48 protein-coding genes, 3 pseudogenes and 1 riboswitch (1 of these 52 only partly in view) are annotated in these 56,880 nt (G+C 72.8%); of the genes and pseudogenes, 22 read left to right on the top strand and 29 right to left on the bottom strand.

Annotated elements, in window-relative coordinates; translation table 11 throughout:
* Positions 1-503 carry the 5' end (the start) of a tRNA 2-thiouridine(34) synthase MnmA gene (mnmA, locus tag ACFYOJ_RS28835; RefSeq protein WP_356556053.1) on the bottom strand. The gene continues 628 nt to the left of window position 1, outside the view, so only the first 503 of its 1,131 coding nucleotides appear in the window; its start codon is at positions 501-503; the stop codon falls past the left edge of the window.
* 60 nt (positions 504-563) lie between these two features.
* Here mnmA and ACFYOJ_RS28830 point away from each other — a divergent pair, with 60 nt between their 5' ends.
* Positions 564-1,271 (top strand): N-acetylmuramoyl-L-alanine amidase, encoded by a 708-nt coding sequence (locus ACFYOJ_RS28830; protein ID WP_356556055.1) that lies wholly within the window; start codon positions 564-566, stop codon positions 1,269-1,271.
* Between the two features lie 57 nt (positions 1,272-1,328).
* On the top strand, positions 1,329-1,718 hold the full coding sequence (locus ACFYOJ_RS28825; RefSeq protein ID WP_356556057.1) for a signal peptidase I: 390 nt from the start codon (positions 1,329-1,331) through the stop codon (positions 1,716-1,718).
* A gap of 147 nt (positions 1,719-1,865) precedes the next feature.
* Here the strand turns inward: ACFYOJ_RS28825 and ACFYOJ_RS28820 are convergent, their stop codons facing one another.
* From ACFYOJ_RS28820 to ACFYOJ_RS28800, 5 genes are all read right to left on the bottom strand, one after another.
* A complete protein-coding gene (locus ACFYOJ_RS28820) occupies positions 1,866-2,039 on the bottom strand; it encodes a hypothetical protein (RefSeq protein WP_388598200.1) in 174 nt (57 codons plus the stop codon).
* A gap of 75 nt (positions 2,040-2,114) precedes the next feature.
* Positions 2,115-2,495, bottom strand: coding sequence for a DUF1304 family protein (locus tag ACFYOJ_RS28815; RefSeq protein WP_356556058.1), 381 nt, complete (start codon positions 2,493-2,495; stop codon positions 2,115-2,117).
* 59 nt (positions 2,496-2,554) lie between these two features.
* Positions 2,555-3,718, bottom strand: a complete 1,164-nt coding sequence (locus ACFYOJ_RS28810; RefSeq protein WP_356556059.1) for a cysteine desulfurase family protein — start codon at positions 3,716-3,718, stop codon at positions 2,555-2,557.
* A gap of 108 nt (positions 3,719-3,826) precedes the next feature.
* On the bottom strand, positions 3,827-4,093 hold the full coding sequence (locus ACFYOJ_RS28805; protein ID WP_356556061.1) for a DUF4190 domain-containing protein: 267 nt from the start codon (positions 4,091-4,093) through the stop codon (positions 3,827-3,829).
* A 40-nt stretch (positions 4,094-4,133) separates the two neighbouring features.
* Positions 4,134-4,301 carry a hypothetical protein gene (locus ACFYOJ_RS28800; RefSeq protein ID WP_356556063.1) on the bottom strand — a complete coding sequence of 56 codons (168 nt, stop codon included), beginning with the start codon at positions 4,299-4,301 and terminating at the stop codon, positions 4,134-4,136.
* A gap of 115 nt (positions 4,302-4,416) precedes the next feature.
* On the opposite strand from ACFYOJ_RS28800, the gene ACFYOJ_RS28795 reads away from it, so the two are divergent.
* Positions 4,417-5,043 carry a TetR family transcriptional regulator gene (locus ACFYOJ_RS28795; protein WP_356556065.1) on the top strand — a complete coding sequence of 209 codons (627 nt, stop codon included), beginning with the start codon at positions 4,417-4,419 and terminating at the stop codon, positions 5,041-5,043.
* Positions 5,044-5,155: 112 nt separating this feature from the next.
* Here the strand turns inward: ACFYOJ_RS28795 and ACFYOJ_RS28790 are convergent, their stop codons facing one another.
* The 10 genes from ACFYOJ_RS28790 to ACFYOJ_RS28745 form a co-directional block, all read right to left on the bottom strand.
* The gene (locus tag ACFYOJ_RS28790; RefSeq protein WP_356556067.1) at positions 5,156-6,043 is read right to left on the bottom strand and encodes a thioesterase family protein; all 888 of its coding nucleotides are present in this window, start codon (positions 6,041-6,043) and stop codon (positions 5,156-5,158) included.
* A 74-nt stretch (positions 6,044-6,117) separates the two neighbouring features.
* A complete protein-coding gene (locus ACFYOJ_RS28785; RefSeq protein WP_356556069.1) occupies positions 6,118-6,777 on the bottom strand; it encodes a trimeric intracellular cation channel family protein in 660 nt (219 codons plus the stop codon).
* Positions 6,778-6,847: 70 nt separating this feature from the next.
* Positions 6,848-8,248, bottom strand: a complete 1,401-nt coding sequence (locus tag ACFYOJ_RS28780) for a dipeptide ABC transporter ATP-binding protein (RefSeq protein ID WP_356556071.1) — start codon at positions 8,246-8,248, stop codon at positions 6,848-6,850.
* Positions 8,245-9,342 carry an ABC transporter ATP-binding protein gene (locus ACFYOJ_RS28775; RefSeq protein WP_356556072.1) on the bottom strand — a complete coding sequence of 366 codons (1,098 nt, stop codon included), beginning with the start codon at positions 9,340-9,342 and terminating at the stop codon, positions 8,245-8,247. Before ACFYOJ_RS28775 ends, ACFYOJ_RS28780 begins: the two co-directional genes overlap by 4 nt.
* The gene (locus ACFYOJ_RS28770) at positions 9,339-10,346 is read right to left on the bottom strand and encodes an ABC transporter permease (RefSeq protein ID WP_356556074.1); all 1,008 of its coding nucleotides are present in this window, start codon (positions 10,344-10,346) and stop codon (positions 9,339-9,341) included. Before ACFYOJ_RS28770 ends, ACFYOJ_RS28775 begins: the two co-directional genes overlap by 4 nt.
* 69 nt (positions 10,347-10,415) lie before the next feature.
* Positions 10,416-12,188, bottom strand: a complete 1,773-nt coding sequence (locus ACFYOJ_RS28765) for an ABC transporter substrate-binding protein (protein ID WP_356556075.1) — start codon at positions 12,186-12,188, stop codon at positions 10,416-10,418.
* A gap of 37 nt (positions 12,189-12,225) precedes the next feature.
* A complete protein-coding gene (locus ACFYOJ_RS28760) occupies positions 12,226-13,224 on the bottom strand; it encodes an ABC transporter permease (protein WP_356556076.1) in 999 nt (332 codons plus the stop codon).
* A gap of 355 nt (positions 13,225-13,579) precedes the next feature.
* Positions 13,580-14,383 (bottom strand): enhanced serine sensitivity protein SseB C-terminal domain-containing protein, encoded by an 804-nt coding sequence (locus ACFYOJ_RS28755; protein WP_356556078.1) that lies wholly within the window; start codon positions 14,381-14,383, stop codon positions 13,580-13,582.
* 162 nt (positions 14,384-14,545) lie between these two features.
* Positions 14,546-15,349: an enhanced serine sensitivity protein SseB gene (locus tag ACFYOJ_RS28750; protein ID WP_356556079.1), complete on the bottom strand. Its 804-nt coding sequence runs from the start codon at positions 15,347-15,349 to the stop codon at positions 14,546-14,548.
* Positions 15,350-15,428: 79 nt separating this feature from the next.
* Positions 15,429-16,094 (bottom strand): AAA family ATPase, encoded by a 666-nt coding sequence (locus tag ACFYOJ_RS28745; protein ID WP_356556080.1) that lies wholly within the window; start codon positions 16,092-16,094, stop codon positions 15,429-15,431.
* A 179-nt stretch (positions 16,095-16,273) separates the two neighbouring features.
* A riboswitch (glycine riboswitch) is annotated at positions 16,274-16,367 on the top strand.
* Between the two features lie 161 nt (positions 16,368-16,528).
* On the opposite strand from ACFYOJ_RS28745, the gene gcvT reads away from it, so the two are divergent.
* From gcvT to ACFYOJ_RS28720, 5 genes are all read left to right on the top strand, one after another.
* Positions 16,529-17,647, top strand: a complete 1,119-nt coding sequence (gcvT, locus tag ACFYOJ_RS28740) for a glycine cleavage system aminomethyltransferase GcvT (protein WP_356556082.1) — start codon at positions 16,529-16,531, stop codon at positions 17,645-17,647.
* A 136-nt stretch (positions 17,648-17,783) separates the two neighbouring features.
* Positions 17,784-18,161, top strand: a complete 378-nt coding sequence (gene gcvH / locus ACFYOJ_RS28735) for a glycine cleavage system protein GcvH (RefSeq protein ID WP_356556083.1) — start codon at positions 17,784-17,786, stop codon at positions 18,159-18,161.
* Positions 18,162-18,175: 14 nt separating this feature from the next.
* Positions 18,176-19,438 (top strand): serine hydroxymethyltransferase, encoded by a 1,263-nt coding sequence (gene glyA / locus ACFYOJ_RS28730; protein ID WP_356556085.1) that lies wholly within the window; start codon positions 18,176-18,178, stop codon positions 19,436-19,438.
* Positions 19,439-19,535: 97 nt separating this feature from the next.
* Positions 19,536-20,903, top strand: a complete 1,368-nt coding sequence (locus ACFYOJ_RS28725; protein WP_356556086.1) for an L-serine ammonia-lyase — start codon at positions 19,536-19,538, stop codon at positions 20,901-20,903.
* Positions 20,904-20,913: 10 nt separating this feature from the next.
* The gene (locus tag ACFYOJ_RS28720) at positions 20,914-22,773 is read left to right on the top strand and encodes a hypothetical protein (RefSeq protein WP_356556088.1); all 1,860 of its coding nucleotides are present in this window, start codon (positions 20,914-20,916) and stop codon (positions 22,771-22,773) included.
* A 7-nt stretch (positions 22,774-22,780) separates the two neighbouring features.
* Here ACFYOJ_RS28720 and ACFYOJ_RS28715 read toward each other — a convergent pair whose 3' ends face one another.
* Entirely contained in the window at positions 22,781-25,192 is a 2,412-nt protein-coding gene (locus tag ACFYOJ_RS28715; protein ID WP_356556125.1) for an AAA family ATPase, read from the bottom strand.
* A gap of 190 nt (positions 25,193-25,382) precedes the next feature.
* Between ACFYOJ_RS28715 and ACFYOJ_RS28710 the strand changes: the two genes are divergently transcribed.
* Both ACFYOJ_RS28710 and ACFYOJ_RS28705 read left to right on the top strand, forming a co-directional pair.
* The gene (locus ACFYOJ_RS28710; protein WP_356556089.1) at positions 25,383-26,795 is read left to right on the top strand and encodes an MFS transporter; all 1,413 of its coding nucleotides are present in this window, start codon (positions 25,383-25,385) and stop codon (positions 26,793-26,795) included.
* 130 nt (positions 26,796-26,925) lie between these two features.
* Entirely contained in the window at positions 26,926-27,483 is a 558-nt protein-coding gene (locus tag ACFYOJ_RS28705; protein WP_356556091.1) for a glycoside hydrolase family 25 protein, read from the top strand.
* 73 nt (positions 27,484-27,556) lie between these two features.
* On the opposite strand, the pseudogene ACFYOJ_RS28700 reads toward ACFYOJ_RS28705, so the two are convergent.
* The 6 genes and pseudogenes from ACFYOJ_RS28700 to ACFYOJ_RS28675 all read right to left on the bottom strand — a co-directional run.
* Positions 27,557-27,790 (bottom strand): annotated as a pseudogene (locus tag ACFYOJ_RS28700) (NADP oxidoreductase); the annotation flags it as partial.
* 117 nt (positions 27,791-27,907) lie between these two features.
* Positions 27,908-28,120: an EF-hand domain-containing protein gene (locus ACFYOJ_RS28695; RefSeq protein WP_356556093.1), complete on the bottom strand. Its 213-nt coding sequence runs from the start codon at positions 28,118-28,120 to the stop codon at positions 27,908-27,910.
* Positions 28,121-28,193: 73 nt separating this feature from the next.
* Positions 28,194-28,697: an ATP-binding protein gene (locus tag ACFYOJ_RS28690; protein WP_356556094.1), complete on the bottom strand. Its 504-nt coding sequence runs from the start codon at positions 28,695-28,697 to the stop codon at positions 28,194-28,196.
* Positions 28,698-28,959: 262 nt separating this feature from the next.
* Positions 28,960-29,727: an enoyl-CoA hydratase-related protein gene (locus ACFYOJ_RS28685; RefSeq protein ID WP_356556096.1), complete on the bottom strand. Its 768-nt coding sequence runs from the start codon at positions 29,725-29,727 to the stop codon at positions 28,960-28,962.
* Positions 29,728-30,039: 312 nt separating this feature from the next.
* Positions 30,040-31,323 carry an Ig-like domain-containing protein gene (locus ACFYOJ_RS28680; RefSeq protein ID WP_388598192.1) on the bottom strand — a complete coding sequence of 428 codons (1,284 nt, stop codon included), beginning with the start codon at positions 31,321-31,323 and terminating at the stop codon, positions 30,040-30,042.
* Between the two features lie 162 nt (positions 31,324-31,485).
* Positions 31,486-32,748, bottom strand: coding sequence for an Ig-like domain-containing protein (locus ACFYOJ_RS28675; RefSeq protein ID WP_356556098.1), 1,263 nt, complete (start codon positions 32,746-32,748; stop codon positions 31,486-31,488).
* A gap of 162 nt (positions 32,749-32,910) precedes the next feature.
* Here ACFYOJ_RS28675 and glgX point away from each other — a divergent pair, with 162 nt between their 5' ends.
* From glgX to ACFYOJ_RS28655, 4 genes and pseudogenes are all read left to right on the top strand, one after another.
* Positions 32,911-35,172, top strand: coding sequence for a glycogen debranching protein GlgX (gene glgX / locus ACFYOJ_RS28670; protein WP_356556099.1), 2,262 nt, complete (start codon positions 32,911-32,913; stop codon positions 35,170-35,172).
* 227 nt (positions 35,173-35,399) lie between these two features.
* Positions 35,400-35,621, top strand: a complete 222-nt coding sequence (locus tag ACFYOJ_RS28665; RefSeq protein WP_356556128.1) for a type II toxin-antitoxin system VapB family antitoxin — start codon at positions 35,400-35,402, stop codon at positions 35,619-35,621.
* A complete protein-coding gene (locus ACFYOJ_RS28660) occupies positions 35,618-36,028 on the top strand; it encodes a PIN domain-containing protein (RefSeq protein WP_356556101.1) in 411 nt (136 codons plus the stop codon). The genes ACFYOJ_RS28665 and ACFYOJ_RS28660 overlap by 4 nt, the downstream gene beginning before the upstream one ends.
* 166 nt (positions 36,029-36,194) lie before the next feature.
* Positions 36,195-36,341, top strand: a pseudogene (locus tag ACFYOJ_RS28655) (GNAT family N-acetyltransferase); the annotation flags it as partial.
* A gap of 91 nt (positions 36,342-36,432) precedes the next feature.
* Here the strand turns inward: ACFYOJ_RS28655 and ACFYOJ_RS28650 are convergent.
* Positions 36,433-36,576 (bottom strand): annotated as a pseudogene (locus tag ACFYOJ_RS28650) (4a-hydroxytetrahydrobiopterin dehydratase); the annotation flags it as partial.
* A 430-nt stretch (positions 36,577-37,006) separates the two neighbouring features.
* On the opposite strand from ACFYOJ_RS28650, the gene ACFYOJ_RS28645 reads away from it, so the two are divergent.
* Positions 37,007-38,422 (top strand): sulfatase-like hydrolase/transferase, encoded by a 1,416-nt coding sequence (locus ACFYOJ_RS28645; RefSeq protein WP_356556103.1) that lies wholly within the window; start codon positions 37,007-37,009, stop codon positions 38,420-38,422.
* Positions 38,423-38,460: 38 nt separating this feature from the next.
* Here ACFYOJ_RS28645 and ACFYOJ_RS28640 read toward each other — a convergent pair whose 3' ends face one another.
* From ACFYOJ_RS28640 to ACFYOJ_RS28625, 4 genes are read right to left on the bottom strand one after another with little or no spacing between them, the layout of a single operon-like run.
* Complete coding sequence (locus tag ACFYOJ_RS28640) at positions 38,461-39,105, bottom strand: response regulator transcription factor (RefSeq protein WP_356556105.1); 645 nt, start codon at positions 39,103-39,105, stop codon at positions 38,461-38,463.
* Entirely contained in the window at positions 39,095-40,366 is a 1,272-nt protein-coding gene (locus ACFYOJ_RS28635) for a sensor histidine kinase (RefSeq protein ID WP_388598189.1), read from the bottom strand. The genes ACFYOJ_RS28640 and ACFYOJ_RS28635 overlap by 11 nt, the downstream gene beginning before the upstream one ends.
* Before the next feature lie 19 nt (positions 40,367-40,385).
* Complete coding sequence (locus ACFYOJ_RS28630) at positions 40,386-41,135, bottom strand: ABC transporter permease (RefSeq protein ID WP_356556109.1); 750 nt, start codon at positions 41,133-41,135, stop codon at positions 40,386-40,388.
* Complete coding sequence (locus ACFYOJ_RS28625) at positions 41,132-42,034, bottom strand: ABC transporter ATP-binding protein (protein ID WP_356556110.1); 903 nt, start codon at positions 42,032-42,034, stop codon at positions 41,132-41,134. Before ACFYOJ_RS28625 ends, ACFYOJ_RS28630 begins: the two co-directional genes overlap by 4 nt.
* 148 nt (positions 42,035-42,182) lie before the next feature.
* On the opposite strand from ACFYOJ_RS28625, the gene ACFYOJ_RS28620 reads away from it, so the two are divergent.
* The 6 genes from ACFYOJ_RS28620 (at position 42,183) to ACFYOJ_RS28595 (ending at position 52,678) form a co-directional block, all read left to right on the top strand.
* Positions 42,183-44,024, top strand: coding sequence for an ABC transporter ATP-binding protein (locus ACFYOJ_RS28620; RefSeq protein ID WP_356556111.1), 1,842 nt, complete (start codon positions 42,183-42,185; stop codon positions 44,022-44,024).
* On the top strand, positions 44,021-45,937 hold the full coding sequence (locus tag ACFYOJ_RS28615) for an ABC transporter ATP-binding protein (protein WP_356556112.1): 1,917 nt from the start codon (positions 44,021-44,023) through the stop codon (positions 45,935-45,937). The genes ACFYOJ_RS28620 and ACFYOJ_RS28615 overlap by 4 nt, the downstream gene beginning before the upstream one ends.
* Positions 45,934-47,820, top strand: coding sequence for an ABC transporter ATP-binding protein (locus ACFYOJ_RS28610; RefSeq protein ID WP_356556114.1), 1,887 nt, complete (start codon positions 45,934-45,936; stop codon positions 47,818-47,820). Before ACFYOJ_RS28615 ends, ACFYOJ_RS28610 begins: the two co-directional genes overlap by 4 nt.
* Positions 47,817-49,646 (top strand): ABC transporter ATP-binding protein, encoded by a 1,830-nt coding sequence (locus ACFYOJ_RS28605; RefSeq protein WP_356556115.1) that lies wholly within the window; start codon positions 47,817-47,819, stop codon positions 49,644-49,646. Before ACFYOJ_RS28610 ends, ACFYOJ_RS28605 begins: the two co-directional genes overlap by 4 nt.
* Before the next feature lie 302 nt (positions 49,647-49,948).
* Positions 49,949-51,988 (top strand): M4 family metallopeptidase, encoded by a 2,040-nt coding sequence (locus ACFYOJ_RS28600; RefSeq protein WP_356556117.1) that lies wholly within the window; start codon positions 49,949-49,951, stop codon positions 51,986-51,988.
* A 180-nt stretch (positions 51,989-52,168) separates the two neighbouring features.
* Entirely contained in the window at positions 52,169-52,678 is a 510-nt protein-coding gene (locus ACFYOJ_RS28595) for a DUF1990 domain-containing protein (RefSeq protein WP_356556119.1), read from the top strand.
* A 28-nt stretch (positions 52,679-52,706) separates the two neighbouring features.
* Here the strand turns inward: ACFYOJ_RS28595 and ACFYOJ_RS28590 are convergent, their stop codons facing one another.
* Positions 52,707-55,325: a glycosyltransferase family 1 protein gene (locus ACFYOJ_RS28590; RefSeq protein WP_356556130.1), complete on the bottom strand. Its 2,619-nt coding sequence runs from the start codon at positions 55,323-55,325 to the stop codon at positions 52,707-52,709.
* 455 nt (positions 55,326-55,780) lie between these two features.
* On the opposite strand from ACFYOJ_RS28590, the gene ACFYOJ_RS28585 reads away from it, so the two are divergent.
* Positions 55,781-56,880, top strand: a 1,100-nt coding sequence (locus ACFYOJ_RS28585; RefSeq protein ID WP_388598186.1) for a maltotransferase domain-containing protein, incomplete at its 3' end; no start/stop codon positions are given.

Raw genomic sequence — 56,880 nt, 5'->3', positions numbered from 1 at the left:
TCCAGCACGCCGAGGACGTAGGACTGGTCCTTGGCCATGTCGGAGGCGCGGTGCAGCTCGCGGGTGCCGTCCTCGCGGGTGATCACCTTGGCGTAGTGGCCGGTGCAGACGGCGTCGAAGCCGAGTGCGAGGGCCTTGTCGAGCAGCGCGGCGAACTTGATCTTCTCGTTGCAGCGCAGGCACGGGTTCGGTGTGCGGCCGGCCTCGTACTCGGCGACGAAGTCCTCGACGACGTCCTCGCGGAAGCGGTCGGCGAGGTCCCAGACGTAGAAGGGGATGCCGATGACGTCCGCGGCGCGGCGGGCGTCCCGGGAGTCCTCGATGGTGCAGCAGCCCCGGGCGCCCGTGCGGAACGACTGCGGGTTGGCGGAGAGCGCCAGGTGGACGCCGGTCACGTCGTGCCCCGCCTCGGCCGCGCGGGCGGCGGCGACGGCGGAGTCGACGCCGCCCGACATGGCGGCGAGGACGCGGAGGGGACGGGTGCGCTGCGGGGTGTCAGTCATAACCCCTCCAGGGTACGGGGGCGCGGGAACCGGAGTGCGCGCGTGTGCGTTGCAGATCGTATGGGGGAGAACAGCGGGTCCACGGGCGGATCGAAGGACGCGGACCGGCACATCGGGCGCCGGGCGCTGATCGTCGGCGGGACGGCGGCGGCCCTGGGCACGGCCGCGCTGGCGCGCGACGAGCTGGCGCGGCTGTGGTGGCGTGCGCCGGGTGTGGACAAGCCGCGCGAGGAGGGCGCCGTCGACTACGCGGCCGCCCGCTGGGTCGCGGCCTCCGACGAGAACTGGCGCAGGGCGGACCGGCCCGACGACTTCGGCATCGACATGGTGATCGTCCATGTCACCCAGGGCAGCTTCGCGAGCGCGGTGCGGGCCTTCCAGGACCCGGGACACAAGGCGGCCACGCACTACATCGTGGGCCAGAACGGCCGCGTCACCCAGATGATCCGCGAGCTGGACGTGGCGTACCACGCGGGCGACCGGGACTACAACGAGCGCAGTGTCGGCATCGAGCACGAGGGTTTCGTGGACCGGCCGCGGGACTTCACGGACGCGATGTACGCCGCCTCGGCCCGGCTGACCGCCGGTGTCTGCGCGCGTTACGGCATACCCGTCGACCGGGAGCACATCATCGGCCACGTGGAGGTGCCGGGCACCGACCACACCGACCCGGGCCCGCACTGGGACTGGGAGCGGTACATGAAGCTGGTGCGGCGCGCGGTCACGAGCGGGCCGACGCCGGGGCCGGCCCGCGGGACCGGCGTCTAGGACGCGCGCCGGAAGCGCTGATCGTGCTCGCGGGAGCAGGTGTTAGCGTCCGGACCCGTGAACGGCGACGTGTACGTGGGCAACGCGGGCAAGGACGCGGCACTGGACCGGGGATGGCTCCTCGGGCACTTCAAGGACGCCGGCGATCCGCGCCACAGCGAGGCCGTGGAGATCAAGTGGGGGGTCCATCCCCGTGGTGACGAGCGGCTGCGCTGGGTGAGGGGCGAGGAACGCACAGCTCTCCTGGTCCTCATCAGCGGCCGCTTCCGCGTCGACCTGCCCGGCCGCAGCGTCCTCCTGGAGGAGCAGGGCGACTACGTGGTGTGGGGCCGCGGAGTCGATCACTCGTGGTGCGCGGAGGAGGATTCGGTGGTGCTGACCGTCCGGTGGCCGTCCGTGCCGGGCTACGCGGTGGAGCGGGAGGATCAGGCGCGCGGGCGGGGCTGAGCGCCTGCGGGGGCGGCCGTCACCGCCGTGCGCCGGCCTCGGTGGCGGGAGTGGTCTTCTCGTGGTGGGCCGCGGGGGTGTCGTGTCCGGTCGTCGCGGGCCGGTGTGCTCCGGGGCGGTGCCGGGGGCGTGCCGCAGTTCCCGCCGTCAAGCGGCCGGGATTCTGCGGACGGGGGCCTCGAAGACGAGTTCGAGGCCGTCCTCCTCGTCCCACTGCTCTCCGACCTCGACGAAGCCGAAGCCCGAGATCGTGGCCAGGGAGGCCGTGTTGTCGGGGCTGATCGTCGCCCGCACGGTCGTCACCTCGCTCTCGGCTGTCACCCGCGGATCCTCGCCGACCGGCCCGGAGGGCGTCCAGCGATTTCGGCGTTCTCGGGGCGGCACAGCGGCCGTGGGTCAGTCGAGGGCGGCGGCGAGCAGGAGGGCGACGGCGGGGAGCAGCCCCTGTCCGAGGGCGCCCCGCCACAGGCGCGGGAAGGACAGGGCGAAGACGATGCCGGAGACGACGAGGAGGGCGCACAGACAGAGCACGAGCGTGCGGCCGGCGACCGGGTCGCCGGTGTGCAGGGTGACGACGCCGGCGACGAGGGCCGCGCCGAGGAGGATGTTGTAGACGGCGACGCCCGAGCGCCAGAGGGTGGCCTCGGGGGCGTCGGCCGTGGACGTGGTGAGGAGGCGGCGCACCTCGGGACGATCGTAGCAGAAGCGCTCCAGACAGCCCACGACGACGTGGACCAGGGCGGTCAGCAGTGCCAGGACCTGCGTGGCGGCGTTCACACCAGCAGTCTCCGCCGTCGGCCGGGGCCCGGCAACAGTGGGCGTCCGAGGCCGCGTGCCTAGGTCAGTCCCGCCGCGCGGGCGCGTTCCACCGCCGGGCCGATGGCCCGGGCGAGCGCCTCGACGTCGGCCTCGGTGGAGGTGTGGCCGAGGGAGAAGCGCAGGGTGCCGCGGGCGAGGTCGGGGTCGGTGCCGGTGGCCAGGAGGACGTGGCTGGGCTGGGCGACGCCGGCGGTGCAGGCGGAGCCGGTGGAGCACTCGATGCCCTGGGCGTCGAGCAGCAGGAGCAGGGAGTCGCCCTCGCAGCCGGGGAAGGTGAAGTGGGCGTTGGCCGGGAGCCGGTCGGCCGGGTCGCCGCCGAGGATCGCGTCCGGGACCGCCGTACGGACCGCGTCGATCAGGGCGTCGCGCAGGGCGCCGATCTCACGGGCGAACCACTCGCGCCGCTCGGCGGCGAGGCGGCCGGCGACCGCGAAGGAGGCGACGGCGGGCACGTCGAGGGTGCCGGAGCGGACGTGGCGTTCCTGGCCGCCGCCGTGCAGGACGGGCACGGGGCTGTACTCGCGGCCCAGCAGCAGCGCGCCGATGCCGTAGGGGCCGCCGATCTTGTGGCCGGAGACGGTCAGCGCGGCGAGCCCGGAGGCGGCGAAGTCGACCGGGAGCTGCCCCACGGCCTGGACCGCGTCGGCGTGCAGCGGGACCCCGAACTCGGCGGCGACGTCGGCGAGTTCGCGGACCGGCATGATCGTGCCGATCTCGTTGTTGGCCCACATGACGGTGGCGAGGGCGACGTCGCCGGGGTCGCGGGCGATGGCCTCGCGCAGCGCCTCGGGGTGGACGCGTCCGTACGCGTCGACCGGCAGGTACTCGACGGTCGCGCCCTCGTGCTCGCCGAGCCAGTGGACGGCGTCCAGGACGGCGTGGTGCTCGACGGGGCTGGCCAGGACCCGGGTGCGGGCCGGGTCGGCGTCGCGGCGGGCCCAGTACAGGCCCTTGACGGCGAGGTTGTCGGCCTCGGTGCCGCCGGAGGTGTAGACGACCTCGCTGGGGCGGGCGCCGAGGGCGTCGGCGAGGGTCTCGCGGGCCTCCTCGACGGTGCGCCGTGCGCGACGGCCGGACGCGTGGAGGGAGGAGGCGTTGCCGGTGACGCTCAGGTGCGCGGTGAGTGCCTCGACCGCCTCGGGGAGCATCGGTGTGGTCGCGGCGTGGTCGAGGTAAGCCATGGTGTCGCCGATTCTACGGGCCGCGCCGGAAGGTCCCGGCGCAAGGCCGTCCTCCGGACCGGCCTCCGGCCGGTCCCCGGCGGTGCGGGCGGTGTGCCGGCGCGCGGCTCAAAGACTCCACGACATCGTGCCGTCCGCGGACATGAACGCCGCGAGGACCAGCAGGTCGGCGACGCCGAGGCCGAGGCCGAGGAGGGCGCGGCCGCGGCGGGCGGTGCCCCGCCGCAGGGCGACGCCGGCCAGCGCGATGGCGGTGGGGCCCAGGAAGACGTTGAGGACGAGCAGGCCGAGGAGCCCGAGGACGAAGGACGCGACGGCCATGCCGTCGGTGTCCCGGATGCCGGTCCGGCGGGTGGCCGGTGCGGTGAGCTGCATGGCGGTTCTCCCTACTGTGCGTCGGTGGCCCGGCGGCGGGTCAGCGGGCGGAGGTGCTCCGGCGGCGGCCGTGGCGCTCGCGGACCGCGAAGACGCCGAGCCAGACGGCGATGACCAGGCCGGCCGTGACGGAGAAGGTGAGCGGTGCGTGGGCGACGGTGCCCAGGGCGGCGCCGAGGAGCAGCAGCGCGGCGACGAGAAACAGCATGGAGCGGATCCCCCAACCTTCGGTGAACGGTTGTAGTTACACTTGTTCACTGACTTTCCAGCCTAGCGCGCTCCATGGCTTTTCAATTCCGGAGAACAGTTGTTAACTGCATGGCATGAGTCACATCCTCGGCGTCCGGCAGGCCCAGAAGCAGAAGACCCGGCAGGCGCTCCTGGACGCGGCCCTCGGCCTGCTGGAGGAGCAGAGCCTGAGCAGTCTGGGCCTGCGCGAGGTCACCCGTGCCGTCGGAGTCGCCCCGACGGCCTTCTACCGTCACTTCCGTTCCACGGCCGATCTCGGTGTGGCGCTGGTCGAGGAGGCGTTGGGCAGCCTGCACCCGATGATCCGGACGACGGTGACATCCGCCGGGGACGGTGAGGAACGGATCGCCCGCGCCGTGGGGCTGATCGCCGGCCATGTGGCCGCGCACCCCGCCCACGTGCGGTTCGTCGCCCGGGAACGGCACGGCGGGGTGCGGCCGGTGCGGGAGGCCATACGGGAGCAGCTGGCCCGGTTCGCCGAGGAGGTGCGGGACGAGCTGGCCGGGGATCCGCTCGCGGCGGGCTGGCACGACGACGACCTGCTGATGCTGGCGGGTCTCTACGTCGACCAGATGATCAGCACGGCCTCGCTCTTCCTGGAGGCGCTGGACGCGCCGGAGGAGGAGCGCCGGCGCGTCACCGCCGTGGCGACCCGCAGGATGCGGCTGATCGGCATCGGCCGCCGGCACTGGCTGGACTGACGACGGCCGTACGCGCGGCACACGACGGCGCGGCGCGCAACGGCCCGGGGACACAGGTCCGCCGGGGCGGACGGGCGGTCCACCCCGGCGGTGCGGTGTGCTGTACGGCCGGTCAGCCGAGCCGGACGCGGGCCAGCTGGCGGGACTGGGCGACCAGGCGGTCGGCACTGTCCCAGACCTCGGCGTCCTCCTCCAGGAAGCCGCCGGCGAGGTTGCGGGTGGCGATGGAGACCCGCAGCGGGCCCGGTGCCGGGCGGCAGCGGACGTGCGCGGTCAGCTCGACCGTCGGCACCCAGCCCTTCAGCCCGAGCTCGAAGGCGGTCGGGGGCAGCGCGTCCACCGCCAGCAGCAGCGAGAAGGGGTCGGCGTCGCGGCCGTCGGCGAGCCCGAACCAGGCCCGCATCTCGCCCTTGCCCGAGGGCTGTCCGAGGGCCCAGCCGAGCGTGGCGGGGTCCAGCTTGAGCATCAGCCGGTCGGCGATGGCGGAGCTGCCCTCGACGGGGGCGGGGCCACCCGACGGTAGTCGGACATCAGATGCAGTCTCGGGACCGAAGCACTGGTCCATGGGCGGTATCGCGGGCGGCTTCGCCGACGTGCGGACGTCGTCGGGCAGCGCGTCCAGGTCGCCGTAGGAGGCGAGGACGCGGATGCGCTCGACCTCGTTGCCCTCGTCGTCGTACTGGAAGAGGGAGGCCTGGCCGGTGGAGAGGGTCCGGCCGGTGCGCACGGTCTCGGTGCGGACGACCGCCGGGCCCGGCCGGGACGCGGTGAGGTAGTGCGCCGAGACGGTGAAGGGGTCCGGGTGCGGCAGGGTGTCCCCGAGGGCGCGGGCCAGGACGGCCAGCAGGTAGCCGCCGTTGACGGCGTTGATGATCGTCCAGCCGGCGGAGAGGTCGATGTCGTAGACGCCGGGCGCGCGCCGGGTGACGCCGGTGTCCCGGTCGAACTCGCTGTCGCCGATGGTGGCCCCGAGGGCCGGTGCGGAGGCTGCTTCTGGCATGGGTGCACGGTACAACAGGGAGCTACTAAGCGGTAGCTTTCTGGGTGTCCCGGGACAGGGAGGGCCCCTTCGCCTCACTCCCTCTCGGCCACCGTCGAGCGCCGGTTCCAGGCGCGGGGCGCCCGCCAGTGGAAGCGCAGCGCGAGGAGGCGCAGGAGGAAGGCGGTGACCACCGCGAGTCCGCTGGTGAGCGGGTTCAGCGTCTCGAAGCGGATGCACAGGGCGACCATGGCGGCGCCGACGATCGCCGGGACGGCGTACAGGTCGCGGTCCCAGCGCAGCAGTGAGGGCACCTCGTTGGCCAGTACGTCGCGCAGTACGCCGCCGCCCACCGCGGTGGCCAGGCCGAGGCAGGCGGAGGCGGTCAGGCCGAGCCCGTAGTCGTACGCCTTGGTGGTGCCGGCGACGCAGAACAGGCCGAGGCCGGCCGCGTCGAAGACGTTGACACCGGTCTGGAGGCGCTCGACGTGGGGGTGGAGGAAGAAGACGATGACGGTGGCGAGCAGCGGGGTGAGGAAGTACCCCAGGTCGGTGAAGGCCGCGGGGGGCACCGCGCCGATGATCAGGTCCCGGAACAGCCCGCCTCCCAGCGCGGTGACCTCGGCGAGCACGGCGATGCCGAACACGTCGAAGTTCTTGCGGACGGCCAGCAGCGCACCGGAGATGGCGAAGACGAAGATGCCGATCAGGTCGAGCGTGTGCTGCACCGTGGGGCTGAAGAGTTGCTCGTACACCCTGTCATTCTCACCTGCCGATGAGCCCCCGCCTTACAAACGAAGGCGGGGGCTCAGGGGGCGGGCGGGCTTACTTCTTCTTTTCTTCCTTCGCCGGTGCCTCGGGCTCGGCCGTCCCGGCGTCGGCGTCGGCCGGTTCGGGCTCGGTGCCGGCTTCCGCGGCGGGCTCCGCCGCGTCCGCGTCCGCCACGGCGGGCTCCGCCTCCGCGTCCTCCGCCTCGGCCTCCGTGGCGGGCTCCGCCTTCGCGGACTTCACCTCGGCGGGCTTCGTCTCGGCGGGCTTCGCCTCGGCGCCCTTCGCCTCGGCGGCGATCGCCGCCGAGGTCCGGGCCGACTCGGCCAGGGCCTCGTCCGGGACCGTTTGGGCCGCCGCCTTGGCGTCGGAGAGCAGGACGACGTCCTGCGGGGCCTGGTCCGCGAAGTTCTCCGGGTGGTGGCAGGCCACCTGCTGCCCCGGACGCAGCTCCTTCAGCGGCGGCTCCGTGGTCGCGCAGATCTGCGTCGCCTTCCAGCACCGGGTGTGGAAGCGGCAGCCGCTCGGCGGGGAGATCGGCGAGGGCACGTCGCCGCGGAGCAGGATGCGCTCGCTCTTGCTGCCCCGGCGCTTCGGGTCCGGCACCGGCACGGCCGACATCAGGGCCTTGGTGTACGGGTGCATGGGCGCCTCGTACAGCGAGGTGCGGTCGGCCAGCTCGACGATCTTGCCGAGGTACATCACCGCGATCCGGTCCGAGACGTGCCGGACGACGGACAGGTCGTGCGCGATGATCACGTACGTCAGGCCGAGCTCCTGCTGGAGGTCGTCCATGAGGTTGACGACCTGCGCCTGGATGGACACGTCCAGCGCGGAGACCGGCTCGTCCGCGACGACCAGCTTCGGCTTCAGGGCGAGCGCGCGGGCGATGCCGATGCGCTGGCGCTGGCCGCCGGAGAACTCGTGCGGGTAGCGGTTGTAGTGCTCGGGGCTCAGGCCCACCAGCTCCAGGAGCCGCTGGACCTCCTTCTTCACCCCGCCCTCGGGCTCCACGCCCTGGAGACGGAACGGCGCCGAGACGATGCCGCCGATGGTGTGGCGCGGGTTCAGCGAGCCGTACGGGTCCTGGAAGATCATCTGGATGTCCCGCCGCAGCGGACGCATCCCGGCCGTGTTCAGCCGCGTGATGTCCTTGCCCTCGAAGTGGATCGAGCCGCCGGTCGGGTCCTGGAGCCGGGTGATGACCCGGCCCATGGTCGACTTGCCGCAGCCCGACTCGCCGACCACGCCGAGGGTCTCGCCCCTGCGCACCTCGAAGTCGATGCCGTCGACGGCCTTGACCGCGCCGGTCTGGCGCCGCAGGAGGCCCTTGCGGATCGGGAAGTGCTTCTGCAGGCCCTCGACCTTCAGCAGCACCTCGCGCTCCTGGGGGGCGGATGCCTGGGCCGGGACCGTCGCCGCGTCCGTCTTCGCGTCCGTCTTCCTGGTCTCACTCACAGCTTCGGCGCAATCTCTTCGGTCCAGATCCGCGTGCGGTCCTCCGGCGAGAGGTGGCAGGCGGAGAAGTGTCCGCTGCCGACCTGCTGGAGCTCGGGACGCACGGTACGGGTGACATCGCCCTTGGGGACGTCCGCGTACGGGCAGCGGGGGTGGAAGGCACAGCCCGAGGGGACGTTGATGAGGCTCGGCGGCGAGCCCTTGACCGGGATGAGCCGCTCGGAGGTCTCCCGGTCGACGCGCGGCATCGAGCCGAGCAGCCCCCAGGTGTACGGGTGCTGCGGCCGCTCGAAGACGTCGTCGACCGAGCCGCGCTCCACGCACCGGCCGCCGTACATCACCAGGACGTCGTCGGCGATCTCGGCGACCACGCCGAGGTCGTGGGTGATGAGGACGACCGCGGAGCCGAACTCCTTCTGCAGGTCCCGGACGAGGTCGAGGATCTGCGCCTGGACGGTCACGTCCAGGGCGGTGGTCGGCTCGTCCGCGATGAGCAGCTCGGGGTTGTTGACCAGCGCCATGGCGATCATGGCGCGCTGGCGCATACCGCCGGAGAACTCGTGCGGGTAGCTGTCGACGCGCTTGGCGGGCTCGGGGATGCCGACCCGGTCGAGCATCTCGATCGCCCGCTTGCGCGCGGTCTTCTTGTTGACGTCGTGGTGGACCCGGTACGCCTCCACGATCTGGTTGCCGATCGTGTAGTACGGGTGCATCGCGGACAGCGGGTCCTGGAAGATCATCGCCATCTCGCGGCCGCGCAGCCGGCGCACCTCGTCCGGATCGGCGGAGATGAGCTCCTTGCCGCCGAGCCAGATCTCGCCGGACATCCGCACGTTCTTGCCGCGGGCGCCGAGCCGGTGCAGGCCCATGATCGCGAGCGAGGTGACGGACTTGCCGGAGCCGGACTCGCCCACGATGCAGAGGGTCTTGCCCTTCTCCACCTGGAAGCTGAGCCCGTCGACGGACTTGACCAGGCCGTCGTCGGTCGGGAAGTGCACCTTGAGGTCGCGGACCGTGAGGAACGCGTCGGGCGCGTCCGAGGGTGTGCCGGCGGGCTCACCCACGGCGGCCCCGGTCTTGGAGAGTTCGGTCACGAGAGCCTCACGCGAGGGTCGGCGGCGGCGTACAGCAGGTCCACCAGGAGATTGGCGATCACGACGAAGAAGGCTGCGAGCAGGGTCACGCCGAGGATGGGGGGAAGGTCGTTGTCGGTGATGCCCTGCACCGCGTACTGGCCGATGCCGGGCAGCGAGAACACCTTCTCGGTGATCACGGCACCGCCGAGCAGCAGGCCCAGGTCCATGCCGAAGACGGTGATGATCGGGGTCAGCGCGGCCCGCAGCCCGTGCCGGGTCACGACCTTGCGTTCCCGCAGGCCCTTGGCGCGGGCCGTGCGGATGAAGTCCTCGCTCATCGTCTCCAGCATGCCCGACCGGGTGAGCCGCGCGTAGATGGCGGAGTAGAGCAGGGCCAGCGAGCACCAGGCCGGGAAGAGCGTGTTGGCCCACTGCGCCGGGTTCTCGGTGAGCGGGACGTAGGTGCGGCCGAAGATCGGCCACTGGAAGGTGAACAGCAGCAGCGCCAGGTTGCCCGTGAAGAACATGGGCAGCGAGACGCCGGCGAGGGCGACGCCCATGAAGGTGCGGTCGAAGAGGCTGCGGGGCTTGAGGGCGGAGATCACACCGATCAGGACACCCGACAGCAGCCACAGCACGGCGGCGCCGCCGGCCAGCGAGAGGGTCACCGGGAGGCGGGAGGTGAGCTGCGGCCACACCTCGACGTGGTTCTTGAAGGAGTAGCCGAAGCAGGGCGCGTCGCAGTGGGCCGTCGTGGGGCCCAGGTTGTAGGTGGCGCCGCTGACGATCCCCTTGATGAAGTGCCAGTACTGGACGTACAGGGGCTGGTCCAGACCGAGGTTCTGCTTGACCGCGAGGATGTCCGCCTTCGTCGGGCTCTTTCCGATGTACTGCTGCGCGAGCTGGTCGGCGGTCTGACCGGCGAGCCGCGGCAGCAGGAAGAAGATCGCGAAGGTGACCGCGGTGACGACCAGCAGCAGGATCACTGCCGCGAACGTCCGACGGAGGATGTACGAGATCACGGGGACCGGCGCTGGCGCCCGCGGGCTGCGAAGCCCGCGGGCACCAATGCCTTCACCTGCCTTCCGGGGCTACTTCTTGGTCGTGCCGATGTTGAGGTAGTCGTACTGACCGCTGAAGGCCGCCGAGGACACCAGGTTGGTGTAGGTGGTCGGGCGGTACAGCAGGACCTTGAAGTAGGTCAGCGGGACGAGGGCCGACTGCTCCATCGCGCGCTTGTCGATCTGGGCGTACAGCGAGTTGCGCTCGGTGGCGTCCTCGGTGGCGATCGCCTTGCCGAGCATGTCGTTGATCTGCTTGTCGTCGATGTACGAGATGTTGGTGTTGCCGGACGGGCCGATCGCCGCACCGTTCAGGATCTGCTGGAGGAAGCCGTAGCCGGACGGCCAGTCGGCGCCCCACTGCATCATGTGCAGGCCGATGTTCTGCTTCTTGTTGAACTCCGGCACACCGATGTAGTCGGTGAAGTACTTGCCCGACGGGTACTGCTTCAGGGTGGCGTTGATGCCGACCTTCTTCAGCGAGGCGATGATCGCGGTGGCCGCGTCGATCTCCTGCGGGCGGTCGCTGCGCGCCGAGATGCTGGTGTTGATGGTCGTCTGGCCGCAGGCCTTCAGCTGGTCCTTGGCCTTGGCGACGTCACCCTTGTTGCCCTCGGTCGCGTAGGTGTCCGCCTTCTGGTAGCCGGTGATGTCCGGCGGCAGGACGGTGGTCGCGATCTCGCCGCGGATCGGACCGCCGAGAGCGGTCTGCACGGAGACCTTGTCGACGGCGTACTGGACGGCCTTGCGGCACTCCAGCTTGTCGAACGGGGCGACCTGGTTGTTGATCGCCATGTAGACGAGGCGGCCGCCGTAGGTGTTGTCGGTGTTGGCCTTCAGGGCGGGGTCGTTGACGACCTTCGCCTGCGTGGCGGCCTGGACGCCCGTGCCGCCGAGGTCGATCGCGGTGCCGGCCTGGACGTCCTGGTCGATCGTCTCGGCGTTGACCTTGAGCTTGACGACGATCTTGTCCGGGTACTGCTTGCGCAGCGGGTCCGTCTTCGGGTCCCAGTTCTCGTTGCGGACGAGGACGGCCTGCTTGCCCTCCTCGTAGCTCTCGAACTTGTACGAGCCGGAGGACACGATGTCCTTGACGTAGTCGATGCCCTTGTCCTTGGCCCGGGGCACCGGGGCCGTCTGCGGCGTCGCGACCAGGTAGTCGAACTCCTGGAAGGCCGTCTTGAGGCGGAAGACGATCGTGGTGTCGTCCGGCGTCTCGATGGACTTCAGGCCCGCGGGGTTCTTGTCCTTGTAGGGGCCCTTGTACTTGTCGCCGCCCTCGAGGAACTGCTGGAAGTAGTTCGGGCCGAGGGAGAGCACGTCACGCGCGAAGTTGGACCGCTCGACGGCGTACTTGACGTCCTTCGAGGTGATCGGGGTGCCGTCCTCGTACTTCAGGCCCGGACGCAGCTTGTACGTCCAGGTCTTGCCGCCGTCGCTCGGCACGCCCTTGCTCGCGGCGAGGTCCGGGACCAGGGTGTTGCCCTTGTCGCCCGCGGCGGGCTGGAAGGTCATCAGCGGGCGGGCGTAGAGCCGGCTGAGGTTGTACATGTACGCGTAGTACGTGTTGCCGGGGTCGAAGGAGTCCGGCACGTCCGAGTACTCGTACGTGACCGTCCCGCCCTTCTGGGTGGAGGCGTTGACGACGTCCTTGGTCGCGGCGTTGGCCTCAGCCGACTTCTTACCGTTGTTGTCCGAGTTGTCATCGGCCTTGCTGCAAGCCGAAAGCAGCAAGCTCGCACTGCCGATGGCCGCGACCGCGGCCAGCGCTGACCTTCGCATGATGGTCTGCTTCCCCTCCATTGATGGCAAAACTTGGGACTCCCGGGGCAGCCGCGGGTCAGCGGCTGCGCGGATCGAGAGCGTCACGGAGACCGTCGCCGAGCAGGTTGAACGCCAGGACGGTCACGAAGATGGCGAGACCGGGCACGATCATGAACTGGGGATCGACCTGGTAGAAGGCGACCGCCTGGTTGAGCATGCCGCCCCACGAGGCCTGGGGCGGCTGGATGCCGACACCGAGGAAGCTCAGGGACGCCTCGAAGAGAATGTTGGTCGGGATGAGCAGCGTCGAGTAGACGATGATCGGTCCCACGAGGTTCGGAAGCAGCTCCCGGAAGAGGATGTACGGGCCCTTGGCCCCCATCCCGCGCGAGGCGTCGACGAACTCCCGTTCGCGCAGGGCCAGCGTCTGGCCCCGGACGATGCGGCCCAGATAGGGCCAGTTGAAGAAACCGATGACGAAGACCAGCACGCCGATGTGCAGCGGCAGGCCCTCCAGGCCGAAGGCGCCGCCCTGCAGGGTCGCCGAGATGGCGATCGCGAACAGCAGGAGGGGGAACGCCAGGAAGGTGTCCATCAGCCGGCTGATGATCGTGTCGACGCGTCCGCCGTAGTAGCCGGCGACCACGCCGAGGATCGTGCCGATCGTGTTGGACAGGATCGTGGCGCCGAAGGCGACGACCAGCGAGACCCAGGAGCCCTCCAGGATGCGGGTGGCGATGTCCCGGCCGAACTTGGGCTCCACGCCGAGCGGGTGGTCCCAGCTCATACCGCCGAAGTCACCGGTGGGCAGCGAGGTGTTGGGGTCGATCAGGTCCTGGTTGAGGGCGTTGGGGTCCAGACCGAAGAGCGCCTGGAGGGGACGGGAGAGGACCGCCAGGAGGACCAGCAGGATCACCACGACCCCGCCGGCCACGGCCACCTTGTCCTTCTTGAAGCGGGTCCAGGCGATCTGCCCCAGGGAACGACCCTCGATCTGCCCCTTCTCGGCACCGACGAGGACAGCCTCGGGCTGTGCCTCGGCTTGCGCCCCGGTGGTCTCGATCGGTGCGGTCACAGTGACCTGACCCCTCTCGCCGGCGGTAACCGGCCTACAGCCGCCGCGAATTACGGCTTTGTCGACTTGCCTCGATCACCGGACCGATTCGATCCTGTGTCTGAGTCGGGAGTCTTCAGCGTCGCTGTGATCACCCGCCAGGTCTGACCGGGAATGTATGCGCAACCGTGATGCACTGCTAGGGATTCCGTTATCCGAACAGTGGGTAACAGCCTCCGGACGAAGGACAGTTGGGACACAGCGGCGAAATCGCCGACCTTCGCGACCATTCGGCGTCATCTACGCGCGAAGACATGTGTCTCTCCGGTGAAGGCCGTGAGACGCCGCGGGGCCTTCGGGGAGAGCTCTCCCGCCCTCAGTAACCGCCGCGGGCGGGAGGATAGCCGTACCCGGCCGCCGGCGCCCGGGGCGGGGCGGGGGCGGCCGCGTGGGCCTCGCGGTCGTAGAACGGGCGGGCGTTGGCGCGCAGCCACATGGCGACCGGGTCGTGCGCGTCGGTCATCGCCACCGTCGACACCGGCAGCCCGTCCGGCACGGCGGTGACGGACTGCTGCATCATCGCGCGCACGGCGTCCACGGCGGGCGGCGAGGCGTCGTACACGTCGAGGCCGATGGCGAGGTACGGCGCCCCCAGCGCCGGCTGCACCCAGGCGCGGCGCAGCGAGCGGACGGCCGGGGTGCGGTGGGCGTTCTGCGCGAGCAGGGCGTAGAACTGGGGGATATCGATGGCCGGTTCGGACAGGCGCAGCGGTCCGGCGGGGTGGCGGTCCAGGCCGCAGGCGATGCGGCGCAGGTCGAGCCAGGGGATGCCGACGCCGCCGCCGGGGGCGTGCGGGTTGAGCCAGAGGCCGTGGTGGTCCGGGTAGAGGAAGCGGGCCACTTCGAGGCCGTCGGCGACCTCGTACGACCGGTTCCAGCCGCTGGCGGAGAGCTCCTGGGCGGAGGTGACGCAGGGCGCGTAGCCGCAGCCGTCGACCTCCATGGTCCCGTACTGGGCGTCCGGGGAGCCGGCCTGGCCGTGCCACAGCAGCATCCAGACCTGGCCGGAGGCGGGGGTGGCGAGCGCGCGCAGCAGGGCCTCGTAGGCGTCGTAGCGCCCGGGGGTCACCTGGCGCAGCATGTGCTCGACCTGCCCGGTCGCGGTGCCGCTGGCGCTCACGCGTATCGCCCTTTCGAGAAGTACCCCGGTTGTGCAACCAGCTTAAGGCTCCGCCGGTCGGGGGGCGCCGGTGAGCTCGGGGTGCGCTGTCCGCTCACGGGCGCGACGGGCACGGGTCCGGCGCGGCCGGACACGCCCCTGGGGGCCGCCCCGGCCGGGGCACTAGAAGTCCCGCTGGTAGAACGGGCGGACGTTGGCCCGCATCCAGTCGCAGACCGGGTCCTGGGCGGCCTCCAGGAGGACCAGGTTGACCTGGGTCTTCAGGGGGGCCTTGGCGAGGGCCCGGCCCAGGGCGTCCAGGGGGAGGGCGCGGGCGTCGCCCTCCCAGTGGGTCAGTTCGACGCCGACGAACATGACCGGGTCGGCGGTCTCGACGGCGGCCATGCAGCGGCGGGCGGTGCGCACGACGCCGATCCCGGCGAACTCGGCGGAGGCGGCGGCGAGGAAGTCCACCGGGTCGTCCTGCCAGTCCGGTTCGAAGAGGCGGACCCGGCCGCCGGACGCGGGCCCGTCCAGCGGGGTGCGGCCGGCCCGGCACAGCTCGGCCACGGCCGGCGGCGGCAGCGGGACGCCGACCACGCCCTCCGGGTTCACGATGATGCCGACCTGCGGGGGCAGGCCGCGGGCGAACTCCACGGCGGGGGCGATGGTGTACGCCATGTGCGCCCCGGCGACCTGGCGGAACTGCTCCTCCGAGCTGAACACCGGCACGTAGGCCTGGCCGTCGATCTCCAGGGAGGGCAGGTCGAGCGGGCCGCTGTGCGGGCCGCCGCCGTTCGGCAGCGGGACCCAGACGAAGCTGCGGCCGAGCACCTCCACGATCCGGCCGCCGGCCGACGGGACGCCGAGGGAGGCGGACAGCACCTCCTCCAGCTCGTTGCCCGGCCATCCGCCGTGCGGGTGGGGACGCGCCTGCGCCGGGAGGTCCGGTGAGAGGTCCGCCGGGAAGTCCGCTGGGAAGTCCATCTGCCTACCGCCTGCCTGGTACCGCTGCTGTGGCTGAAAAGGCTAACCCGTTCGGCCCCGCCGGCCCACGGCCGTCGCCTCAGCCGGTGAAGGCGATCCGGTGCAGCGCGTCGGCCGCCGCCCGGTCCAGGAGGACCGCCGAGCCGCAGCCGGCGGGCAGCCTGCCCTCGGCCACGGAGGCCAGCAGGCGGGCGGAGGCCGAGCGGTGCCGCAGGAAGGCGTAGCGCGAGACGCCCCGGCCGCGCTCGCGCTGGCCGGCGAGGGCGTCGTCCACGGCGACGTCGAGGAAGAGCAGGTGCAGGGTGCCGCCGCGGCGGCGGGCCTCGCGGGCCAGCCAGCGGCGCACCCAGGCCTGGGTGCCGCAGTCGTGCACGACGACGCCCTCGCCGGAGCGCAGCGCGCGGCGCAGTCCGGCGTAGTGGGCGATCCGGACCAGGGGCCGGTAGAGGGCGTACGGCAGGAAGCGGGGCATGCGGCGGTCGAAGCGGTCGCGGGTGTCCTGGGAGTCGACGCGCCGGCCGCGCACGGTGCGCCGCATGAGCGTGGACTTGCCGCTGCCGGGCAGTCCGGTGACCACCACCAGGTCGCGGGGGCCGAAGAGCAGGGCGTGCGGGCTGCGCCCGGCGCGGTCGCGCAGGTCGCGGACGACGGACGCGGGCAGGGGGGCGCACGCGTCCCCGGCCGGTGCGGTCTGCTGCGGCAGGGCGATTCCCGAAGTCGTGGCGTAGACCGTGGTCCTGTTCATCGTGATCGTCCTCCCCTGGGGCGGTTCACGAGTTCCCCTCCCCCTCGAGTGTAAAGAGAAGGTAATGCGTGGGTCTCGCGTTTTCGTGCGCTTACTGCCACAGCACGGCTACAGATCACGGTCTGCCGTGAACGGGCCCGGCGTGCGATGATGGCGGCGCCAACTGCATACCGGCCGTTTGAATCCGCGCGGGAGAGTCCCCGGCCGTGCCGGGGCGCCGAAGGAGCAAGTCCCTCCCTTGAATCTCTCAGGCACCGTCACCGCGTGGGCGAGGCACATCTGAAAAGCGGGCCGCCGTTCCACGGCCGCCCCACCCAAGGTGCAAGTCCTGACCGCCGTGGAGCGGTGGTCATGGCGAACCTCTCAGGTTCCGATGACAGATGGGGAGGATCCACCTCGCCCGTGCCGTGCTGTCCCTGGGAGACGACCGACCGATGAGCAGTACCGAACTCCGCCGTACCGCGCTGGATGCCACGCATCGCGCGCTGGGCGCGACGATGACCGACTTCGCCGGCTGGGACATGCCCCTGCGCTACGGCTCCGAGCGCGACGAGCACGTCGCGGTGCGCACCCGGGCCGGTCTCTTCGACCTCTCCCACATGGGTGAGATCACGGTCACCGGCCCGCAGGCCGCCGGCCTGCTGGACTTCGCGCTGGTCGGCAGCATCGGCACGGTGAAGCCGGGCCGGGCCCGCTACACCATGATCTGCCGCGAGGACGGCGGCATCCTCGACGACCTGATCGTCTACCGCCTCGGCGAGAGCGAGTACATGGTCGTCGCCAACGCCTCCAACGCCCAGGTGGTGCTGGACGCGCTGACCGAGCGGGCGGCCGGCTTCGACGCCGAGGTGCGCGACGACCGGGACGCCTACGCGCTGCTCGCCGTGCAGGGCCCCGAGTCCCCGGGCATCCTCGCCTCGCTCACCGACGCCGACCTGGACGGTCTGAAGTACTACGCCGGGCTGCCCGGCACGGTCGCGGGCGTCCCGGCGCTGATCGCGCGCACCGGCTACACCGGCGAGGACGGCTTCGAGCTGTTCGTGAAGCCGGAGCACGCCGTCGAGCTGTGGCAGGCGCTGACCGAGGCGGGCGAGGGCGCCGGGCTGGTCCCGTGCGGTCTGTCCTGCCGGGACACGCTCCGCCTGGAGGCGGGCATGCCGCTGTACGGGCACGAGCTGACGACGGAGCTGACGCCCTTCGACGCCGGTCTCGGCCGGGTGGTGAAGTTCGAGAAGGAGGGCGACTTCGTGGGCCGCGCCGCGCTCGAGCGGGCCGCCGCCCGGGCCGAGCAGAACCCGCCCCGCGTCCTGGTCGGCCTGATCGCCGAGGGCCGCCGGATCCCGCGCGCCGGGTACGCGGTCGTGGCCGGCGGCGAGGTGGTCGGCGAGGTCACCTCCGGCGCCCCCTCCCCCACGCTGGGCAGGCCGATCGCCATGGCGTACGTCGACGCCGCGCACGCGGCCGTGGGCACCCCCGGGGTCGGCGTGGACATCCGGGGCAGCCACGAGCCGTACGAGGTCGTGGCACTGCCGTTCTACAAGCGCCAGAAGTAGCCCCGGAAGCAGACACCGGGCGGGCGGGGCTCTCCGGCGTCCCGCCCCGCCCGCGTCCGCGTCCGTGCCGCCCGCCTGCGGTCCACCACAGTCCCCCGTCGTTCAGCACCGTCCCGCATACAGGAGAATTCAGGTCATGAGCAACCCCCAGCAGCTGCGTTACAGCAAGGAGCACGAGTGGCTGTCGGCCGCCGAGGACGGCGTCTCGACGGTCGGCATCACGGAGCACGCGGCCAACGCGCTCGGTGACGTCGTCTTCGTCCAGCTCCCCGCGGTCGGCGACACCGTGTCCGCGGGCGAGACCTGCGGCGAACTGGAGTCGACCAAGTCGGTCTCCGACCTGTACTCCCCCGTCTCCGGCGAGGTCACCGAGATCAACGAGGACGTCGTCGGCGACCCGTCGCTGGTGAACTCGGCGCCCTTCGAGGGCGGCTGGCTGTTCAAGGTGCGCGTCAGCGAGGAGCCGGGCGACCTGCTCTCCGCCGACGAGTACACCGAATTCGCCGGCGCCTGAGGAGTCACGGTCCCATGTCGCTCCTGAACACCCCCCTGCACGAGCTGGACCCCGACGTCGCGGCCGCCGTCGACGCCGAGCTGGTCCGCCAGCAGTCCACCCTCGAGATGATCGCCTCCGAGAACTTCGCGCCCGTCGCGGTCATGGAGGCGCAGGGCTCGGTCCTCACCAACAAGTACGCCGAGGGCTACCCCGGCCGCCGCTACTACGGCGGCTGCGAGCACGTCGACGTGGTCGAGCAGATCGCCGTCGACCGGGTCAAGGCGCTCTTCGGCGCCGAGCACGCCAACGTGCAGCCGCACTCCGGTGCCCAGGCCAACGCGGCCGCGATGTTCGCGCTGCTCCAGCCGGGCGACACGATCATGGGTCTGAACCTCGCCCACGGCGGGCACCTGACCCACGGCATGAAGATCAACTTCTCCGGCAAGCTGTACAACGTGGTCGCCTACCACGTCGGCGACGACGGCCGGGTCGACATGGCCGAGGTGGAGCGCCTCGCCAAGGAGAACAGGCCGAAGCTGATCGTGGCCGGCTGGTCGGCCTACCCGCGGCAGCTGGACTTCGCCGCGTTCCGCAGGATCGCGGACGAGGTCGGCGCGTACCTGATGGTCGACATGGCGCACTTCGCCGGTCTGGTCGCGGCGGGCCTGCACCCGAACCCGGTGCCGCACGCGCACGTGGTGACCACCACCACCCACAAGACGCTGGGCGGCCCGCGCGGCGGTGTGATCCTCTCCACGGCCGAGCTGGCCAAGAAGATCAACTCCGCCGTCTTCCCCGGTCAGCAGGGCGGTCCGCTGGAGCACGTGGTGGCCGCCAAGGCCGTCGCCTTCAAGGTCGCCGCGAGCGAGGACTTCAAGGAGCGCCAGCGTCGTACGCTGGAAGGCGCCCGCATCCTGGCCGAGCGCCTGGTGAAGGACGACGCGAAGGCGGCGGGCGTCTCCGTCCTGACCGGCGGCACCGACGTCCACCTGGTCCTGGTCGACCTGCGCGACTCCGAGCTGGACGGACAGCAGGCCGAGGACCGCCTGCACGAGGTCGGCATCACGGTCAACCGCAACGCCGTCCCGAACGACCCGCGTCCGCCGATGGTGACCTCCGGTCTGCGCATCGGCACGCCGGCCCTGGCGACCCGCGGCTTCACGGCCGAGGACTTCGCCGAGGTCGCGGACGTGATCGCCGAGGCGCTGAAGCCGTCCTACGACGCGGAGGCCCTCAAGGCCCGGGTGAAGACCCTGGCCGACAAGCACCCGCTGTACCCGGGTCTGAACAAGTAGACACCGTACGTCCGGGGGTGCCGTGCCCGTCACGAGCGGGCCGGCACCCCGCCTTTTCGCACCACCCTGCGCACCACCCCCGTTCTGAGGAGTTCCCGTGGCCATCTCGGTCTTCGACCTGTTCTCGATCGGTATCGGTCCGTCGAGTTCGCACACGGTCGGTCCGATGCGCGCGGCGCGCATGTTCGCCCGTCGTCTGCGCAACGAGGAGCTGCTGGACTGTGTCGCCTCGGTCCGTGCCGAGCTGTACGGCTCGCTCGGCGCCACCGGCCACGGCCACGGCACACCCAAGGCGGTGCTGCTCGGCCTGGAGGGCGCCTCGCCGCGCACGGTGGACGTGGAGAGGGCCGACGACCGCGTCGGGACGATCCGGGCCTCGGGCCGCCTGCGTCTCCTCGGCGAGCGCGAGATCGCCTTCTCCTGCGACGACGACCTGGTCCTGCACCGCCGCAAGGCCCTCCCCTACCACGCCAACGGCATGACCCTGCGGGCGTACGACGCGGCCGGCACCGAGGTGCTGGCCAAGACGTACTACTCGGTCGGCGGCGGCTTCGTCGTGGACGAGGACGCGGTGGGCGCCGACCGCATCGTGCTCGACGACACGGTGCTGAAGTACCCCTTCCGCACCGGCGACGAGCTGCTGCGCCTGACCCGGCAGACCGGCCTGTCGATCTCCGCGCTGATGCTGGAGAACGAGCGGGCCTGGCGCACCGAGGACGAGATCCGCGAAGGCCTGCTGGAGATCTGGCGCGTGATGCAGGCGTGCGTGGCGCGCGGCATGTCCCGCGAGGGCATCCTGCCGGGCGGCCTGAAGGTCCGCCGCCGGGCCGCGAACACCGCCCGCAAGCTGCGCTCCGAGGGCGATCCGCAGGCCCTGGCCATGGAGTGGATCACGCTCTACGCGATGGCGGTGAACGAGGAGAACGCGGCCGGCGGCCGGGTCGTCACGGCGCCGACGAACGGCGCGGCCGGCATCATCCCGGCGGTCCTGCACTACTACATGAACTTCGTCCCCGGCGCCGACGAGGAGGGCGTGGTCCGCTTCCTCCTCGCGGCCGGCGCGATCGGCATGCTGTTCAAGGAGAACGCCTCGATCTCCGGCGCCGAGGTCGGCTGCCAGGGCGAGGTGGGCTCCGCCTGCTCGATGGCGGCGGGCGCGCTCGCCGAGGTGCTGGGCGGCAGCCCCGAGCAGGTCGAGAACGCCGCCGAGATCGGCATGGAGCACAACCTGGGGCTGACCTGCGACCCGGTCGGCGGCCTCGTCCAGATCCCGTGCATCGAGCGCAACGGCATGGCCGCGGTGAAGGCGGTCACGGCGGCGCGGATGGCGATGCGCGGCGACGGCACGCACAAGGTGTCCCTGGACAAGGTCATCAAGACGATGAAGGAGACCGGCGCCGACATGTCGGTCAAGTACAAGGAGACGGCCCGGGGCGGGCTGGCGGTCAACATCATCGAGTGCTGAGGGGCCGGCGGTGACGGGTGGGGGCGGCGTCCTGCGGGTGCCGGTGGGGGAGGACGCGGAGCGGTGGATCACCCGTGCGGGCTGCCGCCGCGTCCTGTTCGTCGTGCACAACGTGACCTCCGCGACCCGCCTGCTGGACGTGCTGCCGCTGTTCCACGGCGACGTCCGTGTGCAGTTGTTCGTCACCTGCACGGGCTCGTCCCCGTTCCTGGCGGGGGTGCCCGAGCTGCTGGCGCGGACGGGTCTTCCGGTGCTGCCGTGGGAGCAGGCCAAGGCGACGGCGTTCGACCTGGCGGTGGCGGCGAGCTACGGGGGCGAACTGGGGGCGATACAGGGCAAATTGGCTGTATTGTCACACGGGGTCGGTTACAATAAGAAGCTGGCCACACCGGACACCGGACACCGGACACCGGACACCGGACACCGGACACCGGACACCGGACACCGGACACCGGACACCGGACACCGGACACCGGTTTTCGGTCTGTCTCCGGACTGGCTCCTGGAGGACGGGCGTCCGCTGGCCACCGCGACCGTCCTGTCCCACCCCGAACAGCTGGAGCGGCTGCGCGCCTCCTGCCCGGAGGCCGCGCCCACCGCGGTGCTGGCGGGGGACCCGTGTTTCGACCGCATCCTCGCCGCCCTCCCCCAGCGTGAGCGCTTCCGCCGCGCGCTGGGCGTGGCGCCGGGCCAGCGGCTGGTCGTCGTCAGCTCGACCTGGGCGCCCCGTTCCCTCTTCGGCGGTGGCGCCGCCGCGGCGGGATCCCCCCCGGCGGACGCGGACGACCTGCTGCCCTGGCTGCTGTCCCGCCTGACCGCGGAACTGCCCGCCGACGAGTACCGGACGGCCGCCGTCCTCCACCCGAACATCTGGTACGGCCACGGCCCCGGACAGGTCCGCGCGTGGCTGGACAACGCCCGGCGGGCCGGCCTGAGCGCCGTCGCGCCGCTCGACGGGTGGCGGCAGGCCCTGATCGCGGCCGACTGCGTCCTCGGGGACCACTCCAGCGTCACCTACTACGCGGCGGCCATCGGCGTCCCCGTCCTCCTCGGGGCGTTCCCCCAGGAGGACCTCGACCCGCGCTCCCCCGTGGCCGCCCTCGGACGCGCGGCCCCCCGTCTCGTGCGCCGCGGCAGTCTGCGGGCGCAGATCGACCGGACGATCGCCTCCCACGAGGCCGGCCGGTACCGGGAGCTGGCGGAGCAGACCAGTTCGGCGCCGGGGGAGTCGGCCGCGCTGCTGCGGCGCCTGTTCTACGGCCTGATGGGCATCGCGGAGCCCGCGGGCCATCCGGCGCTGCTCGACCCGCTGCCCCTCCCGCCCTACGAGCCCGCCCGCCGCACCGCACCGGTCCGCGTGCTCGCCGGGAACATCGGCGAGGACCCGCCGCAGGTGGCGGTCGTCCGGCACTCCGTGACCGGCGACGAGCCCGACCCGTCCGCTCCCCCGGCGCTCCGCGTGGAGTCCGCCCACACGGTGGTCGACGAGGAGACGCGGGAGGCCGGCCGGCTGCGGATCGCGGACGTCGTCGTACGGCACGCGGCCGGGGACGATCCGCGCCTCGGCCCGCCCGGCGCCTGGACGGCGGAGGCGCTCGCCCGGTACCCGTACTGCGGGCTGGCCGTCTACGTCGACGGCCCGGACCGCTGTGTCGTGCGCACCCGTGAGGGCACGCTCGTACGGCTGTCCGCCGTCGCGGGGCCGGACGGGCGGCCCGACCTGTGCGACCCCGCCGCGTACGCCTCCGCGCTCCACGCCTGGCTGGCCGGCGGGAGGTCCCTGGCCGGGGCCGTCCCCCGGATCACCGTGCGCACCGGCGCCGCGGCGCACCTCGTCGGTGTCGAGCCGCTCCCGCCGTCCTCGTGCTGAGCCGGTCTCACCGCTCCAGTTCGGCCAGCCGGGCCCGCACCCGGTCGAGCCCGGCCCGGTCCCCGCACTCCTCGTAGCACGCGGCGGCGGTGAGCAGATCGTCCGCCTCCCGGTCCGGCCGGTCCGCGAGGCGGTGGCAGCGGGCCCGCAGTTCGGCGGCGTCGGCGAGCCGGAGCCCGGCCCCGGCCTCCGTCATGGCCGTGACGGCTCCGTCCAGGCACACCAGCGCGAGGTCCGGGTCACCCGCGGCCAGGTGTGTCTCGCCCAGGCTCATGTGGACCCGGCCCGCGTTGTAGGGGTCGCCGCCCTCCGGCAGCCGGCGGAAACGCGCGAGCGCGTCGTTCAGCCGGGCGAGGGCGGCCGGGAACTGCCGTTGCCCGGCCTGGGCGCGGCCGATGTGGTGCACCAGGAGGGCGGTGGCACGCTCCTTGTCCTCCCACCCGTCCTCGCCCCGCCGGACGCGCTCCCAGATCCCCAGCGCGTCCTCGAAGCACCGCTGGGCCCGTGCGTACTGCCACTGCCTGAGATGGAGCAGTCCCCGGGCCTCGACGGCGCTCGCCCGTCCCCGGTGATGACCGCAGGACCGTTCGGCGGCCACGGCCTCCTCCAGGGCCGCCGCCGCGTCGTCCGCCCGCCCGGCGCCCATGTACCCGAAGGCGAGCTGGACCAGCATCCGGCCCACCGCCCGCGGGTCTCCGAACTCCGCCGCGCAGCGCCGGGCGGCCTCGACACCGAGCAGGTGGGTGTCGATCCACTGGGCGTGGAAGCCGAGCTTCAGGTGCAGTCCCCACATCGCCTCGCACAGCTGCCACACGAGGTCGTGGAAGCCGTGGTGGGCGGCGGCCCGGACGACGGCCGCGAGGTTCTCCCGTTCACGGCGCAGTTCCTCCAGCGCCCGCCTGCCGTCCGCCGGCCCGCGGTCCGCCGGGAGGGCGAGGCGCGCGTAGGCGGAGCCGAGCCTCCAGCGCAGCGGCATGACCCGGAAGTCCGCCTCCGCCGCGAACCGCAGGTACGCGACCGCGACCCTGCGGACCGCGGCGGCCATGCGGCCGTGCCCGTCCTCGGCGACCGCGAGCCCACGCGCGTGGGCCCGGGTCAGGTCGTGGAAGCGGTAGCGCTCCGCCCCGACCTCCTCCAGCAGGTGCACACCGGCCAGTTCCTCCAGCAGTCCGCGGGCGCGCTCCTCCTCGACGTCCGCGGCACGGGCCGCGCACATGACGGTCACCGTGGGCCAGGCCCACACCGCGATCGCCCGGTAGAGGGCGGCGCAGTCGGCGGAGAGTTCGCCGTACGCGACGTCCTGCGCGCGGCGGACCGGGTCGGCGGGTGCGTCCGTGGTGTCCGGGGTGCCGTCCTGCACGGCGTCGCCTCCCTGGCCGTGGATCCGTTCGGACAACTGCCGCGCCACCCGCTCCCAGGCCAGGTGTTCGCGGACGGCGAGACCGGCGCCCGCGGTGCACAGGGCGAGCGGGACTCCGCCCGCCGCCTCCGCCACGGCCCGGACGGCCGCCTCCTCGCCCGCGGGCCGCCCGCCCTCCGCGACCCGCCGGAGCAGGCGCACGGAGTCCTCGACCGACAACGGCCCGACGGTGCGCGCACGGGCCCCGTACTCGCCCACCAGCCGGGCCTGCCGGTAGCGGCTGGTCACCAGGACGAGGCTGCCGGGCGAGGCCGGGAGCAGCGGGACCACCTGGGCGTCGTCGTGGGCGTTGTCCAGGACGACCATGAGGCGCCGGTCGGCGGTGCAGTCCCGGTACAGGTCCCGCTGGCGCGCCTCGTCGCCCGGCACGTCGGCGGGCGGGACACCGAGCAGTTCCAGGAAGCCCTCCAGCACGTCGGAGGGCGACAGTGCCGTGCCCGAGGAGGCACCGGCCAGGTCCACGAACAGGACGCCGTCGGGGAAGCGCTCCCGGAGGGCGTAGGCGCACCGGACGGCGACCGCGGTCTTGCCGATGCCGCCCGGCCCGGTGAGGACGGCGACCGTCGGCGCTCCCGGTGCGGGTTCCGCGTCGTCCAGGAGCGCGGTGATCCACGCGAGCACGTCCTCGCGGTCCGTGAACGCGGCGGTCGAGGGCGGCAGCGTCCGCGGGCGGAACGCGCCGTGGGCGAGAGCGGGCACGGGACGCGGCGCCAGCGAGGACGCCTCGCGGGCCCACTCCGCCACCTCGCGGGCGAACTCCGGTGACGTGCGCGCGAGTTCCGCCAGGCGCAGGGCGGCCTCCGCGCGCTCGGACTCGGTGACGGGCAGAACGGGGCGCCGTTCCTCCTCGCCCGCGGCAGTACCGGAGGCCGCGTCCCCCTCGCCGGCGGGTGCCCGTGTCAGCAGGCCGTAGAGCCTCTCCGAGGCGCGCCTGCCCACCTCCCCGCCCGCTCCGGTGAGAGAGCCCGTCGCGACCGTCCCGACGGCCGATAACACCATGCTCACCAACGGCTCCACCCGGACCTCCCCCGTCTCGCCGTGCCGACGATGGTATCGGCAGGACCGGCGGGCGGGGGCGGCGTCCCGGACACCCGCGGCCGTCTCACATCCTGAAACAGGCTTTCCGTCAGACAAGACGCCTGGGATCGTTGCAGGGCACACACATGTCGCATCGATGAAAGACCGAGCCATGCCCGCACCAGCCACCGGTTCAGCCCAGGCACCCGTCAACTCGCGGTCCCGCGTGCTCATCGCCAGCCTCATCGGCACGACGATCGAGTTCTACGACTTCTACATCTACGCGACCGCCGCGGTCCTGGTCTTCCCCTCGCTCTTCTTCCCGAAGAGCGACCCGACCACGGCACTGCTGTCGTCCTTCGCGGTGTTCGGCGCCGCGATGGTCGCCCGCCCCGTCGGAGCCGTCTTCTTCGGACACCTCGGCGACCGGCTCGGCCGCAAGAAGACGCTGGTGGTGTCGCTGCTGACGATGGGCATCGCCACCTTCCTCATCGGCGTCCTGCCGACCTACGCGCAGGCCGGCTGGGCCGCCACCGCGCTGCTGGTGCTGATGCGGCTCGCGCAGGGCTTCGCGCTCGGCGGCGAGTGGAGCGGTGCCGCGCTGGTCGCGACCGAGAACGCCCCCCGCGGCAAGCGCGCCCTGTACGGCACCTTCCCGCAACTGGGCGCCCCGCTCGGCTTCATCATCGGCAACGGCCTGTTCCTGATCATCGGCGCGCTGCTGCCGTCCTCGGCCGGCGCCGACCCCACCCAGCCCTCCGAGGCCTTCGCGAGCTGGGGCTGGCGCATCCCGTTCCTGTTCTCCGCCGTGATGGTCGCCATCGGCCTGTGGGTGCGCTCGCGGCTGGTGGAGTCGGCGGTGTTCACCAGGACCCAGGAGACCGGGAAGGTGCGCAAGCTGCCGCTGGCCACCGTGGTCCAGGGCCACTGGAAGCAGCTGATCCTGGGCACGTTCATCATGCTGGCGACGTACGTGCTGTTCTACCTGATGACCACGTTCTCGCTGAGCTACGGGCGTACCGCCGAGGACGCCGAGGTGCCGGGGCTGGGCTACAGCTACACGACGTTCGTCCTGATGATGATCTTCGGGGTGCTGTTCTTCGCCGTGTTCACCCTGGTCTCCGGCCCGCTCGCCGACAAGTACGGCCGCCGTACGACGCTGGTCTGGATCACCGCCGCGATCGTGGTCTTCGGCCTGGTCTGGGTGCCGCTGATCGGCCTGGGCACGCTGGGCGTGGTGCTGTGGCTGGTGCTCGGCTTCACGCTGATGGGCATGACGTTCGGCCCGATGGGCGCGCTGCTGCCCGAGCTGTTCCCGACCAGCGTGCGCTACACCGGCTCCGGCGTCTCGTACAACGTCAGCTCGATCCTCGGCGCGGCCGTCGCGCCGTTCATCGCGGTCGCGCTGTGGGAGGCCGGGGACGGCTCGCCGTGGCTGGTCGGCGTGTACCTGTCCTCGATGGCGGTGCTGACGCTGGTCGCGCTGCTGCTGTCCAAGGAGACCAAGGACGTCTCGCTGGAGGAGGGGGAGGACGCCGCGGACGGTGAGGGCACGCCCGCCCCGGCCGTCGCCTCCGCCTCCTGAACCGACCGGCGCACTCCCCCGCCGTACGCCGAGCGCCCACGCGCCCGGCGTACGGGGTGCCGGTCCCGGGCATAACAACAACTCCTGCCCTCGGGGCACTTCGGCCCCACCGGCATCCGAGGGAGTTCCCATGCTGCGTGGTATCGACGTGAGTGCGTACCAGTCCTCCGCCTACGACACGGACGGCCTCTCCTTCGTCTTCATCAAGGCGACGGAGGGGCGTTCGTACGTCAGCCCGAAACTCACCGACCAGACGAAGCGGGCGCGCGACGCCGGGCTCGTCGTCGGCTTCTACCACTTCCTGTGGCCGGGCAACCTCGACGCCCAGGCCGAGTACTTCCTGTCCAAGACCCCGGACAGGAAGGGTGACATCCTCGCCGTCGACTGGGAGACGACCGGCGAGGGGACCCGCGCGAGCAACGCGGAGAAGGACCGCTTCGTCCGCAGACTGAAGGAACTCCGCCCGGACAACCGGGTCGTCCTCTACTGCAACCGCCACTTCTGGCTGACTGTGGACACCACCTCGTACGCCGGCGACGGTCTCTGGATCGCCGACTACGTGACGGCCGGCAAGCCGCGCATCAAGGCGAAGTGGCGCTTCCACCAGTACACCGACGACCCGGTGGACACCAACGTCGCGGACTTCGAGAGCAAGGACGCCCTGAAGGAGTGGGCCCAGGGCGCCTGAGCCCCGGGCCCGGCCCCCGTCGGCCCGTCTCGGCCTGTCGGCCCGTCTCGGCCTGTCGGCCCGTCTCGGCCCGTCAGCCCCGGAAGTCCGCCCGGTGCTCCGGGGGCGCCTCCGCCAGTGCCTTGGCGACTTCCTCCACGCCCGCGCGCAGGCCGTACACCGGCGTGCCGGGCTGCTGGCGCCAGGAGTCGTCGATGCCGCCCGCGTCGACGGTGTCAAAGCCGAGCTCCTCGATCAGGGCCCGCGCCTTCGCCTTGGCCGCCTCGTCGTCACCGGCGACGGGGAGGGCGATCCGGTCGGGGGCGCCGGTGAACAGCACCGACCCATGGACGCGACCGGCTGTTCCGGTACGGGCGCCCCCTCCCGCGGCACGACGAGGGGGGCGCCCGCCGGTGTACCGGTCCGGGCGCCCCCTCGGCGTCGCCTACTTGTTCAGGTGCGCCCAGAATTCGTCGAACGACAGCTTCTTGTCACCGTTGAGGTCACGGCCGGCGATGATCGCCTCCGCCACCGACTCGGTGACGTTCCAGTCACCGCCCTGCGCGAGCGCGGCCTTGAACTCGGCCGCGGTGATGAGACCGTCACCGTCCGTGTCGATCCGCTCGAACTGCTTGCGCGCTTCCTCGATGTCCGCCACCGATCCGCCCCTCATTCCGTGCTCCGGCCGTGCTGTCGCACGCCACTGACGCAGGTCAGATTAGCCGTCGGCCTCAGCGGTCCGTCACCCGCATCTCGAACCAGGTGGTCTTCCCGAGCGGCAGCAGGTCCACGCCCCAGCGCTCGGACAGCTTGTCGACCAGGAAGAGTCCGCGTCCGCTGACGTCCGTCTCCTGGACGGGCATCAGGCACGGCAGCCCGCGCGAGGGGTCGCGGACCTCGACGCGGATCCGGCCGGGGCGACGGCGCAGGTGGAGGCCGAAGGCGCGGGCGCCGGTGTGGCGTACGGCGTTGCCGACCAGCTCGGAGACGAGGAGGACGGTTTCCTCCGTCACCTTGGGGGACAGGTGCCACTGGCGCAGGACCACGACCTGGGCCAGGCGGCGGGCGATGGCGGCGGACTCGGGACGGGACGGCAGCAGGACGTCGCCCTCCGCCGGATTGCCGTACAGCTCGATCGCCTTGAGCCCGTGCTCGTCCTCGACCGCAGGCGACCAGCGTGCGGCGGTCGCACGTCCGGCCCCCCGCGGCTGTTCCGTACCCTCCAGCCCCGCCATGTCCCCATCATGGCCGTCCAGAACGGGCCCCGGGGGCGTTCCCGGGGAATACGCCGGTGCGAAGGCGGGGCGCCACGGTGGGCGCGTGGCATGTGCCGGAGGCATTTCGGCACCGCAGACATCGGTGCTGACCTGCGCGGACGACTCGGCCGGAGACAAGCGGCGGGCTCCCTCGACAAGGCACGCTTAATGGCGCGTTAAGGCTGCCATAAACCGCCCGGCCGAGGGGCCCGCTCCGGTCACCGCGTCAGCCGAAAGGGAGTCAGACGAACTCGGCCTTCCCGGGGCCCTCCTCCACGAAGCTGCGCATGCCGCGTTCGCGGTCCTCGGTGGCGAACAGGCCCGCGAACCAGTTGCGTTCGACGGCGAGGCCGGTGTCGATGTCCGTCTCCAGGCCGGTGTCGATCGCCTCCTTGGCGGCGCGCAGGGCGATCGCGGGGCCCTTGGCGAGGCGGGCGGCCCAGGCGTGCGCCTGTTCGTAGACCTCGGCGGCGGGGACGACGCGGTCGACCAGGCCGATGGCGAGGGCTTCGTCGGCCTTCACCTGGCGGCCGGTGAAGATGAGGTCCTTGGCCTTGGAGGGGCCGATCAGCCGGGCCAGGCGCTGGGTGCCGCCCGCGCCGGGAATGAGGCCGAGCAGGATCTCGGGCTGTCCCAGCTTGGCGTTCTCGCCGGCGATGCGGAAGTCGGCGCAGAGGGCGAGTTCGCAGCCGCCGCCCAGCGCGTAGCCGGTGACGGCGGCGACGACGGGCTTGGGGATGCGGGCGACGGCCGTGAAGGAGTCCTGCAGGGCGCGGGCGCGCAGGATCATCGCCGCGTGGTCCATCGCCTGCATCTCCTTGATGTCCGCGCCGGCCGCGAACACCTTCTCGCCGCCGTGGACGACGACGGCGCGTACGTCGTCGCGGCGCGTGGCCTCCTCGGCGAGTTCCTTCAGCCGGTCCTGGGTGGCGATGTCCAGCGCGTTCATGGGCGGTCGGTCCAGGCGCAGCGTGCCGACGCCGTCCGCGACTTCGAGATGTACGGTCATGCCCCGCAGGTTAGCGGGGGTTAACGGCTGTCGTCGGTGCCGATGCTCACATCCGGCCGGGGGTCCGGGGGTCGCCCCCCGGGCAGGCACAGCGCGGGGGTTAACGGCTGTCGTCGGTGCCGATACTCACATCCGGCCGGGGGTCCGGGGGTCGCCCCCCGGGCAGGCACAGCGCGGGGGTTAACGGCTGCCGTCGGTGCCGATACTCACATCCGGCCGGGGGTCCGGGGGGCGCCCCCAGCGGGAACGGCCCCGGTGCCGTACCTCACATCGAGGGCACCGGGGCCGTGCGTCACGCCGTGCGGGCGGGGGTCAGGCCTTCCACTTCTCCCAGGGCATGTTCCAGCCGTTGAGGCCGTTGTCGGGGGCGATGACCGCGTCGTTGGAGTTCTTGACGACCACGACGTCGCCGATGAGCGAGTTGTCGAAGAACCAGGCGCCCGGTGTCTTGCCGTCCCAGCCGCCCTGCACGTCGCGCAGGCCGATGCAGCCGTGGCTGGCGTTGCGGTTGCCGAAGGCGTCGCCGCCCCAGTAGTTGCCGTGGATGAAGGTGCCGGAGGTGGACAGGCGCATGGCGTGCGGGACGTCCTTGATGTCGTACTCGCCGCCGTAGCCGACGGTCTCGCCGTTCATCCGGGTCACCTCGAGCTTCTCGGTGATGACCATCTGGCCGTTCCAGGTCTCGTAGCCGGGGGCGCCGGTGGTGACCGGGATGGTCTTGAGCACCTTGTCGTCCCGTTCGACCCGCATCGTGAGCTTCTTGGCGTCCACGACGGAGACCTGCTTGCGGCCGATGGTGAAGGAGACGGTCTTGCGCTGCTTGCCGTAGACGCCTTCGCGGCCCTCGACGCCGTCGAGGGCGAGGTCGACGGTGACCTTGGTGCCGGCCTTCCAGTACTTCTCCGGGCGGAAGTCCAGGCGGTCGTTGCCGAACCAGTGGCCCTCGACCTCGACGGCCGGCTCGGTCCTGATCCGGATGGCCTTCTCGACGTCGTCGGGGTTGGTGATGCCCCGGGTGAAGCGGAGGGAGAACGGCATTCCGACGCCGACCGTGGAGCCGTCCTCGGGGGTGAAGGTGCCGATGAAGGTGTTCTTCGGCGTCAGGGTGGTGAAGCGGGAGTCCTCGGCCGCGGTGCGGCCCTCGGCGTCCTTGGCGACCGCGTGCACGGTGTACGCGGTGGAGGCTGCCAGGTGGGTGGACGGCGTCCAGGCGGCGCCGTCCCCGGATATCGTCCCGTCGACCGGGGTGCCCTCGGAGTCCTTGACGACGACCTCGGTCAGCCTGCCCTTGGCGGCGGTGACCTTGAGGGTGCCGCTGGTGTCGACGGACGTGGCGCCGTTGGCGGGCGCGATGGTGACGACCGCCTCGGACTGCTTGCTCTGCGCGGCGGTGGAGTCCTTGCCGGTCCCGCCCTTGCCGTTCCCGGACCCCGCTTCCGCGCCGCCTCCGCCGCAGGCGCTCACCGCCAGCAGCACGCCGAGCATCAGCGCCGGCAGCCCCCTGCGGGTCCCCCTGCCGGTTCTCCTGCGGACTCCCCCGCCGTTCCGCCCCCGGATGCCGGCCGACGCCGTCCCCGATATCGGACGCACGTTCACCTTGTCTCCCCTCGCCGGGCCCCTCGCGGCCCGCGCCCCAGTGCGCACACTCACGCACCGGCGCATCGTAACGGCAGGCCAGGGGCGTTGCGGCCGGAGGAAATGTCACCGTTCCGTACCGAGTTGGCGGGGCCGGGGAGATCCGGGTGTCCGGGCGCCGGGTCACTTCACCGCGCTGCCCGCCTTCCACTCCCGCCAGCTCATGTTCCAGCCGCCGAGCCCGTTGTCGGGGGCGACCTTTCTGTCCTTGCTGCGGACGACCTCGACGACGTCGCCGATCAGGCTGCGGTCGAAGAACCAGCCCGCCGGGGTCTGGGACCCGCCGCCCTTGACGTCGCGCAGGCCGATGCAGCCGTGGCTGACGTTGGCCCGGCCGAAGGTGTCGTCGGGCGCCCAGTAGTTGCCGTGCAGGAAGGTGCCGGAGCTGGTCAGGCGGATGGCGTGCGGGACGTCCGGGATGTCGTACTCGCCGCCGAAGCCGACCGTGCGGCTGTTCATGCGGGTCACGTCGAGCATCTCCGTGATCACCATCTTGCCGTTGTAGGTGGGGGTCTTCGGCGCCCCGGCGGTGATCGGCACGGTGGCCAGCAGGGTGCCGTCGCGGCGCACCTGCATGGTCCGGTCGGCGGCGTCGACGAGGGAGACCTGGCTGCGGCCGACGGTGAAGGTGACGGTCTTGTGCTGGAGCCCGTAGACCCCCGGCGCGCCCTCGACGTCCCGCAGCCTCAGGTCGACGGTGACGCGGGTGCCGGGCTTCCAGTAGTGCTCGGGCCGGAAGTCGAGGCGGTCCTTGCCGAACCAGTGGGGGCGGATCTCGGTGGCGGGCTCCGCGGTCACCGAGACGGCCCGCTCGACGGCGGCGCGGTCGGTGATCTCCCGGCTGAACTCCAGCGAGACGATCATGCCGGTGCCGACGACCGAGCGGTTCTCGGGGGCGACGTAGCCGATGAAGCGTTCCTCGGGGACGTAGGTGGTGAAGGTGGTGTGCCGGGCGCTGCGGCGGCCGTGGCCGTCGACGGCGACGGCGTCGACGGTGTACTTGGCGGCGAGCGCGAGCCGGTCGTCGTCGGGGCGCCAGCTCCGGCCGTCGGCGGAGATCCGGCCGGGCACCGGGGTGTCCCGCGCGTCCTGCGACCTGACGACCTTCACCGACTCCAGCCGGCCGTCGGCGACCCGCACCGACAGCTTCTTCCCCGGCCGGACGCCCTTGCTCGCGTCGCGCGGGGTGACGCGGATCAGGTCCTCGGGGGACGGCGCCTTGCCGAACACCTCGCCGATCCCGGAACCGATGCCGGAGCCGAAGTCGCTGCCGATGCCGCTGCTGCCCGAGGTGCATCCGGCGGCCCCGGCCAGCAGTCCTGCCCATGTCATGAAGGCGGCCAGTGCGGCCCCCGCGCGCCGTGCGCGCCCATGTACGTGCCTCACATCCACCCGTAACGACCGGCCCGCCCTGGGGAAACGTGAGTGCGAGCCATGCGGTGGGCAGAACAGTGGGGAGGACGACGCGACGGGGAGCAGCGGTCGGGACACCGCGCGCCCTCTTCCCGTCTCCGCCACGTCGTTCCACGAGCCGCAGGAGGCTGACAGGTGTCCAGCGCAGCCGAGCAGGAGGCGGTGGCCGGAAAACGGGCCGCCGAGGACGGGCACCCCACCGTCGTGGTGAACGGCGCGCGGCGTGCCGCGTCACCGCCGGCCGCACCGGCCTGGCCGGGCACGCCGGTGCCGCTGGGCGCCCGGTACCGGGCCGGGCCGGGCGGGGTGGCGGGGACCAATTTCGCGCTGTGGGCGGGCGGGGCGGAGGCCGTCGAGCTGTGCCTGTTCGACGCGCGGGGCCCCGGCGGCCGGGAGAGCCGGGTGCGGCTGACGGAGCTGACGCACGGGATCTGGCACGGTTTCGTGCCGGGCGTGCTGCCCGGACAGCGCTACGGCTACCGGGTGCACGGCCGCTGGGACCCGTGGACCGGCGCCCGCTGGAACCCGGCGAAGCTGCTGCTGGACCCGTACGCCCGCGCGGTCGACGGCGACTTCACGCTGCCGCCCGAGGTGTACGGGCACGTCCGGGACTGGCCGGAGCAGCACGTGGCGGACACCGTGCGCGACGACCGGGACTCCGCGCCGTACGTCCCCAAGGGCGTCGTCGTCCATGACGACGACGACTGGGCGGACGACCGGCGTCCCAAGACGCCGTGGGCGGACTCCGTCATCTACGAGCTGCACGTACGCGGCTTCACCAGGCTCCACCCGGACATCCCGCCCGAACTGCGCGGCACCTACGCGGGCCTCGCGCACCCGGCGGCGATCGAGCACCTGACGCGGCTGGGCGTGACGGCGGTGGAGCTGCTGCCGGTGCACCAGTTCGCCCACGAGAGCCATCTGCTGGAGCGCGGCCTGAGGAACTACTGGGGCTACAACTCCATCGGCTACTTCGCCCCGCACGCCGCCTACGCCGCCTCCGGCACCCGGGGCGAGCAGGTCGGCGAGTTCAAGCGGATGGTGCGCGCGCTGCACGCGGCCGGCATCGAGGTCATCCTCGACGTCGTCTACAACCACACGGCGGAGGCGGGCGAGCTGGGCCCGACGCTCTCCCTGAAGGGCATCGACAACCGCGGCTACTACCGCCTCCAGCCCGACGCGCGCCGCTACGCCGACTACACCGGCTGCGGCAACACCCTGCACGTCGTCCAGCCGCACGTGCTGCGCCTGATCACCGACTCGCTGCGGTACTGGGTGACGGAGATGGGCGTGGACGGTTTCCGTTTCGACCTGGCGGCGGCGCTGGCCCGCTCGATGCACGACGTCGACATGCTCTCGCCCTTCCTCGCGGTGATCGCCCAGGACCCGGTGCTGCGGCGGGTCAAGCTGATCGCCGAGCCGTGGGACGTCGGCTCGGGCGGCTATCAGGTCGGCGCGTTCCCGCCGCTGTGGACGGAGTGGAACGACCGTTACCGCGACGCGGTGCGGGACTTCTGGCGGCACGCGCTGCCGGACGTGCGGGAGATGGGCTACCGCCTGTCGGGCTCCAGCGACCTGTACGCCTGGGGCGGGCGGCGCCCGTACGCGTCGGTCAACTTCGTCACCGCGCACGACGGTTTCACCCTCCGCGATCTGGTCTCCTACGAGCGCAAGCACAACGAGGCCAACGGCGAGGGCAACCGGGACGGCACGGACGACAACCGGTCCTGGAACTGCGGCGCGGAGGGCGAGACGGACGACGAGGGCGTCCGCGCGCTCCGGCGGCGCCAGCTCCGCAACCTCCTGACCACCCTCCTGCTGTCCACCGGCGTGCCGATGCTGGTGGCGGGCGACGAGATGGGCCGCACGCAGGGCGGGAGCAACAACGCCTACTGCCAGGACAACGAGACCAGCTGGGTGGACTGGAGCCTGCGCGACGACCCGGAGTGGCGGCCCCTGTTCGAGCTGACCTCCCGGCTGATCGCGCTGCGCCACCGGCATCCGGTGCTGCGCCGCCGCGCCTTCTTCTCCGGCCGGGCGCACTCCGCGGACGGCCTGCGCGACCTGGCCTGGTTCACCGCCCGGGGCACCGAGATGACCGAGGGCGACTGGTACGCCCCCGCCGCCACCCTCGGCATGTACCTCTCCGGCCGGGACATCCCGGGCCGCGACGAGCGCGGCGCGCCGATCACCGACGACAGCTTCCTGGCCGTCCTGCACGCCGGCGAGGACCCGGTCGCCTTCGTCCTGCCGGCGGCGCCGTGGGCGGAGCGGTACGAGGTGGTCGTGGACACCGGCAGGGAGGAGCAGTCACGGGCCCCGGACGAGGAGTACACGGCGGGCACCCCGATCACGGTGCCGGCCCGGACGGTCCTGCTGCTGAGGATCACCGGCTGACACCCCGGCCCCGGCGCCGGCGCCCTGCTGCTGCGCCGGGACGGGCACCGCTGCACGGCTCTCACGTGTGCACGCCGCCTCCGTTCCCGTGCGTGCCGGACACGTGCCGGTACGGGTGAGGAGCGCCGGGGCTGTATCGGGTGCGGTCATTCGGAGACGTGGCGGCAGCAATGTTGGTCACGTATTCTCCTATGTACATCACCAACATCGACGACGGAGGCACCGGGATGTCCGTGACCCAGATCGACATCGACGACGAGGCTCTGGAGAAGACCATGGCCCTCTCCAAGGCCAGGACCAAGAAGGAGGCGGTCAACCTGGCTCTGCACTTCTACGCCGAGCAGCAGGAGCGTGCGGCGCGCATACAGCGTCACTTCGAGCGTGCGCGTGGCTGGGGGGCAGTCGAGGACGCCGAGCGCCTGCATCGCGCGGAGAAGGAGAGCCGGTGATCTACCTGCTCGACACCTCGGGGCTGGTGCGGTTGCTCAGTGATCCGAAACTGCAGTCGTCCTGGTACGACGCGATCGACGGCGGAGCCGTCGGGTCCTGCTACGCGCAGCGCGCCGAGTTCCTGTACAGCGCCCGGACCGGACGCGAGTACGACGAGATCTCGGAGATGTTCACCGACCTCTACCCCGATGTCCCCGTGCCGAAGAGCGCCGGCCGCTGGATCGACGCGGTGCAGCACAGGATGGCCCGGGCAGGGGAGCACCGCAGCGCTTCCGCGGTGGACCTCATCATCGCAGCGACTGCGGCGCACCATGGGCTGACCGTCCTCCACGACGACGCCGGCTACCGTGCCGTGGCCCGGCACGCCTCCGACCTCACGGAGCACAACATCCGCGACGTCGTCTGACACCGACAGGCGACGCCGCGTACTCGGGGACCTTCCGTTCCACGCTTGACCGAGCGATTGGCCGGGGGCCGTTCACACGACACGGTCCCGCTGGACCCGGTGCGCCGGCCGGGCGGAGAGTGGGCTCAGGTCGGGCGTCACCCGTACAGCGCGTCCGCCGGGGCTGTCGTCGGCCAACACTGCCTCCTGCAGAGTCGCCACCCAAGCCGGGTTCCCCTTGGAAGGGACGATGCGCAGCGCGCTCCTCCACGCCGACGGCTGGCACGACGAACACCTCCACGCACGCATCCAGGGCGACACCGGACCAGCGTGACGCAGTGGAACTGCCTTGAGGTCTCACCTGGTCAACTTGCCTTCCTGGCACCGTGAGGTGTCTAAGGGAGTCCTACCAGCGCGGGCTGAGGTCAGGTGCTCAGCGGCTCCGCATCATGCGCCCGGGCGATGCCGTCGATGCGGTGGGCCAGGTCGAAGTCCGCGGACGTCAGTCTGTGGCCGGCGTCGTGGGTCGTGACGGTGAAGCGGACGTGGTCCCAGCGCAGGTCCCGGTCGCCGGAGACGTCGAGGATCTCCTCCAGAGTCCATCCCGCCGGCAGCCGCCCGTCTGTCATCACATGATGATGACAGCCCCCTTCGCCCCCACCGCGTCGCGGCCCTCATGCGCTCAGAGCACCGCTTCAGGAGAGCAGTGCTCTTCCCCGCTCCCACAGGCCCGGCGCGGTGGGGCGTAGAGGGGGGGGCCGGGGTGGTGTGTTGCGGGTGCTTGTCGGCTTCGTGAAGCCGTCGGTGATCTTCTTGACCGGGGAACGGGCCGGCTGACAGCGTCCCGGGTCATGAGGTCCCTCACCGCTCTCCGGTGCGTGTGCGCCGCGCTCGTCGCGCGATGCCGCGTCGTTCCGTGCCGCCGGTCCGGCGCCGTCTGTCGCTGACCCGCGCCTCGCACCCCCTCCTCTCCCACCCCTTCTCTTCCCTGGATCACGCATGCCCGAGATATCCCGTCGTGTCTTCGGTGGCCTGGTCGGCGGCGGGGCGGTGACGGCCGTCACCGGCGCGTCCGCCACCGCGTCGGCGGCCACCGCCCCGGCCGCTCCCGCCGAGCGCCCGTTCCGGTCCCGCCCCGCCACCAACCGTCCGCGCAGACGCCCCAACATCCTGTTCGTCCTCGGTGACGACCTCGGCTGGGCCGACCTGTCGTCGTACGGCGCCCCGCACATCCGGACGCCGCACCTGGACCGGCTCGCCGCACAGGGGGTGCGGTTCACCGACGGCTACTCGGGGTCGGCAACCTGCTCCCCGACCCGGTTCAGCCTCTACACGGGCCGCCACCCGGGCCGTACCAAGGGCGGTCTCGCCGAGCCGCTCGGTCACCGCTCCCAGGGCCTGGACCCGAACCACCCGACCCTCGCCTCCCTGCTGAAGAGGGCCGGTTACGCGACCGCCCTGATCGGCAAGTGGCACTGCGGCTGGCTGCCGGACTACAGCCCCACCAAGTCCGGCTGGGACGAGTTCTTCGGCAACTTCGGCGGCGCTCTGGAGTACTTCTCCAAGCTGGGCCAGCTCGGCGAGTACGACCTGTACGAGGGCGACGCCACCTACAAGGACCTGCGCTACTACACCACAGTCCTGACCGAGCGGGCCGTCGAGTACGTCTCCCGCGACCACGACCGGCCCTGGCTGCTCAACCTCAACTTCACCACCCCGCACTGGCCGTGGCTCACCGAGGACGACGAGGAGAAGGGCGCGGAGATCGCCGCCCGGATCCGCTCCGGGAACGTGCTGGGCGCGCTGCGGCACGACGACGGCGGCTCGGTGGAGAAGTACCGGGAGATGGTCGAGGACCTGGACGCCTCGGTCGGCCGGGTGCTCGCCGCGCTGCGCCGCTCGGGCCAGGAGGAGAACACGCTGGTCGTCTTCGCCAGCGACAACGGCGGTGAGCGCTTCTCGTACCAGTGGCCGCTCAGCGGCGGGAAGGGGGAGCTGCTGGAGGGCGGCATCCGGATCCCGACCGTTCTGCGCTGGCCGGCCGGCGTCGACGCCCGTCAGGTCAGCCACGTCCCCGTGTACTCCCCCGACTGGACGGCCACCCTGCTGGAGCTGGGCGGTGCCCGGCCGGACCCGGCGTACCCGCTCGACGGCCACAGTCTCGCCGGCTACCTGCTGCGCGGCGAGAGGGTGCCCGAGCGGGACCTGTTCTGGCGGGTGCGGCGCAACCGGGCGCTCAGGCGCGGCGACTGGAAGTACTACCGGGACGCGGACGGCCGGGACCACCTGTTCGACCTGGCCGCCGACGCCCGCGAACAGGCCGACCTCGCCGCCGAACGGCCGGAGCTGCTGGCCGAACTGAGGACGGCGTGGGAGAAGGTGGACGGCACCCTGCTGCCCTACCCGGCGGCCTGACCGGCGCGGTCCCGGTCGCGGCGGACGCGGGTGAGGGCTCAGCCGAGGATGCCCCGGTCGTAGGCCGTCGCCACCGCCGCCGCGCGGTCGTTGACGCCGAGTTTGGCGTAGAGGTGGGTGAGGTGGGTCTTCACGGTGGCCTCGCTGATGAACAGCTCGCGGGCGATCTCCTTGTTGGAGGTGCCGCGGGCGACCAGGGCGAGCACCTCGCGCTCGCGGGCGGAGAGGGGCTCGCCGCCGGGGGTCCTGGGCGCGCGGACCGCGGAGACCAGGCGGGTGGCGACGGCCGGGGAGAGGACGGTGCGGCCCTGTGCGGCGGCGCGGACCGCGGTGAACAGGTCGTCGCGGGGCGCGTCCTTGAGGAGGTAGCCGGTCGCGCCGGCCTCGATCGCGGGCAGCGTGTCGGAGTCGGTGTCGTACGTGGTCAGGACCAGGACCTTGGCGCGGGCGCCGCGGCGGGTCAGCTCCCGGATGGCGTCCACTCCCCCGCCGCCCGGCATGCGCAGGTCCATGAGGATCACGTCGGGGTCCAGTTCGGCGGCGCGTTCCAGCGCCTGGACGCCGTCCGCCGCCTCGCCGAGGACGCGGAAGCCGGGCGCGGACTCGAACATGCCGCGCAGGCCGTCGCGTACGACGGGGTGGTCGTCGACGATGAGGAGGGTGATCACGGCGTCATCGGTCATGGCGGACCAACGGTACGCGAGCCGAGACGGCCGTGCCCTGGCCGGGTTCCGCCTCGACGGTGAGCGAACCGGCGATGCGCTCGGCGCGGGCCCGCATGCCGTCGAGGCCGAAGCCGCCGGTGGGGGTGCGCCGGCGGGCGGTGAGCGGGTCGAAGCCCTTGCCGTCGTCGCGTATGTCGAGGGTGATCTCGTCGCCCATGTAGGAGAGGGTGACGCCGACCCGGCCGGCGGCGGCGTGCCGGGCGGTGTTGGACAGGGCCTCCTGGGTGATGCGCAGGAGGGTGGCCGCCACCTCGTCGTGCAGGGGCTCCGCGGTGCCGGTGACGGTGAAACCCGCCCGGACGCCGGTCCGTTCGCTCCACTCCGTCACCGTCTTGCGCAGCGCGTCCGGGAGTCCGGCGTCGGCGAGGGCTGCCGGGGAGAGGTTGTGCACGGAGCGGCGGGCCTCGCCGAGGCTGTGGCGGGCCAGGGCGAGAGCCCGGTCGGTGTGCGTGCGGGCCACGGCCGGGTCCGGGGCGGCCGCCACGGCCTGGAGCTGGGCGATGATGCCGGTCAGCCCCTGGGCGAGGGTGTCGTGGATCTCGGCGGCCAGCCGGCGCCGCTCGTCGGCGACCCCGGCCTCCCGCGCTTGGACGAGGAGTTGGGCGTGCAGGGCGGCGTTCTCGTCGAGGGCCTGCTGCAACGCGGTGTTGGCGCGCTCCAGTTCGGCGATGGTCTCCAGCCGGGCCCGGCCGCGGGCCTCCTCCAGGTCGGCGAAGTGGCCGAAGAGGAGGACCAGCAGGGCGTTGGCGCCGAGGAGGCCGCCGAAGAGCACCCACCCCAGTTCCCCGCTCGGTGGCAGTCCACCGGACTGGGAGCCCGCCATCGTCACGGCGGTGGCGAACAGGCCGGCTCTGCGCAGGCGTCGCGGGAGCAGGCGCTCGGCGCTGAAGTAGCCGATGACCGCGTAGAAGGCGAACAGAGGATTCAGCCAGGTGAGGGCGAAGCCGATCGCCCAGCGGACGGCGTACTGCCAGGCGCCCGCCGTGGACGGTCCCGGACGGGTGCGTGCCGCCCGGGACCACCACACCTGCACGACGACGGCCACGACGATCAGGGCGCCCGCCGCCCACCGCTCACCGGTGGTCATGCCGAAGGCGTCGGCCACCGTCCAGGAGATCAGGGTGGCCAGGAGCAGGAGTCCGTAGGGACCCCAGCGGTCGAAGGCCGCCCATCGGTCGTCGACCACCGTCGTCTCCGTCATGGCGTCATTGTCGGTCATGGGTTCGCCCGCCCCGCTCTCACTCCCAGCGGAACCAGCGCGCCGCCGCCGCGGTGAGCAGCACCGTCCAGCCCGCCAGTACCCCGAGGTGGGCCCAGCCCGGCCAGTCGCCCGCCGCGGCGTCGTTCAGGGCCTGCGCGGCGGCGCCGAACGGGGTCCAGCCGACGATGCCGGCCAGCACGTCGGGCATGGCCTCCACCGGCAGCCACACGCCCGCGCAGAACATCGCGGGGAACATCGCGGCGGACCCGATCGCGGTGGCGATCTTCGTCGTGCGGGACAGGGCGGCGAGCAGGGCTCCCAGGGCGAGGCAGGCCCCCAGGGCGAGCAGCAGCGCGAGGAGGTAGCCGAACGGCTGCCCCGGCAGCGTCACACCGAAGGCGAGCCGGCCTGCCGTGAGCGTGAGGAGCGCGGAGAGCAGCCCCGCGCCGGCGAACACCAGCATCTGCGCGGTCAGCAGGGCGGCGGGGCGTACCGGTGTGGTGGACATCCGGCGCAGGATGCCGTTCTCCCGGTAGCCGGTGAGCGTCGGGGGCATGCCCTGCAGTCCGCCGAGGATCAGCCCGAGGAGGACGGCCACCGGGACGTAGGCGTCGACCGGGCGCAGCCCGCCGAGGTTCGGGTCGGTCTCGCGGAAGGAGGGGATGGAGCCCAGGATCACCAGGAGCAGGGTGGGGAAGGCCAGGGTCCAGAAGATGCCGCCGGGTTCGCGCCGGAAGAGGCGGATCTCCGTCTTCAGTACGGCGGTGTCGAGGATGCCGGTGCTCATGCCGTGGTCTCCGTGAGGTCCAGGAAGGCGTCGTCCAGCGTGGCGTCGGTGACGCGCAGCTGGTGGGCGGTGACGCGGGTGCGGGCGAGGAGGGTGATGACGGCGTTGACCGTCTCGTCGGTGCCGGACAGCGTGACGCGGCCGTCCTTGTGGCCGATCGAGGCCAGCCCCGGCAGGGCGTTGAGATCGTCGTCGTCCAGCGGGGCGGACGGCGTGAAGCTGATGACGGTGGCGCCCGCCGACCGGCGGATCAGCCCGGCCGGGGTGTCCAGGGCGGCGACCCGCCCCTTGTCGATCACCGCGATGCGGTCGCAGAGGCGCTGCGCCTCCTCCATGAAGTGGGTGACCAGCAGGACGGTGACGCCGCCCGCGCGGACGTCCTCGATGAGCTGCCAGGTGTCACGCCGGGCGCGCGGGTCGAGGCCGGTGGTCAGCTCGTCCAGCACCACGACCCGCGGGTCGCCGATGAGGGCGAGCGCGATGGACAGGCGCTGCTTCTGGCCACCGGAGAGCTTGGCGAACCGGGTGTCCAGCTTCGGTGCGAGACCGAGGCGTTCGGCGAGCGGGCGCCAGTCGGCGGGCTTCGGGTAGAAGCCGGCGTACAGCTCCAGCGCCTCACGGACGGTCAGCTTGGGCTGGAGCGCGCTCTGCTGGAGCTGGGCGCCCAGGACGCGGGTGACCTCCTGGTGGTCGGCGACGGGGTCGAGGCCGGTGACGCGGACGCGTCCCGCGTCGGGGACGCGCAGGCCCTCGACGCACTCGACGGTGGTGGTCTTGCCGGCGCCGTTCGGGCCGAGGATGCCGAAGATCTCACCCTCCTCGACGGCGAACGACACACCGTCGACGGCGGGCCGGCCGCCGTAGGACTTGCGCAGGTCGGTGACTTCGATGACGGACATGGCAGCAGCCTCCCGTGGCGCGGGCGCCGGGAACATCGGCCGTCTCGCCCGAAGTCGCATCAGCCGATCGGCCGATGCCCCCGTACGACCCCGGTGCGCGCGAAAACCCGGTGGTCACTGTCAGTGGTGAACCGTAGGCTCGCTGCTGATGCCCACGACACCTGTATCCGCTGTGCCCGCCGAGCCCCGTTCCGCCGTGCGTTCCCTGCTGCGCCTGTGGCCGTATGTGCGGCCCGTGCGGGCGCGGTTGTCGGCCGCCGCGTTCGTGGCGGTCCTCGCCTCCTGCGTGGGGCTGGTGATCCCGCTCGTCCTGAAGTGGATGGTGGACGGGCCGGTCGCCGACCGGGACCCGGCGGGCGTGTGGCTCGGCGCGCTGTACCTGCTGCTGCTCGGGCTGGCGGAGGCGCTGCTGTTCGGGCTGCGACGGTGGCTGGTGGCCCGGCCGCTGGCGGGTGTCGAGGCGGGGATGCGGGCGGATCTGTACCGGCGTCTGCAGCGACTGCCGGTCGCCTTCCACGACCGGTGGGCCTCGGGGCAGTTGCTGTCCCGGGGGACGACGGACCTGATGCTGCTGCGGATGTTCCTCGCCTTCCCGCTGACGTTCCTGCTGGTCAACGGGGTCACGATCCTGGTCGGCGTGGGCATCATGCTGGTGCAGGACTGGACGCTGGGGCTGGTCGTCCTCGGGCCGGCGATCCCCGTGATGATCACCTGCGCGGTCTTCGAGAAGAAGTACTCCGCGGTGGCGCGGCGCGCGCAGGACCAGGTCGGGGACCTGACGACGGTGGTCGAGGAGAGCGTGCTCGGCATCCGCGTCATCAAGGGCTTCGGACGGCACCGCAGCCAGGCCCGCGCCTTCCACGAGCTGTCGCACACGCTGCGGGGGACGGAGCTGCGCAAGGCGCGGCTGCTGGCGGCGATCTGGGCGGTCATCGTGACGCTGCCGGAGCTGGCGATCGGTGCGGCGCTGGTGGTGGGGGCGGTGCAGGTGGCCGACGGGACGCTGTCGGCGGGGACGCTGGTGGCGTTCCTGTCGACGGCGCTGGCGCTGCGGTGGCCGGTGGAGTCGATCGGGTTCCTGCTGGCGATGAGCCAGGAGGCGGCGACGGCCACGGACCGGTACTTCGAGGTGATGGACGCGGAGGTGGAGGCGCCGGGGGGTGCCGGCGACCGGACGTCGGTGCCGGCGGGCGGGACGCGCGGCTCGGCGGCGCGGGGGGCCGCCGCCGGGGCGGAGGGCGGACTGCGGTTCGAGAACGTGCGGTTCCGTTATCCCGACGCTCCCCCCGGTTCCCCGCCCCTGCTCGACGGGGTCGACCTGCACATCCGCCCCGGCGAGTCCATGGCGCTGGTCGGCGCCACCGGCAGCGGCAAGACGACGCTGACCGCGCTGATCCCCCGGCTGCACGAGGTGACCGGGGGCCGGATCACGCTGGACGGCGTGGACATCGCCGCCCTGCCCCGCGAGGAGCTGCGCGCCCTGGTCGCCGTCGCCTTCGAGGAGCCCACGCTCTTCTCGGCGACCGTCGGCGAGAACGTACTGATGGGCGCGGGTGAGGGCACCGGCCCCGACGCGCTGGAGCGGGCGCTGGCCGTCGCGCAGGCCGACTTCGTGCACGCCCTCCCGAAGGGCACCGGCACCCAGGTCGGCGAGCAGGGCCTGAGCCTGTCCGGCGGCCAGCGGCAGCGCCTCGCGCTGGCCCGGGCGGTCGTCGGCAGGCCGAGGTTCCTCGTCCTGGACGACCCGCTGTCCGCGCTGGACGTGCACACGGAGGCCGCGGTGGAGGCCGCCCTGCGGCAGGTCCTCGCGGACACCACCGCCCTGATCGTGGCGCACCGGCCCTCCACCGTCCTGCTCGCCGACCGCGTCGCCCTGCTCTCGGGCGGCCGGATCGCCGCCGTCGGCACCCACCACGAACTGCTGCGGACCAACGCCGAGTACGCCCACCTGATGTCGGGCGCGCGGGAACAGGAGGACGACCGGCGATGACGGCCCCCACGACGCCCACGCCCCCGTCCACGTCCGCGACCGGGGCCGGGGCCGCCCCCGGCGGGACGGAGGATCCGGCCCGCCTGCCCGGGGACGGCGCGGGGCATACCGCGGAACACACCGGCGACGACTTCGACCGCGACGTCCTGCCCAGCCCGCCGGGCGCCACGGCGGCGCTGCTGCGTTCGCTGCTGGCGCCCATGAAGGCCCGCGTCGCGGTCACGGCGCTGCTCCTGCTGCTCCAGCAGGCGGCCCTGCAGGCGGGTCCGCTGCTGGTGGCGTACGCCATCGACCGGGCCGTGCCGGCCTTCCGCGACCACGACCGCGGTCCGCTGATCGCGGTCGGCGCCGGGTACCTGCTGTGCGCGCTGGCCGGGGGCGCCCTGCAGTACGCGTTCGTCGCCGTGTCCGCCCGCGTCAGCCAGGACGTGCTGCTGGACCTGCGGGGCCGGATCTTCCGGCACGCGCAGGCGCTCAGCGTCGACTTCCACGAGCGGTACACGTCGGGGCGGCTCATCTCCCGTTCCACCACGGACGTGGAGTCGCTGCGGGAGCTGCTCGGCGAGGGGCTGCAGGAACTGGTCACGGTCGTCCTGTCGTTCGTCTACATCTCGGCGATGCTGCTGTGGCTGGACCTCGGCCTCGGCGCGGTCGCGGTGGCGTCGTTCGTGCCGCTGTACGGGCTGATCCGGATCTATCAGCGGCGGGCGGGACGCGTGTACCGGAAGCGGTCCACGGCGATCGCGGCGGTGATCGTGAAGTTCGTGGAGACGATGAACGGCATCCGGCCGGTGCGCGCCTTCCGCCGGGAGGCCGCCAACGACGCCGACTTCGCCGTGCTGAACCGGCGTCACGAGCGGACCAACGGCGACGCGCTGCTGGAGATGGCCCGGTACGTCGTCGGCTCGCGGCTGGTCGCCAACACGGCCGTGGCGGGGATCGTGCTGTGGGGCGCCCACCGGGTCGCCGACGGCACGCTGGCGCTCGGTGTGCTGGCGGCGGCGGTGCTGTACCTGCGCCGGCTGTACGACCCGATCGACCGGCTCGGCATGTTCCTGAACTCCTACCAGTCGGCGGCGGCCTCCCTGGAGAAGATCGCCGGACTGCTGGCCCAGACGCCGTCGGTGCCCGAACCGGCCGCGCCGCGGGAACTGCCGCCGCTGAAGTCCGCACACCCCGGGCGCGAGGTCGTCTTCGACTCGGTCCGCTTCGCCTACCGCACCGGCGGCGAGGTGCTGCCCCGCTTCGACCTGACGATCCCGGCCGGGCAGACCGTCGCCGTGGTCGGCTCGACCGGCGCGGGCAAGTCGACGCTGGCCAAGCTGCTCGCCCGGTTCTACGACCCCTCCGAGGGGCGGGTCCTGCTGGACGGCACCGACCTGCGCGACCTCGCCGCGCCGGAGCTGCGGCGCGGGGTGGTGATGGTGACGCAGGAGGCGTTCCTGTTCTCCGGCACGGTCGCCGAGAACATCGCCATCGGCCGTCCGGAGGCGACCCGCGAGGAGATCGAGCGGGCCGCGAAGGCGATCGGCGCCCACGACTTCATCGCCGCGCTGCCCGACGGCTACGACACCGACGTCCGCAAGCGGGGCGGCCGCATCTCCGCCGGGCAGCGGCAACTGGTGGCGTTCGCGCGGGCGTTGCTCGCCGACCCGGCGGTGCTGATCCTGGACGAGGCGACCAGCTCGCTGGACGTCCCCGGCGAGCGGGCGGTGCAGCGGGCCATGGCGACGGTGCTGAGGGGCCGTACGGCGGTGGTGATCGCGCACCGGCTGTCGACGGTGGAGATCGCCGACCGGGTGCTGGTGATGGAGCACGGACGGATCGTGGAGGACGGCACCCCGGCCGAACTCATCGCGGGCACGGGCAGGTTCGCGGACCTGCACCGCGCGTGGCGGGACTCCCTCGCGTGAGCGGCACCGGCGGATGGCGCACGGGCGGATGGCGCACCGGCGGTGCCACGATCGACCCGTACGAGGATCCGGGCACGCCCGACCGCCGGGGCGGCTGGCGGTATCTGGGGTGGCTGGTCGGCGCGCAGTGGCGGCGCTGCGCGGCGGGTGCGGTGCTGGCCAGCGTGTGGATGGTGCTGCTGGCGGCGACGCCGTACCTGATGGCGCGGGCGGTCGACCACGGTCTGGAGCGCGGTGACCTGGGCGCGCTGGCCGGCTGGACGGGCGCGCTGACGGCGGCGGGTGCCGTCAACGCCTGGCTGGGCGTCCTGCGGCACCGCACGATGACGCGGGTCCGGATGGACGCCAACTTCCGCACCGTGAAGGTCGTCGTCGACCACGCCGCGCGGCTCGGTGCGGCGCTGCGGCGGCAGGTGGGGGCCGGCGAGGTCGTCACCATCGGCGTGGGCGACGTGCAGACGATCAGCCAGTCGCTGACCGCGGTCGGTCCCGGCGTCGGGGCGGTCGTCGCCTACGCGGTGGTCGGGGCTCTGATGCTGTCGGTGTCGCCGTGGCTGGCCCTGGTGGTGCTGCTCGGCGTGCCGGTGCTCGGGATCCTGCTGGGGCCGCTGATGGGCCGGCTGCAGGGCCGGGAGACCGAGTACCGGGAACGGCAGGGCGTGCTGACCGCGCGGATCGGCGACCTGGCGGGCGGGCTGCGGGTGCTGAACGGGCTGGGCGGCAAGAACCTGGTCGCGGACGCCTTCCGCCGGGACTCGGCGCGGCTGCGTGAGCAGGGGTACCGGGTCGGGGCGGTGACGAGCTGGATCCAGGCCCTCGGGGCGGGGCTGCCGATGCTGTTCCTGGGGCTGGTGACGTGGCTGGGCGCCCGGCTGGCCGCGCGCGGCGAGATCAGCGTCGGGGAGCTGGTGTCGGTGTACGGCTACGTCGTGGCGCTGGGCTGGCCGGTGCTGTTCCTGATCGAGGGGAGCCACCAGCTCAGCCGGGGTGTGGTGGCCGCCCGCCGGGTGGTCGCGTTCCTGCGGCTGGAGCCGGAGCCCGACCGCGGCACGCGCGACGCCCCGGCGGGGCCGGCGGAGCTGTACGACCCGGAGTCCGGGGTACGGGTGGTGCCGGGGCGGCTGACGGTGCTCGCCGGGGCGCGGCCGGCCGACGCCGCCGCCGTGGTGGACCGCCTCGGCCGGTACGCCGGCTCCGGCGTCACCTGGGGCGGGGTGCCGCTGGCGGAGATCCCGCTGCCCCGGGTGCGGGAGCGCATCCTGGTCGCCGACGCGGAGGCCGACCTGTTCGCGGGCACCCTGCGCGAGGTCCTCGGCGCCGCGCGGCCCCGCCCCGGCGACGCGGGCGGTACGGGCGGTGCGGGCGGTGCGGGGGCGGGGGCGGGGCACGGACGCGCGGGCGGTGAGGCCCACGAGGCGCGTCTCGCCCGGGCCGTCCACTGCGCCGCCGCCGACGACATCGTCCGGGGCCTGCCGGAGGGACTGGACACCCCCGTCGCCGCCCAGGGCCGCAGCCTCTCCGGCGGCCAGCGCCAGCGAGTCCGGCTGGCCCGGGCGCTGCTGGCCGACCCCGAGGTGCTGCTCGCCGTCGAGCCGACCTCCGCGCTGGACGCGCACACCGAGGCGACGGTGGCGGACCGGCTGCGGAAGACGCGTGCGGACCGCACGACCGTGCTGGCCACCACGTCCCCGCTGGTGCTCGACCGGGCGGACGTCGTGCACTACCTCGTCGACGGCAAGGTCGCCGCCACCGGTGGCCACCGCGAACTGCTCCGCGCCGAGCCGGGCTACCGGGAGCTGGTCGCGCGCGACATGGAGAACACCGAGGAGCCCGAGGGCGCCGGAACCTCCGGGGGCCTCACGGAAGAGGAGGCCGTGCGATGACACCGCAGGCGCCGGGGACACCGGGCGGACTTCCGGTCGCCGGGCGCGCCGCCGTGCGCCGGGCGATGACCGGCCTCGTGCGCGCCGACGCGCGGGCGTTCGCGGGCCTCCTCTGCCTGAACGCGCTGGCGGCCCTGGCCGGGCTCGCCGGGCCGTGGCTGCTCGGCCGGATCGTCGACGAGGTGCGGGCCGGGGGCGGGGTCGGCGCGGTGGACCGGATGGCGCTGGCCATCCTGGTGTGCTCGGCGGCCCAGCTGCTGCTGGCGCGCTGGGCCCGGTACGTGGGGCACCGTTTCGGCGAGCGGACGCTGGCCCGGGTGCGGGAGCGGTTCGTGGACCGGACGCTGGCGCTGCCCGCGTCCGCGGTGGAGCGGGCGGGCACCGGGGACCTGACGACGCGGGGCACGGCCGATGTGACCACCGTCGGCACAACGCTGCGGGACGCGGGCCCGGAGCTGCTGGTCAACGCCGTGCAGACGCTGTTCCTCGCCGCCGCGCTGTTCGTGCTGTCCCCGCTGCTCGGCGCCGTGGCGCTGGTGCTGCTGCTGCCGGTCTGGTGGGCGCTGCGCTGGTATCTGCGGCGGGCGCGGGACGGGTATCTCGCGGAGGGGGAGGCCAATTCGGCCGTGGGCGAGGTCGTGGCCTCGACGGTGGCGGGCGCGCGCACCGTCGAGGCGTTCCGGCTGGCCGGGGAGCGGATCGCGGCGAGCCGGGAGGCGCTCGCGGTCTCGCGGCGCGCCCGGTTCGCCACGCTGTACCTGCGCAGCGTGTTCTTCCCGGTGGTCGAGGTGTCGTACGTCGTGCCCGTGGCGGGAGTGCTGCTGGCCGGCGGGTTCCTGCACGCGCACGGGGAGGTGAGTGTGGGCGTGGTGGTGTCCTGCGCCCTGTTCCTCCAGCAGTTGACCGGACCGCTCGACGAGGTGCTGATGCGGTTCGAGGAACTCCAGCGCGGGGCCGCGTCCTTCGCCCGGGTGGAGGGGCTGGCCCTCGCTCCGCGGGCCGCGGCGGACGACGCGGCCGTCCCGGCGGACGACCGTATCGACGTGTCCGGGGCGCGGTACGCCTACGGCCGCGGCGGCGAGGTGCTGCGCGGGGTGGACCTGAGCGTGCGGCCGGGTGAGCGGCTGGCCGTCGTCGGGCCCTCGGGGGCCGGCAAGACCACGCTGAGCCGGCTGCTGGCCGGTGTGGACGCGCCGACGGGGGGCTCCGTGACGGTGGGCGGCGTGCCCGTCGTCGCGCTCGCCCCGGAGCGGCTGCGCCGCCAGGTCGTGCTGGTCACCCAGGAGCACCACGTCTTCCTGGGCTCGGTCCGCGACAACCTGCTCATCGCCGGACCGGGCGCCGACGACGACGCGTTGTGGGCGGCCCTGGCCGCGGTCGGCGCCGACGAGTGGGTGCGGGCGCTGCCGGACGGCCTGGACACCGCACTGGGCGGCGGGCCCGGCGACGGGGGCCACGCCGACGGCTCCCGGGCCCAGCAGCTCGCCCTCGCCCGGGTGGTGCTGGCCGATCCGCACACGCTGATCCTGGACGAGGCCACCGCCCTGCTGGATCCGACGACGGCCCGGCACACCGAGCGGGCGCTCGCCGCCGTGCTGGAGGGCCGTACGGTCATCGCCGTCGCGCACCGGCTGCACACCGCGCACGACGCCGACCGCGTGGCCGTCATGGAGGACGGCCGGCTGACCGAACTCGGCACGCACGACGAGCTGGTGGCGGCCGGTGGGACGTACGCGGCGCTGTGGGGGTCATGGCACGGAGACCGGCCGGAGGAAAACGCCCGGGGCGACTCCCGGGCGGCCCTTCCGGGAGGGCACGCCGGCTGAGCGGGCGGTCGGTGGCGGCCCGGCACGGCCCCGAAGGAACAGCTCCGTTTATCGAACGTGAACTCCCGGGCAACGAACGATTTCCGGCCAACTTCATGACGCGGTCCTGACAAGTGCCCGATTCCCCTGCCACTCTTCCCACGGCCGCTCCACAGCGCCCCACCGGTTCACCTTCCGGCGCTGTGCCGCGGCCGGTTCCGAGCACGTGGTTTCTGCGTACCACCCAGCTCCGCCCGGACGGCTCACCCGCCGCCCGGTCTCCCCCGGCCGCGCGATCCGCGGCCACGCAGAAGGAGTCGGTGTTGAGCGACAACACTCCCCACAGCACTCCCCACAGACGCACCTCCCCCACCACGCACCGCCGCGCGGCCGGCGTCGCCCTGGCCGGTGTCGCCGCGCTGCTCGCCACCGCCTTCCAGGCCGGCGGCGCCACCGCCGCCCCGCGGCAGGCCCCCGCCCCGGGCGCCGAGTCCGTCGGGCTCACCCCGGCCCAGCGCGCGGAGCTGATCCGGGACGCCGACGCCGCCAAGGCGAGGACCGCCGGCGACCTGGGCCTGGGGGCCAAGGAGAAACTGGTCGTCCGGGACGTGGTCAAGGACCGCGACGGCACCCTGCACACCCGCTACGAGCGCACCTACGACGGGCTGCCCGTCCTCGGCGGCGACCTGGTCGTCACCACCGCCGCCTCGGGCAGGACCGAGCAGGTCGTGAAGGCCACCGCCAAGGCGATCAGGCCGGCCACCGTGACACCGAAGATCTCCGCCGCGAAGGCCGAGTCGCAGGCCGTGTCCGCCGCCGAGGCCGCCGGCGCGAAGGCGCCGGACGCCGACCGCGCCCCGCGCAAGGTGATCTGGGCGGGCGACGGCACCCCGGTCCTGGCGTACGAGACGGTCGTGGGCGGCCTCCAGAAGGACGGCACCCCCAACGAGCTGCACGTCGTCACCGACGCGGTCACCGGCGCCAAGCTGTACGAGTACCAGGCGATCCACAACGGCACCGGCAACACCCTGTACAGCGGCACGGTGACGCTGGGCACCGCGCAGTCCGGATCCTCGTACACGCTGACCGACACCGCGCGCGGCAACCACAGGACGTACAACCTGAACCGGGGCACCTCCGGCACCGGCACGCTCTTCACCGGCCCCGACGACGTGTGGGGCAACGGAGCAGCGTCCAACGCCGAGACGGCCGCCGCCGACGCCCACTACGGGGCCGCGCTGACCTGGGACTACTTCAAGGACGTCCAGGGCCGCTCGGGCATCCGCGGCGACGGCGTGGGCGCGTACTCCCGCGTCCACTACGGCAACAACTACGTCAACGCCTTCTGGTCCGACAGCTGCTTCTGCATGACGTACGGCGACGGCGCGGGCAACGCCAACCCGCTGACCTCCATCGACGTGGCCGCGCACGAGATGACCCACGGCGTCACCTCGAACACGGCGAACCTCGTCTACAGCGGCGAGTCCGGCGGACTGAACGAGGCGACGAGCGACATCTTCGCCGCCGCGGTCGAGTTCCACGCGAACAACCCCTCCGACGTCGGTGACTACCTCATCGGCGAGGAGATCGACATCAACGGCGACGGCACCCCGCTGCGCCACATGGACAAGCCCAGCAAGGACGGCGCGTCCAAGGACTACTGGTACTCGGGGCTCGGCGGCGTGGACGTCCACTACTCGTCCGGCCCGGCCAACCACTTCTTCTACCTGCTGAGCGAGGGCAGCGGCACCAAGACCGTCAACGGTGTCACCTACGACTCGCCCACCTCCGACGGCCTCCCGGTCACCGGCATCGGCCGCGACAAGGCCGCGAAGATCTGGTTCCGCGCGCTGACCACGAAGTTCACCTCGACCACCGACTACGCGGGCGCCCGCACCGGCACCCTCGCGGCGGCCGGTGAGCTGTACGGCACCGACAGCGCCGAGTACAAGGCGGTGCAGGACGCGTGGGCGGGCGTCAACGTCGGCTCCCGCCCGGGCGACGGCGGCGGGGGCGGCACGACCCTCGAGAACACGACGAACGTGACCATCCCCGACTACGGTTCCGCGGTGACCTCCTCGATCACCGTCACCGGCCGCACCGGCAACGCGCCGAGCAACCTCCAGGTGGGCGTCGACATCGTCCACTCCTGGCGCGGTGACCTCCGGATCGACCTGATCGCCCCCGACGGGACGGCGTACCGGCTCAAGTCCAGCGGCTACGACCCGGCGAAGGACGTGCACGAGACCTACACGGTCGACGCCTCCTCCGAAAGGGCCAACGGCACCTGGAAGCTGCGCGTCCAGGACCAGGGCCCGTCCGACACCGGCTACCTCGACGCCTGGCGCCTGACCTTCCCGTAGACCGACAGACCGACAGACCGGCAGACCGGCAGACCGGCAGGTCAGCAGACCGGCGGTCCACAGTCGGGGCGCCGTCCTCGGAGGGGTTCTCCCGGGGACGGCGCCCTCTCCACCGCACCCGCACGACCCGGCGGCACCCGGAACCAGCGGTTCCCGGGTGCCGCCCTAGTCTTGGTGCCCATGTCCTTCACGTACGACGACGTCGGCGCCACCCGCGAGCCGGGCCACTGCCCGCCCGGCTTCCACCCCCTGCACGTGCGCACGCGCCTCGGGGAGGGCGAGCCGGTGTTCCGGCAGGCGGCCGAGGCCGTGCTCACCTGGGAGATGCACCGGGCGGTGGGCGTCGGCATCGACGCGAGCGCCGAGCGGGCCGCGCCCGGCGTCGACGTCACCGTCACCCTGGCCGGAATGATCAAGGCACCGTGCCGGGTGGTGTGGACGCTGGAGGAGCGCCGCCGCGCCGGCTGGGCGTACGGCACCCTGCCCGGACACCCCGAGTGCGGGGAGGAGGCCTTCGTCGTGGACCGCACCGGGGACGGCACGGTCTGGCTGACCGTGACCGCCTTCAGCCGCCCGGCCGCGTGGTACGCCAAGGCGGGCGGCCCGGCCACCCGGGGCCTCCAGCACGCCTACGCCCGCCGCTGCGGCACCGTCCTGCGGAGGCTGAGCGGCGGCGAGGACGAGGACTGAGCCCCGTCCGCACCGCCGCCCCGGGCGTTCACCTCATCAGCAGCCCCGCCGCCTCCCCCCGTTCGTCCGACGCCACCGCGACCAGCCCCGTCTCCGCCGGGGAGGCCAGCAGCCGGTGCGCGGGCAGGACACGGACCGTGTAGCCGAAGGGGCCGGTGCGGTCCAGGGCGAGCGGCCCCTCGTACGTCCAGCGGCCCTCCAGGTCGGGGCCGCCCACCGGTTTCAGCGGCACGGTCGCCGCGTCGGTGATGCGGTCCTCGGAGTCCACCCGGCCGGAGACCGCCTGCACCTCCACGTCGTCCGGGGCGAGGTCGCCGAGGTCCACCCGCACCCGCAGCCCGAGCGTCGAGCCGAGCTCCGCCGTGGCGGCGGGCGCGGACGTCTCGACGTGGTCGACGCTCACCCCGGGCCAGGCCGCCCGCACCCGCGCCTTCCACTCGGCCAGCGCGCGTGCGGCGTCCGGGCCCATCGCGCGGTGCGCCTCGGCGGCCGGCGTGTAGAGCCGCTCGACGTACTCCCGGACCATGCGGCCGGCCAGCACCTTGGGCCCGAGCAGGCTCAGGGTCCTGCGGACCATCTCGATCCACCGGTCGGGCAGCCCGCTCGCGCCCCGCTCGTAGAAGCGGGGGGTGATCCGCTGCTCCAGCAGGTCGTAGAGGGCGGCGGCCTCTATGGCGTCGCGCCGGTCGGCATCGGTACCCGCGCCGTCGGCGGTGGGGATCGCCCAGCCGAAGTCGGGCTGGTACCACTCGTCCCACCAGCCGTCCAGCACCGACAGGTTGAGGCAGCCGTTGAGCGCCGCCTTCATGCCGCTGGTCCCGCACGCCTCCAGGGGGCGCAGGGGGTTGTTCAGCCAGATGTCGCAGCCCGGGTAGAGCTTCTGCGCCATCGCCATGCCGTAGTCGGGCAGGAAGACGATGCGGTGGCGCACCCGCGGGTCGTCCGCGAACCGCACCAGCTCCTGCACCAGCCGCTTGCCGCCGTCGTCCGCCGGGTGCGCCTTGCCGGCGACGACGATCTGGACCGGCCGCTCGGGGTGCAGCAGCAGCTCCGTCAGCCGCTCCCGGTCGCGCAGCATCAGCGTGAGCCGCTTGTACGAGGGGACGCGCCGCGCGAAGCCGATGGTGAGCACGTCCGGGTCGAGGACGTCGTCGATCCAGCCCAGTTCGGCGGAGCCGGCACCGCGCTGGCGCCAGGAGGCGCGCAGCCGCTGACGCACCTCCTCGACCAGCTGTCCGCGCAGGGTGCGGCGCAGCTCCCAGATGTCCTGGTCGGGGATGTCGGCGACGGAGTCCCAGCGGTCGGAGCCGCCGACGGTGAGCGCGTCCTCGGCGCGCTCGGCGCCGGCCTGGCGGGCGCCGAGCCGGAACACCTCGGGGGCGACCCAGGTGGGGGCGTGCACGCCGTTGGTGACGGAGGTGATGGGCACCTCGTCGGCGTCGAAGCCGGGCCACAGGCCGGAGAACATCTCGCGGCTGACGCCGCCGTGCAGCAGGGAGACGCCGTTGGCGCGCTGGGCGAGGCGCAGGCCCATCACGGCCATGTTGAACAGGCCCGGATCGCCGCCGGGGTAGGTCTCCGTGCCGAGGCGCAGTACGCGGTCGGCGTCGATGCGCGGGAGTTCGGCGCCGGGGCCGAAGTGGCGGGTGACCAGGGCGCGGTCGAAGCGGTCGATGCCGGCCGGGACGGGGGTGTGGGTGGTGAAGACGGTGCCGGCCCGCACCGCCTCCAGCGCGGAGTCGAAGTCCAGCCCCTGGTCGCAGAGTTCGGCGATTCGTTCCAGGCCGAGGAAGCCGGCGTGGCCCTCGTTGGTGTGGAACACCTCCGGCTCGGCGTGGCCGGTGAGCCGGCAGTACGCGCGTACCGCCCGGACACCTCCTATGCCCAGCAGCATCTCCTGCAGGAGCCGGTGTTCGCTGCCGCCGCCGTAGAGCCGGTCGGTGACGCCTCGTTCGCCGGGGTCGTTCTCCTCGACGTCGGAGTCCAGCAGCAGCAGGGGGACGCGTCCGACCTGGGCCTGCCAGATCCGGGCGCGCAGCTCCCGGCCGCCGGGCAGGGCGAGGGCGACGTGGGCGGGGGTGCCGTCGGTCTCCCGGAGGGGGGTCAGCGGCAGCTCGTGGGGGTCGAGGACGGGGTAGTGCTCCTGCTGCCAGCCGTCCCGGGACAGGGACTGGCGGAAGTAGCCGTGCCGGTAGAGCAGGCCGACGCCGATCAGCGGCACCCCGAGGTCGCTGGCCGCCTTCAGGTGGTCGCCGGCCAGGATGCCGAGGCCGCCGGAGTACTGGGGCAGGGCGGCGGTGATGCCGAACTCGGGGGAGAAGTAGGCGACGGCGGCGGGGAGCCGGCCCGGTCGGGCCTGGTACCAGCGGTCGCCGGTCATGTAGTGGTCGAGGTCGTCGGCCACCTCGGTCAGCCGGTGCAGGAAACGGTGGTCCTCGGACAGCTCGTTCAGGCGCGCGGCGGGGACGGTGCCGAGCAGCCGCACCGGGTCGCGGCCGCAGGCGGACCAGCGTTCGGGGTCGACGGACTGGAAGAGTTCGCGGGTCTCCGTGTGCCAGGACCAGCGCAGGTTGCGGGCCAGCTCGCTGAGCGGCCGGAGGGGTTCGGGGAGAACGGGACGGACGGTCAGTCGACGGATCGCCTTCACACTCCACCTCAGCGCGTTCGCTCGATCGGACGGGATGTGCGTCATCTTGTCGCCCATGACGTTACCGGTGACGGTGTGTCCACCGGCGGGTGCTTTGCCCCCAGTCCCCCGAATCGGCCCGAACCGCCCGGCCCTCGAACGCCGTACGGGCTAACGGCACCGGCGTGGCGATATGGCCGGATCTCTCCCCCTCGGCCTTCTTGTGGCCCGTCGTCCCGCACGAAAAGCTGCACTTGTCGCGGCGGCACTGATTGCGGGACCGGTGCGCGGGAAGGCGTTCGAACGGGACCCGCCGCCTGTGTCGACATACGCGCGAGTAGTTAACAAAGTGCCGGATTGCCCACCCGAACAGTGTGGGAAGGCTCCTGCGGTACACCCCCACAGGCAGTCCCCGCAGGACCCATCTCCCCCACAGTCATGCGCCCACCCCTTCGTTGACGCGGACAGGAGCGGTCATGCCCGCCACGCACCACTCGTCAGCACGTCCCGCACCCGGTACCGAGGCGGCCTCCGCGCGCCGCCCGGTCGCCGGTTCGCCGGCCTCCGCGCCGCCCCCGGACCCGGCTCCGGCCCCGGTTCCCGCCGTGGGGCGCATCCCCGTTCTCGACGTGCGCCCCCTGGTCCTGCAGGGGCGTCGTCCGGCCAAGGCCGTGACCGGCGAGGCGTTCGAGGTGTCGGCCACGGTGTTCCGGGAGGGGCACGACGCGGTGGCGGCCAACGTCGTGCTGAGGGACCCCGAGGGCCGGCCCGGTCCGTGGACGCCGATGCGGGAGCTGGCCCCGGGCACCGACCGCTGGGGGGCCACCGTGAGAGCCGGGGAGCCCGGCCTGTGGACGTACGCGGTGGAGGCGTGGAGCGATCCGGTCACCACCTGGCGGCACCACGCCGGGATCAAGGTGCCGGCGGGCATCGACACCGGTCTCGTGCTGGAGGAGGGGGCCCGGCTGTACGAGCGGGCCGCCGCGGGGGTGCCGGAGAGCGAGGGGCGCGAGGCCCTGCTCGCCGCCGCCGGCGCGCTGCGGGACGAGTCGCGTCCGGCCGCCTCCCGGCTGGCGGCGGCGTTGACGCCGGAGGTGGACGCGGTGCTGGCCCGGCACCCGCTGCGGGAACTGGTCACCACCTCCGAACCGCTGCCCCTGCTGGTGGAACGCGAACGCGCCCTGTACGGCGCCTGGTACGAGTTCTTCCCCCGCTCCGAGGGCACCCCCGACCAGCCCCACGGCACCTTCCGCACCGCCGCCCGCCGCCTGCCCGCCATCGCCGCCATGGGCTTCGACGTCGTCTACCTCCCCCCCGTCCACCCCATCGGCACCACCCACCGCAAAGGCCCCAACAACACCCTCTCCGCCGGCCCCCACGACGTCGGCGTCCCCTGGGCCATCGGCTCCCCCGAAGGCGGCCACGACACCATCCACCCCGCCCTGGGCACCCTCGACGACTTCACCTGGTTCGTCGGCGAGGCCGCCCGCCTGGGCCTGGAGACCGCCCTCGACCTCGCCCTCCAGTGCTCCCCCGACCACCCCTGGGTCCACAAACACCCCGACTGGTTCCACCA

Source organism: Streptomyces sp. NPDC006384 (assembly GCF_042870695.1).
GTDB lineage: Bacteria > Actinomycetota > Actinomycetes > Streptomycetales > Streptomycetaceae > Streptomyces.
The sequence above is the reverse complement of the archived record's forward strand: the minus strand, read 5'-3'. Positions and strand labels throughout refer to the sequence as shown.

Excerpts from the sequence above, each read along its gene's own strand:
- ACFYOJ_RS28830 (WP_356556055.1), top strand. The coding sequence starts at position 564 with ATGGGGGAGAACAGCGGGTCCACGGGCGGATCGAAGGACGCGGACCGG.
- ACFYOJ_RS28810 (WP_356556059.1), bottom strand. The coding sequence starts at position 3,718 with ATGGCTTACCTCGACCACGCCGCGACCACACCGATGCTCCCCGAGGCG.
- ACFYOJ_RS28805 (WP_356556061.1), bottom strand. The coding sequence starts at position 4,093 with ATGCAGCTCACCGCACCGGCCACCCGCCGGACCGGCATCCGGGACACC.
- ACFYOJ_RS28800 (WP_356556063.1), bottom strand. The coding sequence starts at position 4,301 with ATGCTGTTTCTCGTCGCCGCGCTGCTGCTCCTCGGCGCCGCCCTGGGC.
- ACFYOJ_RS28795 (WP_356556065.1), top strand. The coding sequence starts at position 4,417 with ATGAGTCACATCCTCGGCGTCCGGCAGGCCCAGAAGCAGAAGACCCGG.
- ACFYOJ_RS28790 (WP_356556067.1), bottom strand. The coding sequence starts at position 6,043 with ATGCCAGAAGCAGCCTCCGCACCGGCCCTCGGGGCCACCATCGGCGAC.
- ACFYOJ_RS28765 (WP_356556075.1), bottom strand. The coding sequence starts at position 12,188 with ATGGAGGGGAAGCAGACCATCATGCGAAGGTCAGCGCTGGCCGCGGTC.
- ACFYOJ_RS28750 (WP_356556079.1), bottom strand. The coding sequence starts at position 15,349 with ATGGACTTCCCAGCGGACTTCCCGGCGGACCTCTCACCGGACCTCCCG.
- ACFYOJ_RS28745 (WP_356556080.1), bottom strand. The coding sequence starts at position 16,094 with ATGAACAGGACCACGGTCTACGCCACGACTTCGGGAATCGCCCTGCCG.
- gcvT (WP_356556082.1), top strand. The coding sequence starts at position 16,529 with ATGAGCAGTACCGAACTCCGCCGTACCGCGCTGGATGCCACGCATCGC.
- gcvH (WP_356556083.1), top strand. The coding sequence starts at position 17,784 with ATGAGCAACCCCCAGCAGCTGCGTTACAGCAAGGAGCACGAGTGGCTG.
- glyA (WP_356556085.1), top strand. The coding sequence starts at position 18,176 with ATGTCGCTCCTGAACACCCCCCTGCACGAGCTGGACCCCGACGTCGCG.
- ACFYOJ_RS28715 (WP_356556125.1), bottom strand. The coding sequence starts at position 25,192 with ATGGTGTTATCGGCCGTCGGGACGGTCGCGACGGGCTCTCTCACCGGA.
- ACFYOJ_RS28710 (WP_356556089.1), top strand. The coding sequence starts at position 25,383 with ATGCCCGCACCAGCCACCGGTTCAGCCCAGGCACCCGTCAACTCGCGG.
- ACFYOJ_RS28705 (WP_356556091.1), top strand. The coding sequence starts at position 26,926 with ATGCTGCGTGGTATCGACGTGAGTGCGTACCAGTCCTCCGCCTACGAC.
- ACFYOJ_RS28690 (WP_356556094.1), bottom strand. The coding sequence starts at position 28,697 with ATGGCGGGGCTGGAGGGTACGGAACAGCCGCGGGGGGCCGGACGTGCG.
- ACFYOJ_RS28685 (WP_356556096.1), bottom strand. The coding sequence starts at position 29,727 with ATGACCGTACATCTCGAAGTCGCGGACGGCGTCGGCACGCTGCGCCTG.
- ACFYOJ_RS28665 (WP_356556128.1), top strand. The coding sequence starts at position 35,400 with ATGTCCGTGACCCAGATCGACATCGACGACGAGGCTCTGGAGAAGACC.
- ACFYOJ_RS28645 (WP_356556103.1), top strand. The coding sequence starts at position 37,007 with ATGCCCGAGATATCCCGTCGTGTCTTCGGTGGCCTGGTCGGCGGCGGG.
- ACFYOJ_RS28640 (WP_356556105.1), bottom strand. The coding sequence starts at position 39,105 with ATGACCGATGACGCCGTGATCACCCTCCTCATCGTCGACGACCACCCC.
- ACFYOJ_RS28635 (WP_388598189.1), bottom strand. The coding sequence starts at position 40,366 with ATGACCGACAATGACGCCATGACGGAGACGACGGTGGTCGACGACCGA.
- ACFYOJ_RS28630 (WP_356556109.1), bottom strand. The coding sequence starts at position 41,135 with ATGAGCACCGGCATCCTCGACACCGCCGTACTGAAGACGGAGATCCGC.
- ACFYOJ_RS28625 (WP_356556110.1), bottom strand. The coding sequence starts at position 42,034 with ATGTCCGTCATCGAAGTCACCGACCTGCGCAAGTCCTACGGCGGCCGG.
- ACFYOJ_RS28620 (WP_356556111.1), top strand. The coding sequence starts at position 42,183 with ATGCCCACGACACCTGTATCCGCTGTGCCCGCCGAGCCCCGTTCCGCC.
- ACFYOJ_RS28615 (WP_356556112.1), top strand. The coding sequence starts at position 44,021 with ATGACGGCCCCCACGACGCCCACGCCCCCGTCCACGTCCGCGACCGGG.
- ACFYOJ_RS28605 (WP_356556115.1), top strand. The coding sequence starts at position 47,817 with ATGACACCGCAGGCGCCGGGGACACCGGGCGGACTTCCGGTCGCCGGG.
- ACFYOJ_RS28595 (WP_356556119.1), top strand. The coding sequence starts at position 52,169 with ATGTCCTTCACGTACGACGACGTCGGCGCCACCCGCGAGCCGGGCCAC.